The organism is Hymenobacter sp. CRA2 (genome assembly GCF_002007105.1).
Lineage (GTDB): Bacteria > Bacteroidota > Bacteroidia > Cytophagales > Hymenobacteraceae > Solirubrum.
The window spans coordinates 1-56,012 of sequence record NZ_MVBC01000010.1; the positions used below are offsets into that span (position 1 = coordinate 1).

A 56,012-nucleotide genomic window follows, 5' to 3' on the forward strand; every position below is an offset into this window, starting at 1 on the left:
CAGGCCCGTACCCGTGAAGCACTGGAGGCGGCTATCCAAACCGCGGTTGAGTGGATTTCCAGCAAGGATGCCAAAGCCTGGTTCAACCATTGTGGTTATCATGTACATCGTTCATGAATCCGCTATAGCATGAGTTTACAGTTCGGGCCATGCCAACTCTCAACTTCTCCTAAGTAGCTACCACTAATACCCTCTACCTCCTCTAGCAGCCCGAGTCGCCAGATACTTACGTGCCCCGTGGGGGCCCGTACGACGCCCCGCCCCACCCTCATGAAGCGGCCGCTGAAGCTCCTGTCACCCCGCGTCAGGTTCATGTCACGCGCGTTGAACCTCCTGTCACCTCCGCGGAGGTTCATGTCACGTCCAGCGTCCTCTATCCTTTCTCAGGTCGCGCATCAAGCGAGGCAGGGGGCCAGGCGGTGCCTGTTACCCATCCTACCCACTTCACCCCTGCTTACAACTTACCCGCCGGCGCCCGGCTTCCCCAGCGGAAGTCGGGCGCCTTACGTCTCAGCTCGCCCTCCGCCTAGTGTTGGCTGCTCACTCACGCGCCAACGCCGTGCCGCCCAGCGGCCGGGCAGCTTGCGTTTCAAGCCGTTACCCGGCAGCTGGAGTATATTCGCGCAACGCATAATTCCACTCCCTTATATGAAAACACCTGTCCTCGTCGTCACGCTGCTGCTGACCGCCCCGGCCGCCCTGCGGGCCCAATCCGTCGGCATCGGCACCACGGCTCCGGCCAGCTCCGCCATCCTCGACGTATCAGTCCCCAACCCAGCCACCAACCCCAAGGGCTTCCTGCCGCCGCGCCTCACCAAGGTGCAGCGCGAAGCCATTCAGAACCCCGTCGCCGGCCTGCTGGTGTACCAGACCGACAGCCCCAGCGGCTCGGCCGCCGGCCTTTACCTCTACGGCGGCAGCTCCTGGACGCTGCTGCCCGACGCCGGCAGCGGCGACAACCTGGGCAACCACGTGGCCACCCAAAACCTGGTGCTGAACGGTAACCAGCTGGTGGGGGGCACCGCCACCACCCCCGGCACCGTGGGCCTGCGCATTAACCCCGAGGGCTTGGTCCGCATCGGCAGCACCAGCACCGGCGGCCGCCCCGCCGCCGGCTTCCCCTACGGCCTGCGCCTCGACTACGCCGACGCCGGCCTGCTCGCCACCGGCACACTGGGCTACGGCGTCATTCCGACCAGCGGGGCGGGGCTGCGCCTGATGTGGCACCCCTTCAAAGCCGCCTTCCGCGCCGGGGAAGTCAACGGTACCCAGTGGAACGACGCCAACGTCGGCTTCTATTCCTACGCTTTCGGCAACAACGTCACGGCCTCGGCCTTCGCCACCTTTGCCAGCGGCGACGCCTGCACGGCCAGCAACCAGGCCAGCATAGCCATGGGTAGCGGCAACACCGCCAGCGGCACGGCCAGCGTGGCCCTGGGCGCCAGCAGCACCGCCAGCGGCTTTGGCAGCCTGGCCGTGGGCTTCACCTGCCAGGCCGAAGGGCAAAGCTCGGTGGCCATTGGTTACCGCGCCACGGCCGATAACGACTACTCCATATCCCTGGGCCAGCGCGGCAGCAACAACGGCCATACCGGCGTCTTCGTGGCCTCCGACGCCAGCTCCACCAACACCTTCAACAGCACGGCCAACAACCAGTTTTCGGCCCGCTACACCGGCGGCTACCGCCTCATTACCAACTCGGCCATGACTATCGGCGTGCAGGTCGCCGCCGGTGGCAACTCCTGGGTTACTATTTCCGATTCCACCAAAAAAGAGCGGGTAGTCGTGGCCGACGGCAACCAGTTTCTGGAGCGCATCAACCGCCTGCGCCTGGGCTCGTGGAACTACCGCGGGCAGGACCCCGGCACCATGCGCCACTACGGCCCCATGGCCCAGGACTTCTACCACGCCTTCGGCCGCGACGCGGTCGGCCGCATTGGTAACGACACGACCATTAACCAGGCCGACTTCGACGGGGTCAACCTCATTGCCATCCAGGCCCTGTACCGCCAGGTGCTGGAGCTGAAGGCCGAAAACGCCCGGCTCCGCCAGCAAGTGCAACAGGGTCAGACAGCGTCGCAACAGGCGCAACAGGCCGTGTCAGCCACTGCCGCGCTGGAGCAGCGCCTGCGCCGCCTCGAAGCCCAGCTTGCTCCCCAGGCCCAACGCTAAGCATTGAGCCGCTACCGCCTGCGGGCACTGGCCCAAAACGACCTGCGCTTCCCCAGCGGTATGCTGGCTCTACCCGCCTCCCCAGCAGCCCGTCCCTGACCACCACTAGGAACGGATGCCGCTGATACCGTGCGGGCCGCCCCCACCACCAGATACTAACTACTCCCCCTTTCCTTTTCGGAGAGGGGGCCGTGCCCCGTGGGGGTCCCGTGAGGCGCCCAGCCCGTACTATCCGCTTAGCCCCCTATTGCAATTACCCGCCGAGGCCCGGCTCCCCACCCGCGGGAGCCGGGCCTTTTGCTTGCCTAGTCCCCATTTGCGGTACAACCCCAGTAGCCGAAACCACCGGATCGGCCGTAGCTTGCGCCCCCAACGAACCTCTACCACCTATTTGCCCCGATGAATGATCTAGCCCGCCGCCTCGGACTGCTGCTGACCCTTACTCCCTTCACCGCGGCGCTGGCCCAAACGCCCGCCCCCACGGCCGGCGTCGGCATTGGCGTTACCACCCCGCTGAGCCGCCTGCACGTGGCCGAGGGCAGCGTGCTGTTTTCCGCCGCCGGCGACGTCGCGCCCAACGGCAGCAGCGGCCCCACGCCCATCACCGGCACGGGCCGCCGCCTGCTCTGGCACGCCGACAAGGCCGCCTTCCGGGTGGGCTACCTCGGCCAGGGCAACAACTTCAACGGCGCCACTTTCTGGGACGACGCCAACATCGGCGCGTACTCCTTCGCCGCCGGCTTCAACGTGCAGGCCAGCGGCCGCTCGGCCGTGGCCCTGGGCGAAGAAGCCCAGGCCCTCAACGACTACAGCCTGGCCCTGCACGGCTACGCCAGCGGCTTCGGCTCGGTGGTCGTCGGCTACGGCTCGCAGGCCACCCAAGACTTCGCCGTAGCCATCGGTAGCAGCGCCCTCTCCGGCGGCGTCGGCAGTATCAGCATCGGACCCAATAACGCCTACGGCAACTACGCCACGGCCATCGGGCTGCAAAACCGAGCAGGTGCCCAGTTCTCACTCGCCGTGGGCAAAAACGCCCGCGCCGAGCACCAGGGCGCCGCCGTGTTCAGCGACGGCAGCGCCCTATCCACCCTCAACTACGTCATCAGCTCGGCCCCCAACCAGCTGAGCATGCGCTACTCCGGTGGCTACCGCCTCTACAGCACCGCCCGCGCCAACTCCCCGGAGGGCACCCTCACCAGCCCGGTAGCCGGCGTAGAGCTGGCCCCCGGCGCCGGCTCCTGGACCACGCTGAGCGACCGGCGCGCCAAGGAAAACTTCCGCCCCGTCGACGCCGAGCAGGTGCTGCAGAAAGTAGCCGCCCTGCCCGTCACCGAGTGGAACTACAAGTCGCAGCCCGCCACCCAGCGCCACGTCGGCCCCATGGCCCAGGACTTCTACCAGGCCTTCCGCCTCGACGGCCTCGACCGCGACACCACCATCAACACCGGCGACATCGACGGGGTGAACATGGTCGCCATCCAGGCCCTGGCCCAGCGCACCGCCCGCCTGCAGCAGGAAAACGAGCAGCTGCGCGCCCAACTGCGCCAGAAGGACGAGCAGCTGGCTACCCAACTGCAACTGCTAAACCAGCGCCTCGCCGCCCTGGAGCAGCCCACCATGCCGCGCCAGCCCCGGCGCAAATCGAGCAACGTCACCCAGAACGTAGCCACCAACTAAGCCGCGCCTGGAAAGGCGTTTGAGACTCCTTGAACGGATCTGCTGAGCCCCGTCGAACCGAAGGTCGGCGTAGCCAAGCAGGTCCGTTCTATAATTTGCAAACCCAGCCGAAGCCCTGTAGACGGCACACCGGTGCCCCGCCATTCCATGTTTCGGGCTACCCTTCTGCTTAGTTCCATACCGCTGCTGACCCAAACTGTAGCCCCACTCACCGCCCCGGGCTCCTGGCAAAAGCCGTAATTTCGGGCCATGTACACGCTTCACCGCCAGCCGCCGGTTCCCGTACGCCAGTTCAAGCCCGATGCCGCCTCCGGGAGCACCGCCTTCACCCTGGCCCGCGCGCAGGGCGAGCTGGTGTACGAGTCGGATCTGCTGCTGCCGCACCGCATGGGCTACTACCTGCTGGTGTACGTGCAGCACAACCGCGGCCGCCACTGGGTCGACGCCACGCCCTACGAGCGGCAGGACCACGCCGTGTACTTCGCCACGCCGGGCCAAGTCCTGGTCAAAGAGGAACCCACGCCCTTCTGGGGCACCCACCTCACCTTCAGCACCGAGTTGCTGGCCCTGCAACAACACGCCGCCCTGCGCGAGCTGCCGCTGATCCAGAACCCCTACCACGGGCACGAGCTGCGCCTAAGCCCGGCCGATGTGGCCGTGGTGGAGGATGTGCTCGACAAGCTCCAGGCCGAGTACGCCCAACCCGGCCCCTGGCAGCACCGCATGCTCAGCGCCTACCTCACGGTGCTGCTCACCTACCTGAGCCGCCTGTACACCGAGCAGTTTTCCGGCGCCGCGCCCTCCCCCGACAAGCTGCTGCTGAAGGCCTTCCAGGCCAGGATTGAGGAATGCTTTCACGAGCGGCACGAGGTCAGTGCCTACGCCGAGATGCTGCACATTTCGGCCGGGCACCTGAGCGAGGTGGTGAAGGCGCAGAGCGGCAAGCCGGCCATCAAGCACATTCACGAGCGGCTGGTGCTCGAAGCCCGCCGCCTGCTGGTGTACACCCCGCAGCCGCTCAAGGAAATTGCCTTCGACCTCGGCTTTGCCGATGCCTCCTACTTCAACCGCTTCTTCAAGCGCGAAACCGGCAGCACCCCGGCCGAGTACCGCAGCCGCAGCCGCGAAATGTACCAGTAATACCGCGGAATGGGCGCCAGCCGCGCCCGGAGGCCCCGGTAGCTTTGTGCCGTTAATCACTTGATCATGAAGACAGCACTCATCACCGGCGCCAACAAGAGCATTGGCCTGGAAACCGCCCGCCAGCTTCTGCAGCAGGGCTATTACGTGTACCTCGGCAGCCGCGACCTGCAGAAGGGCCAGCAGGCCGCTGAGCAGCTGCAGGCAGAAGGACTGACCGAGGTGGAGCCCCTGCAAATCGACGTAGCCGACCCGGCCTCCATCGCCGCCGCCCGCCAGACGCTGGGCCAGAAAACCGAGGTCTTGGACGTGCTCATCAACAACGCCGGCATCCTGGGCGGCATGGCACAGCCACCCCTCGGCACCGACGTGCGCGTGATTCGGGAAGTGTTCGAAACGAACGTGTTCGGCGTTATCGAGGTGACCCAGGCCTTTATCGACCTGCTGCGTCAGTCCTCCGCGCCGCGCATCGTCAACGTCACCTCCGGACTAGGCTCCCTCACCCTGCACAACGACCCAAGCTGGAAGTACTACCCGGTGAAAGGGGCCGCCTACGCCCCCTCGAAAGCGGCGCTGAATGCCTACACCATCATGCTGGCCTACGAGCTGCGCGACACGCCCTTCAAAGTCAATGCCGTGGACCCCGGCTACACCGCCACCGACTTCAACCACCACAGCGGCCCCGGCTCGGTATCCGATGCCGCTGCCCGCGTCGTCAAAGCCGCCCTGCTCGGCCCCGACGGGCCCACCAGCCAGTTTTTCAGCGACGACAACGCCCCGGAAACCGGCATCAGCCCGTGGTAACCAGGACGCTACGGCCTGGCTGAGGCGCTGCCGGAATGCCCCTGCTTCCCTATCCTTTTCATGTCGCGCATCAAGCGCGGTAGGGGCCAGGGCTGCGGTACCCAGCAGGTGCGCCCAAGGCTCGTCGTATATCCGGCCCTACTCCATGACAACTACCCCGACGCCCGGCTTCCACAGAGTGGAAGCCGGGCGTCGGTGCTTGTGCCCTGCGCCTGGCATGGTCCGCTGCCCACTGTCGCCGGTTTTCGCGCTACTACTTGTCAATCAACTTACATAAGCCAGCGCCTATATTTGACTGCTACCCAACTGCTATGAAAAAAACCTTACTCCTGCTGAGCCTGGCCGTCCCGACCGCGGCCCTGGCCCAAACCTCCACCGGCCCGGTCGGCATCGGCACCACCGCGCCCGACCCGAAGGCCGCCCTCGACATCACGGCCACGGGCAAGGGCCTGCTCATCCCCCGCATGGACTCGGCCGCCCGTACCAGCATCGCGGCCCCGCCCGACGGCCTAATGGTATTCCAGACCAACGGCCGCAAGGGCTTCTGGTATGCCTTCGGTAGCACCTGGTTTTTTATCCCCGACAAGGCCAAAGCCGGCGACAACCTCGGCAGCCACGCCGCTACCCGGGCCATTCAGTTCAGCACCACCAACGCCGACAAGCTCACCTTCACGCCCAACGGCAGCGACGGCCCCAAAATTGCTCTTTCGACGACCAACAACCTGGACTTTTACGCCAGCAGCGTCGCCAGCAGCCTGGGCGCCCACCGCTTCCTGACCTCAGAGAGCGGAACCTGGCTGGAGCGCCTGCGCGTGGACCGCAACGGCCTGCTGGCCGAGGGCGAGGACTTCGTGGGCAGCATTCCCAAGCAAGGCGCGGGGACCCGCCTGATGTGGTACCCGGGCAAAGGGGCCTTCCGTGCCGGCCGCGTCAACGGCTCGCAGTGGAACGACAACAGTGTGGGCCTGTACTCCGTGGCGCTGGGCTACGGTACCACTGCCTCGGGCGACAATACCCTGGCCCTGGGCCCGAACAGCACCGCCCGCCAGGGTTCGGCCGTGGCCATTGGCGAGCGGAACGTTTCCAGCGGCTACTGCTCCTTCGCCCTGGGTTACCACGCCAACACCAACGCCAAGCCCGGCTCCTTTGTCTTCGGCGACTTCAGCACGAGCAATGAAATCCTGGCCAACGTCAACAATGAAGCGACCTTCCGCGTGGCAGGCGGCTTCCGCATCTACACCAACGCCAACCTGCTCAGCGGCGTCACAATTGCGCCCAATGGCTCCTCCTGGGATGTGGTATCCGATTCCACCAAGAAGGAGCGGGTGGTGCTGGCCGATGGCAATGCCTTTCTGGAGCGCATCAACCGGATGCGGCTGGGCTCGTGGAACTACAAGGGTCTGGACCCGGCTACCACGCGCCATTACGGCCCCATGGCCCAGGACTTCTACGCCGCTTTTGGCCACGACGGCGTCGGCACCAGCGGCAACGACACGACCATTAACCAGGCCGACTTCGACGGCGTCAACCTCATTGCCATTCAGGCCTTGTACCGGCAAGTGCTGCAGCTGAAGGCCGAAAACGCCCAGCTGCGCCAAAGCCAGCAGAACGCCGTCAATAGCAGTGCCGACCTGGAGGAGCGCCTGCGTCGCCTCGAAGCCCAGCTTATGCCCCAGGCCCGGCGGTAGCCCCACCCGCTTGTGCCCCAGGCCCGGCGCCCGCCTTCTGCAAGCAGAAGGCGGGCGCTTGGCTTTTCGGCTTAGGCGCCGTCGGCGGCGGTGCGGGCGGCCGAAGTAACCGGCGCCTTATCACGCCCCGTCACCGACAAAATCAGCTGCACGGCTTCGGCGGGCTGGTCCCATTGCGGCAGGTGGCCGCAGCGGTCAAACCAGTACAGCGCGGCATCGGGGAAGGCGGCCGCGGCCCGGGCGGCCTGCCACGGAAAGCACACCCGGTCCTGCCGCCCCCAGCCGATAACCAGCGGCTGGCGGATGCTGCCGCGCGGGGCGCCCTCCTGCTTCTGCCCGTAGGCCAGGTGCCAGAGCAACTCATCGAAGTTGGTGGTGCGGGCGTAGGTGCGCATCTCGTCGAGGGCGGCGTGGGCGGGCACCCGCCACGGGTGCGCGGAGTATTGCCAGAGCAGCAGCGTGCGGCCCACGGCGCTGCCCGTCAGGGCGGGCATGACGGGCTGCAGCCCCCGGATCAGCCGCACCGCGCCGGCCCCGGTGTAGTAGAAGAACGGCTTTTCCCAGCCCGCCCAAAACCCGCCGGGATTGAGGGCGACGGCCGCCCCGAGCACGCCGCGCCGGGCCAGCTCCAGCACCAGCCGTGCCCCCATCGACGAGCCCACGCAGTCGACGCCGACCAGGTCGTGCGCCCGCAGCCACTCCACGAGGGTATCGGCCAAGGTGTAAATGGAGTTTTCGCCCGGCAGCGCGGGCGTCTGCCCGTGCCCGGGCAGGTCGATGGCAATAACCTCGCGGTGGGCGGCCAGATCATCCAGGATGGTTTGCCAGCCGCGCCAGCTGCTGCCGATGCCGTGAATGAGCAGCAGGGGCCGGCCGCTGCCGCGGCGGATGTGGTGAAGTTCCATAGAGCGTTATAGTGCGAAATGAACGGGCCACCCGCCGGGCCCTTCCCGGCGCCGCAGCCTACAGTGGTACGCAGGTACCCGCCTCGTGGTCATGCGCTATGATGTCCGGGCCGGGCAATACCGGCGTCCGCAGCCTCGGTTATGCTTCCCCAAAGCCGGGTGCACGGCTTTGCGTTACTTTGGCCCCTCCACCCCGCCTCCACTCATGAAACGCCTTGTTCTTTGCCTGGCCTTGCTTGGCACGCCCTGGACCTTACACGCGCAAGCCCCGGCCTCGCCCCACGCCAGGCTCGACGAATACTTCCAGACGCTGGCGACCCTTCAGCAGTTCAACGGCAACGTACTGGTGCTTAGCCAGGGGCAGAAGCTGCTGCGCGGCACCTACAACATTCCCGCCCAGAGCGACAGTCTGCGCGTCGGGCCCGGCAGCTGCTTCATCATTGCCTCGGTTTCGAAGCTGTTCATTAAGTACGCCGTGCTGTTGCTGGCCCAGCAGGGCCGGCTCAGCCTGCAGGACCCGGTGAGCCGGTTCATCCCCGATTTCCCTCGCGGCCGCGACATCACCGTGGCCCACCTGCTCGGCCACCAGTCGGGCCTGCCGCGGGAGCTGCAGGGCCGCGAGCAGCTGGAGCAGGTAAGCCTGGCCCGCACCGTCGAATTGGCCAAGCAGGAGCAGCTGCTCTTCGAGCCCGGCACCCGCACGCAGTACTCCAACGTGGGCTTCTTCGTGCTGCACCGCCTCGTGGACCTGGCCAGCCCCAAGGGCTACGCGGCCTTTGTGCAGCACGACATTCTGCGGCCCTTCGGCATGAAGCACACCGGCGAGTACAACGCCGCCCGCCGCATCCCCCGCTTCGCCTACGGCTTCGACACCGACGCCCACCACCGCATCCGCCCCGTCGATGCCATCAACATCAACCGCTTCGAGACCGGCAACTACTACTCCACCCTCGATGACCTGGAGCGCTTCGCCGCCGGGCTGTTCAGCGGCAAAGTTCTGCGCGCCGACGCCGCCCAGCACCTGCTCAACGCCGACGGGGCCGTGATGCAGGCCGGCGGCCGCCCTGGCTACCGCGCTTACTTCTACCTGCACCCGGCCAAGCAGCTGACCTTCCTGCTGGTGAGCAACTACAGCGGCATGCCGGTGGAGAAAGTCATCAAGGACGTGCCCGCCATCGTGGCCGGCGAGCCGTACCAGCTGCCCGTAGCCGTGAACCGCCAGGCCGTAGCCGTGCCCGAGGCCGTGCTCCAGCGCTACACCGGCCGCTTCCAGCTCGAAGCCGACCCGGCCCAGGTGTTCGAGATACGCGTCGAAGCCGGCCAGCTGCTGCTGATCGACAAAGCCGGCGACAAGGCCGTCTTCCACCCCGACAGCGAAACCACCTTCTTCGACGACCCACAGTCGGCCGAGGGCCTGCGCTTCGAGCCGGACCCCGCTACCCACACCTACCGGCTTATCCTGCTCAGCGACGGCCTGACTCTGCCCACCAAACGCCAACTATAGCCGGGCCGCCGACCGGCTGAGTCCAGGGCGCCCTACTGCTCTGTTTGCCCTGTCCGACGCCCGGCTTCCCACTCGCGGAAGCCGGGCGCTCATATTTCTTTCGCCAGCGCAGGCAGCCTAGCAGCCGGGGCTACGGGCAGCCGCGCGAATGGTGGCCCCCAACACCTGGGCGCTGCCCGCCAGCAGGCAGCATTGCGTGGGTTTTCGGCCTTGGAGAAGCGCACCGCCCGCCTGCAGCAGGAAAACGAGCAGCGGCGCCAGAAGGACGAGCAGCTGACTACGCAACTGCAACTGCTGAATCAGCGCTTGGCTGCATTGGAGCAGTTCACCATGCCGCGCCGCAAATCGGGCGGCGCTACCTAAAACGTAGCGACCAACTAAGCACGGCGGCTACTCGATCTGATGACGTCGCCCCTCCGGCGCCTTCTGTTACAGGAGGCGCCGGAGGGGCGACGTTTGCGTTGAAATCAGTGCTAAGCGGCCGAAAGGCAACTTGCTGGTTGGCCCAAACACCGGCGTGGATGCAGTGCACCTGCGACGCCTCACCAGCAAGGCTTAGCGGCGAAGCGCGGCCGCGCCGCTCCTTCACCTTAGCTAGTAGCCTGGCAGGTGCTTAAGCTTGCAGGTGTTTGATAACGGCAATGACGTCTTCGTCGCCCAGCGCGGGCTCGGCCTGCTGGAAGGTTTGGTGCACGGTCTGGGCCAGCGGCGTATTCAATCCTTCGGCCTGGGCCAGGCGCAGGTCTTTGGCCAGTAGCTTCAGGGCAAAGGCGGCTTGGTAGTTGTCGGCCATGATGGCCTCGCCCTTCAGCTTCGAGAAAACGTTGCCCAGGGCGCTGTTGGTCACAATGGTTTGCATATCCTCGGCCCGCAGCCCGTGCTGCCGGGCAAACAGGAACGTCTCGGCCAGGCCCTGCGCATACACGCCGAGCAGGCTGTTGATGGCGAGCTTGGCCCGGTTGCCGTTGCCCGTAGCGCCCAGGTGCAGGGCCAGCTTGCCGAGGTGCCCAAACAGGGGCTGCACTTGCTGAAAAGCGGCTTCGTCGCCGCCAGCCATGATGACCAGCTGGCCCGTTTCGGCCTGCTTCACGCTACCCGAAACGGGAGCGTCGAGGTAGGTGTGGCCGTGCTCCTGGCTCAGGGAGGCCATTTCCTCGCTGATGCCCGGCGACACGGTACTCATGTTGACGAGCAGCTTGCCGCGCGCCGCGGCCGCCAGCAGACCGTCGGGGCCGGCAAACAGCTCGCGGATAGCTTGGTCGTCCGACACCATCAGAAACACCACATCGGCCTGCTGGGCGAGGGCAGCGGGGGAATCCGCCGTGGCGGCGCCGGCCGCACGCAGGGCCTCTTCCTTGTCTTTGCTGCGGTTGTACACCGTCAGCGGGTAGCCGGCCGCCAGCAGTCGGTGCGACATCGGGGTGCCCATATTGCCCAGGCCGATCCAGCCTACTCGGGGTTGTGCGGTCATATGCGAAGAAGAAAGAAGTCGGTGAAGAGTCCGGTATGCTATACAAGCCTGGCCGCAATTGGTTGGGCGCGGCGGTGGCAGCGCGGCGGGCCTGCTACCTTACGGGCATGAAAACCGAGAAGGAAAAGATGCTCAGCGGAGAGCTGTACAATGCCCTCGACCCGCAGCTCACGGCCGAACGCCTGCAAGCCCGCCTGCTGCTGAAGGCGCTCAACGATTCGCCCGAAGACCAGCCGGAGGAGCGCCAGCGCGTGCTGCAGCAGCTGTTGCCTCACGCCGGGCCCAATCTGTGGCTGCAGCCGCCTTTCTACTGCGACTACGGCACCAACATCCACTTGGGCGAGCAGGTATTTTTCAACTTCAACTGCGTGGTGCTCGACGTGGCCCCGGTCAGCATCGGGCACCGCACCCTGCTCGGGCCCAACGTGCAGGTGTACACCGCCACCCATCCGCTCGACCACCAAGTGCGCGCCACCGGCTTGGAGGCCGGCAAGCCCATCGTCATCGGCGACGACGTGTGGATCGGCGGCAGCGTGGTCATCTGCCCGGGCGTGAGCATCGGCAGCCGCAGCGTCATCGGGGCCGGCAGCGTGGTCACCCGCGATATTCCAGCCGATGTATTCGCGGCCGGCAACCCCTGCCGGGTCATCCGTTCCTTGCTCGACGCGGACGCGTAGCGGCGAGGCTACCTGCCCAAACATCGTCGTTCACTGCCCACGCAGGACCGTTGACAGCCTTTGCCCGGCAAGGCTCAGGGGCTGAGGCTAAGTTTGCATCGTCATTCCGCCTCGCTATGAAATACGCTGTACTCCCACTCCTTGCCGGCCTGGCTCTTGGTTCTACCGTGGCCCAGGCCCAGACGCCCGCCGGCTCGGTGGGCATCGGCACCAGCACGCCCAACGCCAAGGCGGCCCTCGACATCAGCGCCTCGGACAAGGGCCTGCTCATCCCGCGCCTGGACTCGGCGCAGCGCACGGGCATCAGCAGCCCACCCGATGGCTTGATGGTGTTTCAGACCGACGGGCGCAAGGGCTTCTGGTACGCCGTCGGCGGCCAGTGGCTCTACATTCCCGACAAAACCAAAGCCGGCGACAACCTCGGCAACCACGTGCTCAGCCAGAACCTGGTGCTCAACGGCCGCCGGCTGGTGGGCGGCACCGCCGCCGCGCCCGGTGCCAGCGGCTTGAGTATCGATGTCAACGGCTTGGTGCGCCTTACGCCCGCCATCCGCCCCGCCGGTAACTACAACAACGGGGCGGGCCTGCATATCTCCGATGCCGATGCCGGCTTCCTGATTCGCACCAGCATCGGGCTGGGCCCGACGGCACCGCCCGTCAGCGGCCAGGGCGACCGGGTGATGTGGTCGTCGTTTTACGCGGCCTTCCGGGCCGGCGGCGTCGACGGCACCCAGTGGGATGATGGCAATCTAGGCTTTTACACGGCCGCCTTCGGCTACAACAATCGCGCGGCGGGCAACTACAGCCTGGCCGGCGGGTACAACAATACCGTTCGGGGTAGCTACTCCATGGGCTTCGGCTCGAACAATTTTGTGGATCAAACCTCTTCGTCTTCCTTCGTGAGCGGCAACCTGTCCCGCGTGAAAGGCAGTTATAGCCTGGCCGTGGGCCTCAATGCCCTGGCGCGCGGCCGAGCCACCGTTGCTTTGGGCGAGCGGTGCACGGCCAATGCCGACTACGCCGTAGCGCTGGGCCGCTACGCCTCGGCAGCGGGCTATTCCGGCACGTTCACCATTGCCGATGCCTCCGTCAACGACTCGCTGCGTGCCACGGCCACCAATCAGTTTTCGGCGCGCTACCGCGGCGGCTACCGCCTCTTCACCAACACGGCCATGACCATCGGCGTGCAAGTCGCCGCCGGCGGCAACGCCTGGACCGTCGTTTCCGACTCCACCAAGAAGGAGCGGGTGGTCGTGGCCGATGGCAACCAGTTTCTGGAGCGCATCGACCGGATGCGGCTGGGCTCGTGGAACTACCGCGGGCAGGACCCCGGCACCATGCGCCACTACGGCCCCATGGCCCAGGACTTCTACCACGCCTTCGGCCGCGACGGCGTCGGCACCAGCGGCAACGACACGACCATCAACCAGGCCGACTTCGACGGGGTCAACCTCATTGCCATCCAGGCCCTGTACCGGCGCCTGCTGGCCCTGGAAGCCGAAAATGCCCAGCTGCGCCGGCAAGTGCAGCGGCCGGCCAGCCCGCCCACCGCCGCGCTGGAGCAGCGGCTGCGCCGCCTAGAAGCCTTGCTCGACGTACAGGCCAGTCGCTGAGCGGCTCTGGTACTGGCGCTGCCCAAAGCCGGCTCTTTCCCGAGCCGGCTTTTTTGTGTCGCGGCCCGATGTATTTTCACCCACATCATCATGTGAATCACCCTGTTCGGCGCTGCCCCTACTTTTGCTTATCCGCCCACCGCTGTTACCGCTGCTATGAAACTGCTGCTCCTGCTGGCCTGCCTGCTGCCCTTGCTGGCCGCGGCCCAGCCCCGCCTCGATTACCAGGTGTACTACGCCCCGCACCTGACCACGGAGGGCTTGCGGGTGCAGCTGAGCGTGCGCACGCCCAAGGCCGAAGACTCCACTTACTTTCACTTCGCCAACGAGGTGTGGGGCGAGCCGGACCTGCTGCGCTGCCTTACGGGCCTGACGGGCGCAGGCCCTGGCTACCGCTTCCGCGTGGTGCCCGACAGCAGCCGCATCGTGGTGTATCACCCGCACGGCCGCGAGGTGCGCTTTTCTTACCGCATCAGGCAGGACGCGGCCGACTACGCCCGCGACCAGTTCAACCGCCCGCGCGTGACGGACGCGTACTTCCACGTGCTGGGCGAGTCGCTGTTTGCGGTGCCCGAGTTCATCACCAAAGCGCCCACCGAGCCCACCCTGACGGCCACCATTCGCTGGGTGGGTTTCCCGGCGGGCTACGTGCTGCACAACACCTTTGCCTCGCAGCCCGCCGGGCAGCAAACCTTCCGCGGCAAGCTCTGGACGCAGTTTTACCGCTCGCTCTACGTGGGCGGCGACTACCGCCTGCAGCGCTTCACCTACCAGAACCGGCCGGTGTACCTGGCCGTGCGCGGGCAGTGGCAGCGCTACGACGAGGCGCAGGTGCTCAGCGCCCTGCAGCGCACCCTTACGGCCCAGCGCGACTTCTGGCACGACGCGGGCCCGGCCAGCTACACCGTGTTTTTGAGCCCCACCGTCACGCTCCGCGACAGCGCCTGGCGCGGGCAGAGCATGCGCGGCGAGAGCCTGTACCAGGGCTTCAAGCTGCAGTCGTCGAACAACCCGTTCAACAACTGGGAGCTGCTGCGCTACATGTTCAACCACGAAATGATGCACGACTGGATTGGCGGGCAGATCCGCGGGGCGCACGAGGAGCTGAACTACTGGTTTACGGAAGGCTTCACCGATTACTACGCCTACAAAAACCGCCTGCGCAGCGGCGACGTGACCCTGGAGCAATGGGTGCGTGACTTCAACGCCGACGTCATCCAGAAGCTCTACGCCAACGCCGAGCGCAACCAGCCCAACTACCTCATCAAGGACAACTTCTGGAAAAGCCGCAGCTTCGAAAAGCTGCCCTACCGCCGCGGGGCCGTGTTTGCCTTCTGGCTCGACAACCAAATCCTGAAACGCTCGAACTACACCCGCTCCCTTGACGACCTGATGCGCGAGCTGCGCCAGGCCTGCCTGCCGCCCGGCCAGCAGTTCACCGACGAGCGGTTTCTGACCCTGGCCAAAACCTACCTGCACGAGGATATCAGCTACCTGTTTCAGAAGCACATCCTCAGCGGCGCCGACCTGCCTTTGGCCAAAGCCGACCTAATCGAAGGCTTCGACGTGGATGCTGCCCAGCCCGTACCCACGCTGAAAATCATTGGCGCCCCGGCCACGCTGCGCGAGCGGTACCTGGGCCTGAAACCGGCGGCCAAGACCGTAGCCCAGCAGTAGCTGCCGCGGCCGCCAAACCCAAGCGGCTTCAATAACAGCCTGTTTTCGCCCGGCGCGCGAGCTAGATGGGCCCGGCCTCCCGCAGCGTTTTGCCTTATTGCTGATTCATTCCACCGCCTGGCACCCAACCAGGCAGAATTTTGCCTCGTTATCCACCACCAGATTCCAAACGAGCCACATGAAAGCCTTCATCCTGACCGAACCCACCGGCCCCGCCGGCCTGCAAGCCACCGAACTGCCTACTCCCACCCTCGCCGCCGGGCAGGTGCTGTTGCGCGTCAAGGCTATCAGCATCAATCCCGTCGACGTGAAAACCACGGAGGGCAAAGCCCTGTACGGCAGCCTCAACGAGCAAAGCCCGCTGATTCCGGGCTGGGACGTGGCCGGCGTCATCGAAGCCGTAGCGCCCGACGTGACCACCTTTCGGCCGGGCGACCAAGCCTTCGGCATGATCAACTTTCCCGGCCACGGTCAAGCCTACGCCGAGCTGGTAGCCGCCCCGGCCGCGCACCTCGTGCGCAAGGCGGCCAACATCAGCTTCGCGGAAGCCGCGGCCGCCACGCTGGCCCCGCTCACGGCCTGGCAGGGCCTAGTGACGCGCGCCCAGGTGCAGGCCGGGCAGCGCGTGCTGGTGCACGCCGCGGCCGGCGGTGTGGGCCACTACGCCGTGCAGCTGGCCAAGCACCTGGGCGCCCACGTCATCGGTACGGCCTCGGGCGGCAAGGTGGACTTTGTGCGCGGGCTCGGCGCCGATGAAGTAATCGACTACCAGCAGCAGCCTTTCGAGCAGGCCATAGCGCCCGTTGACGTGGTGCTCGACACAGTGGCCGGCGACACGCAGCTTCGCTCCCTGAATGTGCTCAAGCCCGGCGGCCAGCTCGTCAGCATCCTGGGCCTCACGCCCGACACGCCCGCCCGCGCCGCCGAACGCAACGTGACGGCCCAGGGCATGCTCGTCAACTCGAATGAGGCCGGCATGCAGCAAGTGGCCGACCTACTGGCCAGCGGCGCGCTTCGCTCCCACGTGTCGCTCACGGTGCCCTTCGCGGAGCTGCCCAAGGCGCTGGAGCAGGTGCAAACCGGCCACACCCAGGGCAAGGTGGTGGTGACGCTGTAGGCCGGCGCCGCAGCCCGCGCGGCAAGCTCGGCATTATCCTTTTGACGCTGCGGCCCGTTGGCTTGGGCAGGGCTGACCGCAGTCGGCAGCCTTGCTCACACCACAACCAAACCCCTCTACTATGGACCAGCCTATTTCGCGCCGCCAGCACGCCATTCCGGAATTTACCATGATTCCATCCATCGCCGCCGCCCCGGCCGCGTTTGGCTTTACCGACGACAAAACCGCGTCGACGTTATGCTACGTGCTCAGCGGCACGGCCCTGCTCTCTTCCCTGTTTACCCGCGCCGAGTGGGGCGCCGTGAAGGTTATCCCCTACAAAGCTCACCTGGCCATTGACGCAGTGAGCGGCCTGACGGCGTTGTCGGCCCCGTGGCTGTTCGGCTTCGCCAAGAACAAGCGCGCCCGCAATGCCTTCCTCATCATGGGCGCCATTGCCGGTATAGTCACGGCCCTGTCGCGCCCGGAGGAAATGCCCGAATACGAGACGGAAGGTTCCGGCGACGAATAAGCGCCTAGTCGTTTCGCCAAACGAAAGAGCCCCGGCTTCACTTACGCTGTGAAGCCGGGGCTCTTTCGTGTGACAGGGCGTATTAGAACGTTATGCGGAGCGTATAGTGGCATCTAGCGGGCGTCGTTGAGCGACAACGTCAGCCGCCCGTCATGTCGAGCGTAGCCGAGGCATCTCGCGTGCTGATGATGGATAGTAACCGCATCGTGCAACGAGAAGAATAGTCCCCGAGCGAGATGTCTCGACAAGCTCGACATGACGGGCTTTTGCAAGTCGGGCAACATCAGCATACGTAGATCAGCTTACGCCTGCCGGTCGCCGCCGGTGAACTGCAGCATCCAGCCGGGGTACTCGGGCGCGAGCTGGCTGACCTCGTCGAGCTGCTGCAGCTCCTCGGGCGAGAACTGCACGTCCACGGCTTTGAGGTTGTCTTCGAGCTGTTCCATCTTGTTGGCGCCGATGATGACGCTGGTTACCACCGGCTGGTGCAGCAGCCAGGCCAGGGCCAGCTGGGCCACCGTGGCGCCCTTGGCTTCGGCCATGGGGCGCAGCCGGTCGATGATGTCGAAGGCGCGGTCCTTGTCGACGGGCGGGAAGTCGAAGCGGCCGCGGCGGCCTTCTTCCTGCTGGTTTTCGCGGGTGTACTTGCCGCTGAGCAGGCCACCGGCCAGGGGGCTCCACACCAGCAGGCCGAGTTTCTGATCCTGCAGCAAGGGCACCAGCTCGCGCTCCAGGTCGCGGCCGGCCACGGTGTAATAAGCCTGCAAGGACTCGAAGCGCGCTTTTTGTTGGTACTGTGAGTAGGCCAGGGCCTTCATCAGCTGCCAAGCCGCCACGTTGCTGGCCCCGATGTAGCGCACCTTGCCGCTGCGCACCAGGTCGTCGAGGGCGCGCAGAGTTTCTTCCAGCGGCGTGAGCGGGTCGTAGCTGTGAATCTGGTAGAGGTCGATGTAATCGGTACCGAGGCGGCGCAGGCTGGCCTCGGCCTGCTGCATGATGTGCTTGCGGGTGAGGCCTACCTCATTGGGGCCCTCGCCCATTTTGCCACGCACTTTGGTGGCCACCACGAGGTCGTCGCGCTGTAGGCCGAGGTTACGGATGGCCTGCCCGGTCATTTCCTCCGACACGCCCTCGGAGTACACGTTGGCCGTATCGAGGAAGTTGATGCCGGCGTCGACGGAGCGCTTCACCAGCGCATCGACGGCGGGCTGATCCAACTCGCCGATGGTTTTGGCCCAGCCGCGGCCACCAAAGGTCATGGTGCCGAGGCACAGCTCGGATACTTTCAGGCCGGTGTTGCCCAGGAGGTGATACTTCATGCGAAAAGGTGAATTGGTTGTAGGGAGTTGAGCTGTTGCGTCGGAACGACGTGCTATCCGCAACCTACCGGCCGCGGAATGGTTGGTGGGCCTTTCCCCTCCGGGGCCATGCTATCTGCTAAGGCCGCGCCGCGCCATCAGCTTTCGGCCCGACAGCGCCTACTGCTTGCGGGCTTTACGCTGCTTGTTCTCGGCTTTGATGCGCGGCTTCACGCCGTCGTCCACGCCCCGGCCAGTGGCTACGGGCTGATACAGGGAGCTAGTAGTAACGGGCGCGGGCGGGGCCGTTTTGATCTGGTAGCGGTGCACGATATTGGCCGAAATCCGGTCCGTCAGGTGCGGCAGAATCTGGTGCGAGAACGAGGCGCCGCGGGCCTTCCAGCCCACCGGCAGCTCCTGCCGCGGCCGCACCGAGGAGCGCACCATAGCGTTAACGACTTTGCTGGGCGGGTCCATGGCGGCCATGCGCGGGGTGCCGCCGCTGTAGTTGGCCGCGTGGCCCCAGAAGGGCGTGTCCACGGCCCAGGGCTCGATGGTCACCACCTTGATGTTCTTGTTGCCTTGCAGGCGCAGCTCGTGGTACAGGGCGCGGTCGAAGTTGCGGATGGCGCCTTTGGTGGCGGCGTATACGGCGTGGTAGGCCAGCGGCACCTTGCTTTCCACCGAGCCCAGGTTTATGAGCGTGCCCTGGCCTTGTTGCCGGAAGATCTTGACGGCCGCGTGACTGCCGTAGATGATGCCCTTGAGGTTGACGTCAACCATGCGGGAATAGTCGGCTATGGGCAGGTCCCAGAACCGCCCGATGCCGCCCACGCCCACGTCGTTGACCCACACGTCGACGCGGCCGAACTGCTTCAGGGCCGCATCGGCCAGGGCCTGCACCTGCTCGGGCTGGCTGATGTCGGTGGTGACGACCAGGGCCTGCCCGCCGCCGGCGCGCACTTTGGCGGCTACTTCCTCCAGCACTTCGGTGCGGCGGGCGGCCAGCACCACGTTGGCTTTCATGGCCCCGAGCTGTTCGGCCATGCCGCGCCCAAAGCCGCTGGAGGCCCCAATGATGACGTAGGTTTTACCCTGTACTTTCTTCTGCACGGCCGCGCCAGGCCGGGACGTGGCGCAGGCGCTCAGCAGCCCGACAAGCAGCAGCAGCGCGCTTAGGTGCTGTAGGGAGCGGCGGTAACGACTAAGAGGATTGGCGGGGACAGCAACAATCGGCGGTGAAGCGACAAGGTGGTTCATGGAAGACAGGTTTGCAGTAAAAGCTCCTGTCCCTACGGCCCGCGCCCAACCGTTGATATAGCCCAGCTTGCTAAAAACGGGCATTTTTGCGGGCCACTACCTTCCCATATGCCGCATTCTGGCGTCCCACTGCTGCCCGGCCGGGCAGCGTTATTTCCTGGCGCGCCGCACCGTTGGGTGGCTTTGCAGGTCGAGGGGCTGAGCAAAGGCCACGCCGCGCAGCACCGCGTCGCTCTGCCGCTGCTGGGCCAGGCGGTTGGCATCGGGCAGGGCCGTTTGCTGGCTGAGTACTTTGCCGCGGCCGTCGAGCACCTGCAGCGTGAGCTGCTGCGCGGTGACAGTGGCCTTGAGCGTGGCGCCCGCGCCTACCGGCAGGCGGGTAGCGGCGAAGGGAAATACATCCATGACCACGTCGGTGGCCACCTCGTGCAGAGTGTAGGTATGGATGCTGGTAGGCCCGGCTTGGTAACGGGCCTGCACCCAGCCACGGCCCACGGCAAAGCGGTAGTCCAGGTCGCGTAGGGCGGCGGGCAGGCGCGGGGCCAGGGTCAGCTGGTGGTTGATGAGGTCGGGCCGGATGCCGAGGAAATGCTGGTACCAGGCGCGCAGCTGTTCGGCATTGGACCAGGCCTGCAGGTAGGTGCCGGTGAGGCGCGGCCACGCCTCGCCGGGGTGCGGGTAGGCATCCATGTTTTCGCTCAGGCCGCCCACCACGCCGCGCGTCAGAGCCTGCCGGTTCATGTTGGCAAATAGCTGCCAGGCCGTTTCCACCTGCCCGGCCTCGATCATGCGCTGCATGGCCATGCCATTGTTCCACAGCCACACGGCGCCGCGGTGGTAGGCGGCATCCTTGTGGTAATACTCGGGCGCGAAGTGGAAGGGGTGAAACTGCGCATCCTGCCGGTTCAGCGAGGCCACGCCCCACGGATATACCAGTTCTTCCCAGCACTTGCGCGTGACCTGCCAGCGAAACGCCGGGTCGTCGACCATATCCAGGGCGTAGAGCTGGTTGGGGCGCAACGTGAAGTCGGCGCGGCCCTGCTTATCGAGGCGGTCGGCGAGATAGGGGTGCCGGGCGTCGCGGTAGTCGCGGGCGAAGTGCTGCTTTACCTGCGCGGCCAGCTGCGCCCACTTGGCCTGGCTGGCCGTGTCGTGCATGTAGGTGGCGAAGTAGGCGCCGGCCCGTAGCTGCTGGTACCACAGCGCCTGAATGTCGTTGGCGCGGGTGCCGCGGGGCGTGAAGGCCACCAGGTGCTGGTCGCGCGCGTCCATCCAGGTTTCGTTGTCTTCGTGCAGCAGGTAGCCCCGCTCGTCGGTCCAGTACTGCAGCGCCCCCTCGATGCTGGCCTGCACGCTGGGGTACAGCTGCCGGATCAGGGCCGTGTCGCCAGTATACTGCACGTAGTCCTGCAGCCCGATGACGAAGCGCGGCGTGCCGTCGGTGGTGTGGTAATCGATGTTGCTCGGGTTGACGATGTTGGGCACCCGGCCGTAGTAGCGCGAACTTTTGTCGCGCTGCTGATACTGCGCAAACGCAAGCAGAATCTTGCGGGCCGTATCGAACTGGCCCGTCACCAGCACGGCACCCGGCAGCGCGATGAACTCGTCGCGGCCCCAGTACTCGTTGAACCACGGCAGCCCGGCGTAGATGCCCTCGCCCTGCTGGCGCGTGACGAGCTGGTCCATGGTGGCGTTGAGCCAGCGCAGGGCCAGCGTCAGGGAGTCGTCGCTGCTGCGCAGGTAGGTGTTGGTGCCCAGGTACTGCGCCATGCGCTGCTGGCGCGCCTGCTTAAGCTTTTCACCGTCGCGCTGGGCTTCCTGAATAAGCGCGTTGACCTCGGCTTCGTCCTTGCCCACGGCGACGTAAAAGCCGTCGGCGGTGGTTTCGGCCCGCTGCTCGCGCACGGCCAGACTCGCACCGGCCTGCTTCGGCGCCACCCCGATCAGGAAGCCGCCCTCCCGCGCCGAGTACAAGGCCACATGCTGCGGCTGGCGCAGGAAGCGCACGTTGTCGCCCTTGAGCCGAATACCGACGGTGCCGGTGGCGCCGCGCAGGCTTACGTCCAGCACGTTGCGCTCATCCAATAGCCACAGCTCCTCCGTCGGGCCAGCGGCGTGCCGGCGCACCAGCTTGTGTGGGTACACCGTGGCCTCGGCCGTGCGGTTATCGAGCAGCTGGCTGCCCGCAAACAGCTCGTAGCCGCCGAACACGCGGTTTTTGGCCACGTTCAGCCCCTCGAACCAGGCCCACTCTGGGTGGTTGGTGTCGTGCGTCTGCGTGAAATAGTACGCCGCGACTTTGTTGGTGAAGGAGGCGGGACGGTTGGCGGCGCGCGGCACGGCTATCCGCATCGTCTCCAGCACGTCGGCATTGGCCTGGCCCAAGTCCAACGCCGCCGATTTCATGAAGCCGATGATGCCCCACTTGGAGGCCGCGTAGCTGCTGCCGTGGCGGAAGCCCTTTTTGCCCTGCCCCGAGGCCGTCAGAATGATGCTGCCTTGCTTGCGCTCCGCCATCATCGGCGCGAAAGCCCGCACGGTGTTGGCCGTGCCGGTCAGGTTCACATCGATGGCGTCGTGCCACTGCGCGTCGGTCATTTCCAGCAGGGGCGCAAAAATCTGGATGCCGGCGTTGGCCACCAGAATATCCACCGGGCCCAGCTCGCGCCCGGCCTGCTCGGCGGCGCGGCGCAGCGCGCTCAGGTCGCGGATGTCGGCCGTGACGGCGATGAAGCGGCCGCCTTCTTCCTCCACCAGCCGCTGGGTTTCGGCCAGGTCGGCGGGCGTGGCGGCCGGGTATTGGGTTTCGTCGCTGGCCGCGGCGGCAATGTCGATGCCCATGACGGCGGCGCCTTCGCGGGCGTAGGCCACGGCAATGGCGCGGCCAATACCGCGGGCGGCGCCGGTTACCACGGCGGTTTTTCCTTGGAGTCGTTGCATAGCTACCGGTGTACGAGGCGCCGCAGCCTTCGGGATGCGCCTTGGCGTCGGGGCATCCTTCATTGCCGGGATTTGCCGGGTGAACTGGCTGACTCTCCGGCCAAACATTGCTTCAACGAAAGCAAAACCAGTAGATTAGCCACTCGGCGGCCTACCACAGTTTATCACCCGTTATTTTCCGTTAGCCCGATATGCCTTCCAAACAACGCGCCTGGTGGCTGCTCGGCTTAGTGGCCGCCTGCCTGCTACTGGCCAATGCGCTGCCCGCCTGGCAAAAGCTCTGGTTTGTGACCGAAACCGGCCGCATTAGCTCCAGCAACACCCTCACCGCCCTGCTGCTGATGGGCTTGTACCTACGCTGGCACCCGGCCCGGGCTCTGCTTATTATCCTGACTGGACTTAGCCTCCTGGTTACCGTTTTTGCCCTGAGCTACCCGCATCCCGGCCACATGCTGGGCTACGCCATCACCGCACCGCTGCACCTGGTGGCCCTGGCCGTTCTGCTATTCTCCACCGACATCAGGCACTACCTGGCCGGCAGGCAGCGCTCGGCTCAGTCTTAGCTTATTTGCCGCGGTCCTTGCCGCAGCTTTCCCGCACAAAGATGCTTGCCCGGGCGCGGTGTGGATTGCGCCCCAAGGTGTACGCTTTGTTTTCCTGCGGTGGCGGTGCACTTGTTCTTCTGGTCGTCGGCAGGATGTTTGCCTTACAACCTATTGCTTATCCTGCTGATCTTTGTTCCGGGCCGCCTGGGCAAGGCCGCTCGTCTTTTCAGGCTATTTCTTATCCATGTTCACTCGTCGCCTCATCTGGCCGCTAGCTCTGCTTAGCCTGTTTTCTACGGCCTGCGCCCGTCAGCAATTCGCGGCGCGCACCGTGCAGGCCGCTCCCCTGACTGCACACCGCAGCGTTGCCATCCTGCCCTTCGACGTAGCGCTGGACCGCCTGCGGCTGCGCGACCTGGGCTACCTGGGCACCGATCCTTCGGCCGAAGCCACCCGGCAGGCGCAGGACCAGTGGACTGCCCAGCACGAAGAGGAGCGCCGCACTACCGCCTACGCGCTGCAAAACCTGCTTCACCAGCAGTTGCTGGCCCAGCAGCCCGCCCGCGGCTATACCGTCGACTTCCTCAGCGCCGATGAAACCAACCGCCGGCTGCGGGCCGCCGGCATCAGCTACGAAAACCTGCTGGACCAGTCCATGCCCGCCCTGCAACAAGCCCTGGGCGTGGATGCCGTTCTGTTTGGCCGCGCCGAGCTGCACCAGCCCCTGCCGAAGGGCGTGGAGCTGGCCACCCGCCTGCTCTTCAACGAGCCGCTGATCAACACGGCAGGCGCCGTGGACGGGGCCACCGCCACCCTGGCCCTGCGCGACGCCCGTAGCGGCGAGCTGGCCTGGAGCTTCAGCTACGAGCGAGGCGGTACCAATGCCCTGCAACCAGCGCGGCTTACCCGGCACTTGGTAAAGGCCGCGGCCCCGGCTCTACCCTACCGTCGTCCGTAAGCACCCTGCTAATGCCCAAGGCCCGGGCGCGGCTGCTGAATCAGCAGTTGCGCCCGGGCCTTTCAGCTGCCGGAAATCAAGCAGGTGCTACTTCTGCAGCTCCAGCACCACGGCGGTTTTGGCCGGCAGCTGCAGGGTATTCAGGTCGGCCAGGGTTTCGCCGGTCAGCACGTTGCGCGCCTTGGTGAAGCTGCTCATGCGCTCCGCGAAGCGGGCCGTGGGCAGCGCGGCGGCCTTATCGGTGGCGTTGGTGGCCACCATCACCGTGCCCGCGTTGTCGTAGCGGAAGTACACGTAGAGGCCGTTTTCGGGCAGGTACTGCATCAGCTTGCCGGCGTGTAGCGTGGGGTGCGTGCGGCGGTACTGAGCCAGGGTGCGCACGAAGTTGAAGGCGTCGTTTTCGGGGGCGGTGCGGCCGGCGGCGCTGAACTTGTTGTCCTTGTCGCCGGGGAAGCCGCCGGGAAAGTCGCGGCGCACCTCCGCGTCGGAGGGGTCCTTGAAGTTCTTCATCAGAATCTCCGTGCCGTAGTACATCGACGGAATGCCGCGGGTGGTGAGCAACCAGGTCAGGCCTATCCGGTAGCGCCCCATATCCTCCCCGATTTCGGAGAGGAAGCGGTTGTGGTCGTGGTTGTCGAGGAAGGTGACGAGCTTCGTCGGGTCCTCATACAGGGCATCCTGCGCCAGCGCCTGGTACGGGCGCTGCACGCTGCCGTCCCAGCCGGTGGCGCCGGCCGTGCCCACTTCCTTCAGGCCCGCTATCATAGCGCCTTCCAGCACGAAATCCAGCCCGCCGGGCTGGTTGGACCTGAAGGGGAAGTTGACCTTGTTGCGCACGAAGTACGCCTGCTCGATGGCGTTGCTGACCGCCGATTCGCCGAAGATGTGAATCTTGGGGTACTCGGTCAGCAGCGCGGCGTTGCAGCGGTTCATGAAGGGCAGGTCGTTGTACATGTAGGTGTCGATGCGCCAGGCATCCACCCCGAACATTTCCACCGTCCACAGCGCGTGCTGAATCAGGAAGTTGGCCACGTAGGGGTTCTGCTGGTTCAAATCGGGCAGGAAGGGCACGAACCAGCCGTCCTGGGTTACCCGGCGGTCAATCTGCGCCGCGTGCGGGTCGATGATGGGCTGCTGCCGGTAAGAGGTATTGGTGTAGCTGGGCCACTGGTGCAGCCAGCTTTTCATCGGCAGGTCCTTCACCGTCCAGTGGTTGATGCCCACGTGGTTGTACACCGCATCCTGCACCACTTTCAGCCCCTGCGCGTGGGCCTTTTCCACGAAGGCCTTGTAGGCCGCGTTGCCGCCCAGGCGTCGGTCCACGTTGTAGTGGTCGGTAAAGCCGTAGCCGTGGTAGGCCGAGCGCATGTTGCCGCCTTCGTTGGTGAGCGGCTGGTCGTTTTCGATGACGGGCGTAAACCAGACGGCCGTCACGCCCAGGTCCTTCAGGTAATCGAGGTGCTGGGCCGCGCCCTGCAGGTCGCCCCCGTGCCGGTAGAAGGGGTTGGCGCGGTCGGCGTTGGGGTCGGCCATGTCAGCGAACTTGTCGTTCGTCGGGTCGCCGTTGACGAACCGGTCGGGCATGGCCAGGTAGATAAAGTCGGCCTGCGTGACGCCCTGGCCTTTCGGAGCGTTGTCGCGGGCTTTTAGCTCCCACGTGCGCGTCACGGTCTGAGCGCCTTTCTTGCCCACCAGCTGCACCTTGCCGGGCTTGGCCGTGGGCGCAATGCCCAGGTCGAGAAAGGCGTAGTTGGCATTTTCGACGGTGTGCGCCTTTACCAGCTTCACGCCGGGGTAGTTGACGGAGTACGTCAGGGTGCCGGCCTGCGGGCCGTACACCAGCAGCTGCACGTCGTGGTACTTCATGCCCACCCACCAGTTGGTGGGGTTCACCCGCTGAATGGCAGGTGCTTGGGCCGCTGCTAGCACGGGCAGCAATAGCCACACGAGCAAAGCCGTGCAGCCGCGGAATCGAGTCAGAAACGCGTGGGACATGAGAATGGGGCTGGGGAATGCAGGAACCTCAACGGGAGTACGGGCAAGTTAGAACGATTCCGGAGGAATAAGTTGCGCGGTTTCTTTACCGTGGCGCATACGTGGTTGCGTGCGTTCGACTTGAGCCTGATTTGAATGACGCCAGTGCTTACCTTGTTCCCATCATCCGTGTTTACCTTACCCTCCTGCCGATGCGCCCTGCCTTATTCTTCGTTGGCTGGCTGAGCCTGCTGCTAACCGGCTCGTCGGTATGGGCCCAGCCGGCCGCCGACACCGCCACCACGGCGCACCAGCGGGGCTTTATTGCCGCGGCCCGCGCCGCGGGGTTCTCCTCCATGCCCCGCATCAACTTCTTCTACGAGTACCGCGCCGACATTACCCAGGTGGAGCAGCTGCGCCGCGCTGGCCTCGACTTGCGTGCCATGGAAAAGACCCTCCAGATTGACGGCCCCGAGCCCTACCAAGCCGGCGTGCTTTACACCGACGCCGTGGTGCTCGGCACCGTCGTCAGCGCGCAGCCCGACGCGCGGCGCGAGGTGTGTTACCATTCCGGCTTTCGGGTGCGGGTGGAAGAAACCTGGCAGGGCCCGCCGCGTCCGGCTGATACCATCATGGTACGCCAGGCGTCGGGGCCGATGGGCGAGAGCCGCGTTATCGTCGGGCAAGAGGAGCTGCTGCAAGTGGGCCAGCGCGTGATTCTGTACCTGCACCTCATCGACGGCCCGGCTCTGCGCCGTGCCCAAGCAGCGGGAATGTGGCCCTATACCACCAACTTCGCTCCCGACGACTACCGGGTGCTGAGCGCCTACCCCGTGGCCGACGGCTACGCCCGGATGCACTACGACAGCCCCCTGCCCTACCACGAAGCACGCCGCCAGATCCAGCGCCTGATTGCCATCCTCGACAAGGACCATTTCTATCAAAAGGACTTTGGCGCCGCGGCCCGTCGTCGGTAAGCTGGTCAATGGCTGGCTCTGAGTGGCACCGGATGCCCGAAAGCTCAGCCGAACTTTCGTTCTTTGGCCCGCAGCCCTTTGCCTGCCTTCCAGCCATGACCAACCGCAGAAAGTTTCTCCAATCGTCGGCCGCCGGGCTGGCCGCGCTGGCGGCCGGCCACGTAGGCGCCGTGGCCGCCACTCTTCCAGCTGCGGCGCCCGCCGCCAAGCCCCTGGTCATTTCTACCTGGGACGCCGGCTTGGCCGCCAACCTCGGCGCCTGGAAACTCCTAAGTCAGGGCGGCCGCGCCCTCGACGCGGTGGAGGCCGGTGTGATGGTAACCGAAGCCTCGCAGAACTGCTGCGTGGGCCTGGGCGGCAACCCCGACCGCGACGGCATCGTCACGCTCGACGCCTGCATCATGGACCACCAGTTCAACTGCGGCGCCGTGGCCGCGCTGGAACGCGTCAAGCACCCCATCCAGGTGGCGCGCCGCGTGATGGAGCGCACCCCGCACGTAATGCTGGTGGGCGAAGGCGCCCAGCAGTTTGCCGTGGCGCAGGGCTTTGCGCTGGAGCCCCAGCGCCTCAGCGCCGACGCCACCAAGGCTTATCGGGAATGGCTCAAAACCAGCCAGTACAAGCCCGTGGTCAACATCGAAAACAGCGGCAACCGGAAAGTAGGCCCGGTGGGCGGCCCGAACAACCACGACACCATTGCCATGCTGGCCCAGGACGCGCAGGGCAACCTCAGCGGCAGCTGCACCACCAGCGGCATGGGCTTCAAGATGCGCGGCCGCGTGGGCGACTCCCCCATCATCGGCTCGGGCCTGTACGTGGATAACGAGGTGGGCGCGGCCGCGGCCACCGGGCAGGGCGAAGACGTGGTGCGCATGGCCGGGGCCCACACCGTGGTGGAGCTGATGCGCCAGGGCCTGACGCCCACGGCCGCCTGCCGCGCCGCCGTGGAGCGCATTGCCCGAATCAAAGGCGACAAGGCCCGCGACATTCAGGTGTGCTTCATTGCGGTGAACCGCCAGGGCCAGCACGGAGCTTTTGCTCTGCAGAAAGGCTTTAGCTACGCCGTCTGCAACGCCGAAACCCAACAGCTGCTGCTGCCCAGCGACTACCTGCTGCGGTGAGCCCGACGCTGGAAATCTGCGCCAACTCGCTGGCCTCGGCCTGCGCGGCACAGGCCGGTGGGGCGCACCGCATCGAGCTGTGCCAGAACCTGGAGCAGGGCGGCATCACGCCGTCCTACGGGCTGATCCGGCAGGTGCTGCGCGAGGTGTCGCTGCCCGTCTTCGTGCTCATCCGGCCCCGGCCCGGCGACTTTGTGTACAGCCCCGCCGAGCTGGCCATCATGCAGGCCGACATCGAGCTGTGCCGTGAGCTGGGCTGCGCCGGGGTGGTGCTGGGCGTGCTCGACGACGCCGGCCAGGTACATGAAGCCGCCTGCCGCGCCCTTATCACCGCGGCCCGGCCCCTGCAAGTCACGTTTCACCGCGCCTTCGACGACTGCCCCAACCCGACGCGGGCTCTGGAAGCCGTCATCGATCTGGGCTGCGAGCGGGTGCTGACCTCGGGCGGGGCCGCTACGGCCGAGGAGGGCCAGGCGCGGCTGGCGGCCCTGGTGCGGCTGGCCGCCGGGCGCATCAGCGTGATGCCCGGCGCGGGTATCTCGGCGGCCAACGCGGCGGCCCTTGCCGCGCATACCGGCGCCACCGAGCTGCACGCCAGCGCCAAGCGTCCCGTAGCGGCGCCGCGCCCGGTCAGCGCGTTTCAGGTCGGGCAACTGGAAACCGACGCGGCGTTGGTGGCGTCGATAGTGCAGCAGCTGACCCGGCTGCGGCATCAGTAGCGCTGCGCATTGCCTCCCAAAATACAGCGCCGCCGTACGGTGCCCAGCAGGTTCGCTCCCGAAACTGTGGGCGCCGAACGGCGGCGCTGGTGTCTGGCAGGAGGAATGGCTAGTACTTCCCTACCGTGCTGGCTACTTTGTTGTAGAGCACTACCAGATTGGCAATGGAGCCGCCCGTGCCCGAGGAAAGCTGGTTTAGCTCGGTCTGAATATCGCACAGGGTAGAGCCCAGCAGGTCATAGCGCGGCGTGCTGGAGTTCACCGTAACCACCGTCGGGCTCAGGCTCAGCGTGCTGCCCAGGTTGGTGGTATTGGTGTAAGGATACACCATCAGCTGCAGCGAGGAGCAGCTCCACGAGAGGGTGCTCACGCTGTACGTGAAGGTGCTGCCCTCCAGCTGGTCGCCGATGGCTTTGCTGACGCCCTTGACCTTTTCCAGGTAAGCCACCCCGAAGATCTGCCCGCCTGAGGTGAAGAATTCCTCGATGCGCAGGGTGGCCGTGAAGGTCTGGCCGCTTACGGTGCCCGACACCGTTGTTTGGATGCCCCTGATCAAATTCGGATTCCCCGCCTCCTGGGTCATCGTAGCCGAAAGCTGGGGCGTTGGATCGGCTTTGTCGCAGCTGCTGATGGCTAATAGGCCGCTGCCTATTAAGGCAAGTAAGGAGATGTTTTTCATGACGTTAAGTGGTTATGAGGTTGTTGCTATCTAGAATTTCCAACTAATTCTTGGCGTAACAATAAAAAATCAACTATCTAATTATCAGGTTATTGCACTTTTGATAAAAAACCGACTCAAGTCCAATCAAAATCGAATTTTCCCTGCCTCATGTTCCGTGCCCTCACCTCCGACTTCATCACCCTGCACCTCATCAACGAAGACAACCTGCCGGAAATCTTTACCTTATTTCAGGGCTTCCCTGACTCGGCACCCATGCTGAAAGAACTAATGCGCAATTACTTACCGCGCTACGAGCGAGGCCAACGCACCAACTTCGGCTTCTATTCCCTGCTCGATGGGCAGCTGGCCGGCATGACGCTGCTCTCCGTTGACAGCTGGGAGGAGCGCAGCGGCTCCACCGGCGCCGACGTATTCGAGCACATGCGCGGCCGCGGCGTGACGCCGCGCAGCAAGCCGCACCTGTTTTACCTGGCCTTCGAGCTGCTGGGGCTGAACCGGGTGGCGACGGGCTGCCGGGTGTCGAACCTTGCGTCCAAACGCTCCATCGAGAAAACGCGCGGCTTTCAGTTTGAGGGCGTGATGCGCGAATCAGGCCTCAATGACCAAGGCGAGTTTGAGGACGAATTGCTTTACGCCATCCTGCGCCGCGATTGGGAGCAGCTCTATAGTCCGGCAGCGGTGACGGTGGTGCCCTAGGCTTTAGCGCTTGGCTAAGGACCGGTACCGCGACAACGGCCCGCCCGGCTTGTTGGCGGCCAGGTGTTCTTCCACTTGCTTGATGCTCATGCGGCCCAGGGCAAACTGCGCCAGCAGGCTCCGCTCCAGAGCCGAGGGCGGGTAGCCGCTGCTCGTCATAAACCGCACGGCTCCGATAACGAGCCGGCGCCGCCGGGCAGGAGAAAGGGCAAGTTCATTCATGCCCCCAAAGAAAGAACGGGGTGATGGGTATAACAACCGGATAAATAGCGAATTAAGCCGGTAGCACTACTGATTTTGCACGCCGTACCTCACCCTTCGCTTTCCCATTAGCAGTTACGAAGCCAGCACCCGCTCGCGGCCGTATCTGGCGCGGTACTCCTTGGGCGAAAGGCCGGTGAGCCGCTTAAAGGTGGTACGAAATGCTTTCGGATCGGTGTAGCCCACGCGGTACATCACCTCGTTCACGTTTTCGCGCGAGGCTTCGAGGCCGTTTTTGGCCGCCTCGATTTTTACCCGCTGGATGTACTCGGCCACCGAGTTGGCGGTGGCTTTCTTGAAGCGCCGCTCCAGGTTGCGCCGGCTCAGGGCCAGCATGTCGGCCAGCTGATCCACCGTCAGCCGCTCCTGGTAGTTGTCTTCGATGTAGCTCTGGGCCCGGCGAATGGGCTCGTCGCCGTGGTCTTTCTGCCCGCTGAAGATGGCAAAGGCCGACTGGCTCACGCGCTCGATGTCAATCTGAAACACCTTGGCGCAGGTCACAGCTATTTCGCGGCTGGCGTACTTCTCGATGAGGTAGAGCACCAGGTTCAGGTACGAAAACGCCCCGCCGCTGGAGTAGATGCCGTGCTCGTCGGTAATGAGTTTGTCCTCCACCAGCTGCACCTCCGGAAACATGGCCCGGAACGCCGGCGCCGCCGCCCAGTGCGTGGTGCACTGCCGCCCCGTAATGAGCCCGGTAGCCGCTAGCATAAAAGCGCCCAGGCACAGGCTGGCCACCTCGGCCCCGCGTTGGTACTGGCCCACTATCCACGGCAGAAAGTCGCGGTTGGCTTCCAGGGCCTGCCGCGGGTCCCCGTCGACGGCCGGAATGACGACCAGGTCGGTTTCGGCCACGTTCTGAATGAGCAGTTCAGTGTGCACCTGGTACAGACCGCCGCACACGGGCGTATCGGGCACGAGGCCCACCAGCTGCACCCGAAATAGCGGCGCCCGGCCCATGCGCTGCAGCAGGGCATTCACCTCGCTGAATACCAGCCGGGGCCCTTCGATGCTGCCCAGCACGGCCCCACGCGGCACTAGTATGGAGATGCTTTTCATAGCTGTAATCTACCGTTCTGAGCTGGCGCAATCAACCCTAAGATGGTCGCATTTGCCCCTCATCAGCGGCCAATTTTGCTAATATTTTTGGAATGTCATTCAAACACGTTCAACTCTTTAGCCTTTTTCCGCCATGAGCCCGAAAACCGCCGCCGTCCTGTACTGGAGCCTCACCTTGCCATTTGCCGCCTTCATGCTCTTCGGCGGCATTTCCGAAGTCATTCATCACCCCTCTGGCCTGGCCATTATGGAGCACCTGGGCTATCCGCCGCACGTGCTAACGGTATTGGGCATCGGCAAGCTGCTGGGTGCCGCGGCGCTGTTGCAGCCGTGGTTTCGCGGGATAAAGGAATGGGCCTACGCCGGCTTCACCTTCAACCTGCTCGGGGCCTTTGCGGCCCGTTACGCCGCCCACGACGGCTTTTGGCTGGTGGCCTCGCCGTGGCTGTTCCTGGCGTTTATGGCCGCTACCTACCTCCTGTGGCACCGCCTGCTGCGCCAGCGGGCCTTGGCGCGGCCGGCCTTGAACGCCTCCGTGACCGGGCCGCTGATGCCCGCGTTGGGGTAAGCTGGGGAGTTAGGGGTGAAGCGCCAGAAACTCCCGCAGAGCCTTCTTAAACTGCTCCACTTCCCCGGCCGTATTGTACGGCGCCAACCCGATGCGCACCCAGCCCCCGGTGGCGGCCATACCGAGCTTATCGGCCAGCGTAGTGGCGTAGAAGTGGCCGTCGGCGATGCACATGCGGTGGTGCTCGGCAAACCACGCCGCCACCTCCCGGGAGTGGTGCTCCTCGATGATAAACGCCAACGTGGGCGTTTTGCGGGTGCCAGCCGGAGCCCGGTACAGGCGAACCTGCGGCAGGCTGCGCAGAAAGTCTTCCAGGTCCTCGGCCAGTGCCTGTTCGTAGGCATCGATGGCCTCGATGCCGGTGCGCAGCTGCTCGGCGCGGGTGCTGCCGTGGCCTAGCCCCTGAATGAAGGCCAGCGCTCCTAGTAGCCCGGCCAGCCCTTCGTGGTTTTGGGTACCCGTTTCCAGCTTGTGCGGCATGTCGGCGGGGGCCGGATCGAGCTTGTACACGGCCAACTGTTCGAAGCGCGCCGTGGCCACTACCGCCACGCCCACGTGGGGCCCGAAAAACTTGTAGGCCGAGCACAGCAGCACGTCGCAGCCCAGGGCGCGAAAATCCAGCGGCAGGTGCGGGGCGGCGTGCACGGCATCGAGCACGGTGAGGGCACCCACGGCCCGGGCACGGCGGATAATGGCCTCCACCGGCGTTACCGTACCCGTCACGTTCGACGACAGCCCCACCGCCACCAAGCGGGTACGCGGGGTAATGAGCTGCTCGAGCTGCGTCAGGTCCAGCGTGTACGTGGCCGTGTCGATGGGGATAAAGCGGACGGTGGCGCCCCGGTCGCGCGCCAGCGTCAGCCAGGGGTCCACGTTGGCGCGGTGGTCCAGCTCGGTCACCAGCACTTCGTCGCCGGGCTGCAGGGCGGCGGCCAGGCTGCGCGCAATGGCAAAGGCCAGCGTGGTCATGTTGGCCCCGAAAGCCACTTCCTGCGGCTGGCAGCCGAGCCAGTCGGCCACGGCCTGCCGGGCTTCGTCGAGCAGCGCGTCGGTGGCCACACTGCTGGGGAAGGTGCCGTGCAGGTTGGCCATACCGCCACGGATGTAGTCCACCATGGCATCGAGGGCCGATTGCGCCATCTGCGTGCCGCCGGGGCCGTCGAAGTAAATCAGCGGGGCCTGGCCGTTGCGGGGTTGCAGGGCGGGAAATTGGGCACGAAGCTGCTCGGGAGTGATGGGAAGCATAGAAATAAGGCGGAAAAAGCGCCGGACGACGAAAGCCTGGCGGCACCGCGGCCAATAGTAGCAAACAGGCGGGTAAGGGCTGCGCGGCGGCAACGTTTCGGGCCGCTCGCGGCTGCATTTCTTACCGCCCAAACGCACCGACGCCGCCCCGAAAGGTTCAGGGCGGCGTCGGTTTGAGCAGGGTTGGCGGGGCGGGCTAGCAGTCGGCCCCGTCCACGCCGCAGGCCGGGCCGTCGGCGCCGGAAATTACCGTGGGTACGGGCTGAGGGTTAAACTCGTCCCACACCTTTTCCAGCACTTCTTGAAACAGCTCGGCCGGCTGTGCGCCCGATACGGCGTACTTGTCGTTGAACACGAAGTAAGGCACGCCGCGCACCCCGATCTGGCGGGCGTGGTACTCATCCACGCGCACTTCCTGGGCGTATTGGTCGGAGGCCAGCATAGTGCGCACCGCGTCGGCGTCGAGGCCGATGTCGGTGCCGAGCCGGGTTAGCGTGTCGGCGTCGTCGATGTTGAGGCCTTCGGTGAAGTAGGCGGCAAACAGGCGCTCCTCGGCCGCGTCCTGCCGGCCTTGGGCGGCGGCCAGGTGCGCGAAGCGGTGGGCGTTGAAGGTGTTCACCGGCTGCACTTTATCGAAGTCGTAGTGCAGGCCTACTTCCTGCGCCACGCCGGCCATGTGGTCGTTCATGCGCTTGGCCTCGGCCACCGATACGCCCTTGCGCTCAGCCAGCAGCTCGTGGATGCTCTGGCCGGGGCGGGTTTCCATGTTGGGGTCCAGCTCGAAGCTGTGCCAGGTTACTTCCACTTGCTGGTGGTGCGCAAACTGCTGCAGCGCCGCCTCAAAACGCCGCTTGCCGATGTAGCAGAACGGGCACATGATATCGGACCAGATTTCAACTTTCATGCGGGTGCAGTCTCAGGGATTGGCAGCTATAAGCCGGGAAGGGGCCGAAAGGTTTCCGCCGCGGGCTTGGGCCTCGCCGAGCCCTTTATCAGCGTGGCGGGGCTGACGGCGGATGCTTTTCCGCGCCGGCCGGGGCCAACGTGCCCCAATAATGCTTAATCTTACCAAGCCAAAACCACCGTTGGCCCTTTCTCTCTCCTGCCTGATGAAACGCTACGCTCTGCCCGTATTTGCCGCCGCCCTGCTGCTGGCCGGCTGCAACCAGAATTCTTCGTCCACCGCCGAGCAGTCGGCGCCGGCCGGCGAAGTAAAAGCGCCCGCCGCCGGTGCCGCCGATGCCAGCGAAGCCGCGCCCGGCGTATCGGGCTCCACCAACGACGAAGCCCCCGTGACGGCTGCAGCCCCGGCCAAGCCAGTGGAGCTGTCGTTTCGTTTCAAACCCGTGAAGGACTCCGAAAGCGGCCCGCGTAGCACGGCCTACCTGGTGATGAGCGGCGGCGAAACGCGCGAAATCGACCTGGGCCCCTTCGCCGGCAAGCCCGACGTGGTGGACGCCACCGAAGCCAAGCGCGCCAACTTCCCCGGCAGCATGCTCCTGGGCTTCCGCAGCTACGACCCCAACTCCGGCACCAGCAACGACCTGGCCGTGATGCAGAGCGAAGGCAGCCGCCTGCGCATCGTGCAGCGCCGCCTGGAGGAAGGCGTCGACAAGGCCCCCGAATTCCAGACCGCCCGCGAAATTCCGCTGCCCGCTGGCGCCGAGGTGCGCGCAGCCCCCGCCCCGAAAAAGTAAGCCCTATGGCCGCCGAGCCCTCCACGTTTCGGGCCGCCCTGACGCCGACCGGGTCGGGGTTTATGCCCATGGTCATGCTCATCGTGCCCGAAGACGTGGTGGAAGCCCTCGGCGGCAAAGCCGTGAAGCGGGTGGTCGGTACGCTCAACGGCCACCCCATCCGGCGCGGGCTGCAATACCTGCGCACCGGTGAGCGGTTCCTGCTCATCAGCAAGGCCCTGCGCAAGCAGCTGCGGCTCGACCTGAGCACGGAAGTACTGGTCACCTTGGCGCCCGACCCCAACCCGGACGCCGTGGATATGCCGGAGGAATTGGAGGAAGGCCTCGCGGAATGGCCCGAAGCCGCCGCGGCCTTTCACCGCCTCACGCCCGGCCGGCAGCGCAACCTGGTGCACTACATCGAGCAGGCCAAGCGCGCCGAAACCCGCGCCCAGCGCGTGGTGAATCTGCTGCACCAGCTGGCCACGGGCGGCAATCCGTTTCGGCCGCCGGGCCGCGAGTAACGTTGGATATAAAGTGCCAGCCGGCCTATCCCAGGCCCTGCCGCAGCCAGCGCTTGGCGTCGTCGAGTGAGGCAAAGGCCATGGGCTCCAAGACGTAGTGTGACTGCGCCACGGTATTGGCGATGTACACCTGCGTGGCAATGCGCCCGAAGATGTTTTCGGCCGTCACGATGCTGATGTGCCGGATGCCGGCCGCGTAGGCCCGCGCGTTCCAGTCGGTTTCCAGCCAGATCTGGTCGGCCGGTACGATGGCACTCATCTGCCGCGCGTCCATCAGCCAGCCCAGCGGCCAGGTGCGCTGCGCCTCGGCATCGAAGCGCTGCAGGCTTTGGTCCATCAGCGCGCGAAACTGCTGGCTGTTGGCAAAGCCGTGCCACTGCACGATGAGGCACGGCACTTCCGCCGCCAGGAGCAGCGAACCGTAGGATTCAGCGTGTAGGGCAACGTCGGACATAGCAGCACAGAACTAGCAGAAAGGCAAAGCTAAACGAGCTACGCGAATTCTTTGGTTCCGAGCCCACGAACGGCGTAGGTCCGTTGCGGGTTGCGCCGCCCGTAGGCAAGCCGGTCAGGGCCTGAGCAGCGCCTGCGGGCTAACAAGCCCAACCGTTGGCCGTTAGCGCCACCGCCCGCCGCTTCATTTTTAAGGCTCCGGCCCGAAGCTCGGCCATAACGGCGGGCCGATGCCACTCGTTAAGAAAGGTTCTGTACGATCTTTTTTACCGACCACACAACCATGGCATCTACTTCCAATTACGCCCTGATTACGGGCGCTACCAGCGGCATCGGCCTGGAGCTGGCCAAGCTCTTCGCCAAAGACCATTACAACCTCGTCATCGTGGCCCGCGACCAGCAGGAGCTGGAGCGCACGGCCGGCGAACTGCGCCAGCAGTACGGCGTGGAGGTGGTGCCCCTGGCCAAGGACCTGTTCAAGCGCGAGGCCCCGTTTGAGGTGTACGAAGCAGTGAAGGCGCAGGGCTTGCAGGTGGAGGCGCTGGTCAACGACGCCGGCCAGGGCCAGTACGGCGAGTTCATCGAAACCGACATCAACCGCGAGCTGGACATCATTCAGCTCAACATCGGCGCCTACGTGGTGCTGACGAAGAAATTTCTGCAAGACATGGTAGCCCGCGGCTCGGGCAAGATCCTGCAGGTGTCGTCCATTGGGGGCGAGCTGCCGGGCCCGCTGCAGTCGGTGTACCATGGCACCAAGGCTTTCGTGACTTCGTTCACCGAAGCCATCCGCGAGGAAACCAAGGACAAGGGCGTTACCATTACGGCCCTGCTGCCCGGCGTGACGGATACCGACTTCTTCCGCAAAGCCGACATGGAACGCTCCAAGCTGGTGGCCGAAGGCAGCAAAGCCGACCCGGCCGACGTGGCCAAGGACGGTTACGAGGCCCTGCTGGCCGGCAAAGACAAAGTCGTGTCGGGCTTCATGAACAAAGTACAGGTGGCCGTGAGCAACGTCATTCCCGACAACCTCGTGGCCGCCAACCTGCACCAACAGGGCAAGCCCGTAGACGAAGACAAATAGAGGCACCGACCTCCGCTGAACCAGCCCCGGTCCGACGCGCGTCGGGCCGGGGCTTTTGGTTTCCGCCGCCCGCAGCGGCGGCTACCGGCCGGCCCTTCTTCCCAGCGTATCACAACTATATATTTATAATGCAAAATACTTAATAGTTTTAACCCCACTTGCCAGCGCGGTTTGCCGCGCTGTATCCGCCCACTCCACCCTATTGCACATGCTTACACCTCTACGCTTTACCGCCCTGCAGCCCCACGCCTGGCTGCGCACGGCGGCTCGTTTGGCATTCCGCCAAAGCGCCCGTTCCGCCTTGGTCATCGGCGGGTTGCTCCTTAGCCAGCGCGCCGCGGCGCAATGCAGCGTGATGTCCACCGACGGCTATACCGTCAACATCAGCGTGGAGCCGGTGAGCGTGGTGCCCAGCACGACCTCGTGCACCTCGGGCTACAACTTTGACCTGACCCTGAACTACCGGGTGACGTTTTCGGGCACCAACATCCCGGGCAGCCTGTGGAACCTGCAAGCGCGCGTCACCTGCTCGGCCGGCGGCACCGTGGGCACGGCCCTGCCCACTAACGGCGGCACCGGCACCATTACCACCGTCTACAACCAGTACCGCAACGCCAACGACTGCAGCACGGCCACCGTGGCGTCGCTGGGTTGCAATACCATTGCCATCGACATCAGCGGGCCAGGCATTGCCAACCAAACCATCAGCTGCCCCTACACCAGCGCGGCGGCTGCGCAACCGCTGCCCGTGACGCTCGTCCGCTTTGGGGCTAGCGCCCAAGCCAGCGGCGTGCTGCTGACGTGGACTACCGCCACCGAGCTCAACAACGACTACTTCACCGTTGAGCGCAGCGCGGATGCCACTACCTGGCAGAGTGTGGCGCAGGTGCACGGCGCCGGCAATGCCACGCGGCAGCGCAGCTATACCCACCTCGACCCGGCCCCCGCCGGCCGGGCCTACTACCGCCTGAAGCAGACGGATTTCGACGGTACGGCCACGTACTCGGCCGTGCAGAGCGTGCTGTCGACCACGACGCTGCCCCGCGTCAGCGTGGCTCCCAATCCGAGCCACGGGCGCGCCGTGCAGTTCAACGGTCTGGATGAGGCCGCTGCCTGGACGCTGCGGGTGCGCAGCGCGGCCGGGCAGGTGCTGGGCCAGGCGGCCGTACGCTCGGCGCAGGCCGAGCTGCCCGTGCTGCCCGCCGGCGTGTATTTTCTGGAGTTGCACAACCCGGCCACTGGCCAGAAAGCCGTGGTGAAGTACTGCCAGTACTAGCTGCGCTTAGCGTAATAAAACCGCCGGCCCCGGCCTACCCGTTGTGCGGGCGGGCCGGGGCCGGCGGTTTTTGGTTGGGCAGGCTCAGGGCCTGCTTCAGGGCTTTAGCTCGATGGACACCACCTTGCCGGGGCCATCCACGGTGAACTTGCAGTCCTCGAACACCGGCGGGGCGAGGCGCGGGCGCACGTTGTTGGAAAAGGCGAAGGGCTCCGTCGGGATGCCGACGAAGTTTTTGTCCAGCTTGTCGTTGTTGTTCGTGTCCTGGGTAATGGCCACGGCCCACTCGCCGTTGGTCAGTTCCACGGGCAGCGTGATGCGGCTCTGGCCTCCCGGGCGCACCACCTTATAAAAGGCGTACTGCTTGGGCTTCAAAAAGCCGTCGGGGGCGTTGTAGAAGTACAGCTTCACGGCTGATTGCGTCGAAGCCAGCTTGGACACCACCACCGTCACCGACGAAGCAGTGACCGGATTGCCGCCGTGCCCGGCAGGCGTGAGGGCGGGGCTACCAACGATAGAAGCGGCTAAAAAGAGCTGAGCAAGTGTCATCGGCGTAAGGCAAGGGTTAGGCAAGTACCAATCTAGCAACAAATTACCAAATGCCCAAGACGTACGGCGGCTCACAGGCGGCTGCAACAGTGGGCGCGGTCTAACTTGTTCGCAGAAAGGCCGCCAGGGGTTGCGCTTCAGCGCCGATTATGCGGCGGCCCGACGGCAGCAATCGGTCAAAACCAGCGGCAAACGAGTGTTTGGTAGGTTCGATTGGCAACGTTCCCGATAACGTTTGCGCAAAAAATCAGCCGTCAAGGCAGTGACTTTCAGAAGAATTAACCCAACATTCAACTCACTGAATCGCCCCTCCCCCCGTTCCCACCCACTTTTTCCAGCCATGCAACGCCGCACCTTTCTGCAGCATTCTGGTACGGTAGCCGCCGGCACGCTGCTGGCGCCCGACCTGCTGGCCAGTGGCCTGAGCGCCGCGAAAAAAACGCGGGTGGCCATGGTGGGCACCGGCCACCGGGGCCTGGGCATGTGGGGCGTGGACGTGCTGAAGGAGCACGGCAACCGCGTGGAATTCGTGGGCCTGTGCGACAGCAACCCCGGCCGCGTGCAAACCGGCAAGCAAATGCTGGGCGTGAGCTGCCCCACCTTCACCAACTTCGACGAGATGATGAAGAAGGTGAAGCCGGACGTGCTCATCGTCACCACCGTCGACGCCACCCACGACCAGTTCATCATCAAGGGGATGGAGTACGGGGCCGACATCGTGACGGAAAAGCCCATGACCACCGACGAGCGGAAGGCCCAGGCCATCCTCGACGCGGAACGGCGCACGGGCAAGAAGGTGAAAGTGACCTTCAACTACCGCTACTCCCCGCACCGCCAGAAGATGTACGAGCTGCTGCGGGCGGGCGCTATCGGCACCGTCACCTCGGCCGATTTTCACTGGTACCTCGACGTGCACCACGGCGCCGACTACTTCCGCCGCTGGCACCGCCGCCGGGAGTTCAGCGGCTCGCTGCTCGTGCACAAAGCCACCCACCACTTCGATTTGCTGAACTGGTGGCTGGAATCGGACCCCGAGGAAGTGTTTGCCTTCGGGCAGCTGAACTTCTACGGCAAGAACAATTCCTTCCGCCATACCCACTGCCGGCCCTGCCCTCACAAGGACAAGTGCGCTTTCTACTGGGATATGACCAAGGACGAGCGGCTGATGAAAATCTACGCCGCCAACGAGCAGCACGACGGCTACCACCGCGACGGCTGCGTGTGGCGCGAGGACATCGACATCTTCGACAAGATGGCCGTGCAGATTAAGTACGCCAACCAGGTGCAGGTGAGCTACTCGCTCACCACCTACTCGCCCTACGAGGGCTACCGCATTGCCTTCAACGGCACGAAAGGCCGCCTGGAAGCCTGGATCAAGGAAAAGCAGACCTGGGACGAGGAGCCCTTTGACGAAATTCAGCTGACCACGAACTTCGGCAAGCGCGAAATTATCCGCATGCCGAACAACGAGCCCGGCCACGGCGGTGGCGACGTACGGCTGCGCAAACAAATCTTTAACCCCGACGGGCAGGACCCTTACCGTCAGGCCGCCGGCGTGCGCGACGGCGCCATGTCCATCCTGGTGGGCGTGGCCGCCCGCCAGAGCATCGACACGGGCAAGCCGGTCCGCATCGGGGATTTAACTACACTGAAGCCGCAAGTCAACCGGACGTAGCCAGGGGTTGGGAGAATGCACCAAAACTACCCGGTTGGCAAGGGCATTGGGGAATGGACCCGACGCGAGCTTCAGAAGGGGCGTGAGCAAGCAGCTCGCGCCCCCTTTTTTTGTGGGTACTTCAGCGGTATACAGTAACAGGACCGGGTTACGCGAACGGAACGTGCGCGCTACAGCACGCCACGCACGAACTCCGTAGTTAGGCGCAGCGTCGCTTCGGTTGCTTCCTTGTGCGGGGTGTGCGCCGCGCCGGGCAGCAGCACGGCCTGCGCGGGGCCAGCTACCTGCCTGGCAATGGCTTCTACCTGCGCCGTAGTGCCGTACTCGTCGTTTTCGCCCTGCAATACCAGCACCGGGCACTGAATCCGCGGCAGGTAGCTTTCGATGTTCCACGAGCGGAACTCCGGCGCCAGCCAGGTTTCGGTCCAGGCGCGGAATACGGCATCGGTCTTCGCGCCGTGGTAGCGGGTCAGCTTTTCGGGCAGATTAGTCGTGCGGTAGTGCTGCTCGGCGGCGCGGATGCCGGCCAACGTAAGGTCTTCCACGAATACGTGCGCGCCTTCGGTGATGACCGCCGCTACGTGCGCCGGGTAGAGGGCGGCGGCCAGCAGGGCAATGGTACCGCCGTCAGAGTGCCCGAACAAGATGGCCTGACCGATACCGCAGCGCTCCAGCACCTGCCGGAGCACGGGCGCTTCGGCTTCGAGGTAGCCGGGGGTGCGCGCCTCGTCGCTGAACGCGGCAGACTGCCCGTAGCCGCGCCGGTCGTAGATGAGGGCGTGGCAGCCGGTGGCCGCGGCCAGGCGGGCGGGGAAGTCGCGCCAGAGGCTGATGCAGCCGAGCGAATCGTGCAGAAACACCAGCCAGGGACGCTGAGCAGCTTCGGCGGCGGGCACCTTGATGGTACGCACCTGCAGCGCGTAGCCGCCGAGGTCGAGGCTAAACTCCTGCTGGGTGAGGTGGTCGAAGGAATCGGGCATGCAGTCCTCTTGCGCTAGTCGACGCTGCGCAACCACGCTTTGGCCTCTTCGACGTCGCTGAACATTTTTAGCTCGAACACGCCTTCGATGCGCTGGTGCAGATCCTGAATGGACATCTGCCCGAAGATGCCGGGCGAAAGCACTTGGGCGAAGTAGCGCAGGCCGGCCTGCAGGATCTGCGGCGTCCAGACCTGGGCAATCCAATCGTTAGCATCGGTGAAGCGGCCCACCAGCTCGCTGTGGTCGTTGAGCAGCTTGGAGCAGGGCTCTTCGCGCAGCATCTGCACGTAGGCCAGGCCGCCCTGCCTGACGGTATCAAGTGTTTGCACGCCCGACCAGCGCGCGTGAATCCAGCCTTCGGTGCGGTTGCGCTCGGCGGTGAGAAACACGTGGCCATCGGGCCGGCGGAAGGTGGTAACGGTGGAAATCAGGGTCATAGCTCAGGTGGAAACAGCACGGAACGGGGCCACAAAAGTAGCGCGGCGGGCCTAATAGGCAGCTCGGGTATAACCTTCTGCCCCCGGCGCGGGTTAACCCAACCGCTGCTTTTCGCAGCTTCTTCGTTTTACCTGACTTCTGTACAATGGAATATCAAGAACTGGGCGAGTCCGGCCTGACGGTCTCGCGCATTGCCTTCGGCAGCTGGGCCGCGGGCGGCTGGATGTGGGGCGGCACCGAGCAGAACGACGCCGTGGGCGCCATCCGCGCGGCGTATGACCTGGGCGTGACGAGCATCGACACGGCCCCGATCTACGGGCAGGGCCTGAGCGAGGAAATCGTGGGCGAAGCCATCAAGGGCCTGCCGCGCGACAAGGTGCAGATCCTGACCAAATTCGGCATGCGCTGGGATTTGGCCGAGCCCAAGGGCGACTTCGGCTTCAAGACCAAGGACAACGACGGCCGCGACCTGGATGTGTACAAATACGCCGCCCGCGAGAGCATCATCAAGGAGTGCGAGGACTCGCTGCGCCGCCTCGGCACCGACTACATCGACCTCTACCAGATTCACTGGCCCGACGTGACCACGCCCATTCACGAAACGATGGAGGCCGTGCAGCGCCTCATCGAGCAGGGCAAGGTGCGGGCCGCGGGCGTGAGCAACTACTCGGCTGCGCAGATGGAGGAAGCCGAGCAAACCCTCAAGCTGGCCTCGAACCAGGTGCCCTACAGCATGGTGCGCCGCGACATCGAGCAGGACGTGGTACCGTACTGCCTGCAGCACCACAAGGCCATTTTGGCCTACAGCCCGCTGCAGCTGGGCCTGCTAACGGGCAAGATCAAGCCCGGCCAGGACTTCGGCGAAGGCGACCTGCGCACCACGCACCGCCTGTTTACGCCCGACAACGTGACGCGCGTCAACGCTTTCCTCGACAAGCTGCGGCCGCTGGCGGAGGAAAAAAACGCCAGCCTGGGCCAGCTGGTCATCCGCTGGACGCTGGCGCAGCCGGGCATTACGGTGGCGCTGGTGGGGGCCCGCAACGCCCAGCAGGCCGAGCAAAACGCCCGCGCCATCGAGGTGCAGCTTTCCACCGACGACGTGAACTTCATCGGCCGGGAGCTGGCGGCGCTGCAGCTGAGCTAGATGCGTGTGCACGGCTAACTGGTTCTTACCCGTCGGTGCGGCCGAAGTAACTCGCGCGCTTCGGCTGCGCCGACGCCAGCGGCACGACGCCCAAGGCCTTTTAGCCGCAACTAAAACATTTATAGCAGGATGCAGATATAAGCCGGATGTGAGGGGTTAAGCTACGGTTAACTTTTGCCCGACCCCAACCATTCGTGTTCTTCTGCGTAAGTTGGGCTCCTGACTCTTTTCTACAACCCCAACACCCGGCGCCCGGCCGCCCTGCCTTTCTGCAGGGTAGCCGGGCGCTGTGTTGAGCCCGAACTTCCTTTCGTAGACTTGCGCGGTGCTTAGCCGCTCTGCCTATGCCGTCCGCCGATTCGCCCTATCTCCCGCTCACCGTCGTGGCCGTGCGCCCCGAAACGGCCGATACCCGAACGCTGATACTTGCGCCGGCCGACGGCAGCACCCTGCAGTACCGCGCCGGACAATACCTCACGCTGGTGCAGCACGAGCACGGCCGCGAGATACGCCGCTCTTACTCGCTCAGCTCGGCTCCGGCTCTGGGCGAGGCGCCGGCCATTACGGTCAAGCGCATTGCCAACGGGCTGTTTTCGCGGCGGCTGGTGGATGACGCCCAGCCCGGCGACGTGCTGCTGACCAGCGGTGCGGCGGGCCTCTTCAGCCTGCCCGACGATGCAGCCGACGCCCGCCAGGTATGGTTCTTGGCCGCCGGCAGCGGCATCACGCCGGTTTTTGCGCTGCTCAAGACCCTGCTGGCTACCATGCCCACGCTGAGCGCGGTGCTGGTGTACTCCAATCACTCGCCGGCCAGCACCATTTTCCGCGCCGAGCTGGAGCAGCTGGCGGCCCGCTACCCCGAGCGGCTGCACATCGAGTGGCTGTTCAGCAACGCGCCCAGCCTGGTGCGCGCCCACCTGCACAAGGAGCTGCTGAAGGCCCTGGTGCGGCAGCACGCCACGGCCCCGCCCGCGCAGCTACTGGCCTACGTGTGCGGCCCGCTGAACTACATGCGCATGTGTACCTACGCCCTGCGCGAGCTGCAGGTACCCACCGATAACATCCGCCGCGAAAACTTCGTGACCGAGCCGGCCTACGTGCCCCCACTGCTCCCGCCCGACGTGGCCCCGCGACGCGTGACGGTAGGCTGGGCCGGCCGCCACTACGCCTTCGACGCGGAGTACCCGGACACGCTGCTGCAGGCCGCGCGCCGGCAGGGCCTGCGCCTGCCCTACAGCTGCGAGGCCGGCCGCTGCGGCAATTGCGTGGCCCGCTGCACCGAGGGCCGGGTGTGGATGAGCTACAACGAAGTGCTGACCGAGCGCGACCTGGCCCGCGGCCTGATTCTCACGTGCACCGGCTACCCCGTGGGCGGGCCGGTGCGCCTGGAAGTCGAGGGCTGAGGCTTAGGCCTGCGTATCGCTTTCTGCGTCGTCCCAATCGTCGAGGTCTTCCAGCGCCGAGGCATGGTGAATCTCATCGAGGAGGCGCTCCACGTGGTAGAGGTCGGTGTTGGGGTCGGTGGCCCAAGTACAAAGGGCATTGCAGTACACCTTCAGCATTTGCTCGCGGCCGGTGTGCTTGACGACGTGGCGGTGAAACTCCTTGAGCCGGTTGGTCAGCTCGGTGCGGGCGTTGGGGGTGTTGCGAATAGGTGCGGAGGCGGGAGTAGCAGGCATTGCGCTAGGGCTATAGTTGAGCGTAGCAAATGGTACGCGGGTGCGCTGCATGCCGATTAAATCATAGCCTCTTGGTTTTCAGCAGCATTTTTTACCTCCGTTTGCCTGCTGATTTTGCCCTACTTCGCCGGCGTTGTCAGGCAGCCCGCGCTATGTATGCGCCGCGAAGCCCACACATGAACGTAGGCCCTGCTCCCGGCATGCGCACCGCTATTACGCCGAGTTTTGCGTAGCATCGGGCAAAATCCCGTCTTCTCGCAGCCCCGCCCGGCCCTATGCCTCCCGCTTCCCCCTCCGCGCCGCCTTCCACCGCCGCCCGCATTCGTTCCATCGTTAGCGGCTCCATCGGCAACCTGGTGGAGTGGTACGACTGGTACGTATACTCGGCCTTTTCCCTGTACTTCGCGCCGGAGTTTTTTCCGGCCGCCAGCCTCACGGCGCAGCTGCTCAGCTCGGCGGCCATCTTCGCGGTGGGCTTTCTGATGCGCCCGCTCGGCGGCTGGCTGCTGGGTGCCTACGCCGACCGCCACGGCCGCAAAGCCGCCCTGCTGCTCTCGGTGCTGATGATGTGCGGCGGCTCTTTGCTCATTGCCCTCACGCCGGGCTACGCCCGCATCGGGGTGGCGGCACCGGTGCTGCTGGTGCTGGCGCGGCTGCTGCAGGGCCTGAGCGTGGGGGGCGAGTACGGCACCTCGGCCACTTACCTGAGCGAAATGGCCGACGCCAAGCACCGCGGTTTCTACTCCAGCTTTCAGTACGTGACGCTGCTGGCCGGGCAGCTGCTGGCGCTGCTGGTGCAGCTGGGCCTGCAGCAAGTCCTCTCGCCCCAGGAGCTGCAGCAGTGGGGCTGGCGCGTGCCCTTCGCCATAGGAGCAGCGGCGGCGCTGGTGGCGCTGTACCTGCGGCGCAGCATGGCCGAAACCGCCGAGTTCGAGGCGCAGAGCGGCCCGAAGCAGGAGTCAGCTGCTCAGGAAAGCAAGCTGCGGGTGCTGCTACGGCATCCGCGCGAGGTGCTGACGGTGGTGGGCCTCACGCTCGGCGGCACTATCGTGTTCTACACCTTCACCACGTACGCGCAGAAGTTTCTGGTCAATACGGCGGGCTTCAGCAAGGAACAGGCCGCGCAGGTTTCGTTCTGGACGCTGGCCGTGGCCCTGGTGCTGCAGCCACTCATGGGCGCGCTATCCGACCGCGTGGGGCGACGGCCCGTGCTGCTGTTCTTCGGCGTGGGCGCCACGCTGTGCACCGTGCCGCTGCTGACGCTGCTGGGCCGCGCCAGCAGCCCGGGAATGGCGTTTGGCCTGCTGGTGGTAGCCATCGTCATCATGAGCGGCTACACCTCCATCAATGCCGTGGTGAAGGCCGAGCTGTTTCCCACGCACATCCGGGCGCTGGGCGTGGGCCTGCCTTATGCGCTTACCGTGGCCATTTTTGGCGGTTCGGCTGAATACGGGGCACTGTGGGCTAAAAGTCAGGGCCTGGAGCCCGCCTACTACTGGTACGTGACGCTGTGCGCCGCCGTGTCGCTGGTGGTGTACTGGCGCATGGCCGACACGAGATACGCCTCGCGGATTGAGGGATAAAAGGATTAAAGTTGAGTGGTTAGGCAGCTGGGCGCGCGGCCCGGTTCAGGTTGAACGGGTTGCGGTACGACGTGTTTCCTTCGCCCTTAATCCCTAATCCCCTCATCCCCCTACATCTGCCGCAGCCAGGCGCTGGCCGTGTTGATGTCGTCGAAGGCCAGCACCAGCGGGCGGATGGTGTGGCTCATCATCAGATCGGTGCTGAGGCGGCTGTAAATATTGGGCGAGTACACCCAGGCGAAGTACTCCAGCCCGGCCTCGGCCATGAGCGGAAACCACACCTTGCCGCCCCACTCCGACGCGTCCGACCACATGCTGGTCACCCGGCGGTTGTCGTTGAGCACTTTGTGGCAGCGTTCCTGCTTCAGGATTTCCAGCATCTGCAGGCAGCCGTCGTGCACCGAATCAAAGTTCTGCTCGCCGTTCCAGTCCGCGTAGAGCCACTCGTTGGCGTAATCGTAGGCAATGGTCAGGTACTGATTTTCGAAGAGCGTATTCAGGGCCATGGCGGCAGCTAGGGAAGGGGAAACAGAAAGGCGGGCAGGCAAACCACAAAAATAGCGCGGCCGTGATTCCGCCTATTACGGAATCACGGCCGCGCTGTTGAGCTTCAGGTCATAAAAGGCAGCTTAAGGCTTATTTCCGCTCTTTCACCGGGAATTTATCCAGGATGTCGCGGGCTGACTCGGCAAACCGCTCACCGGCCCGGGCGGGGTTGTTGATGGCATCGGACACGGAGCCGCGCCAGATCATGTTGTTGCTTTTGGCATCGATGAAGTCGAGCACCAGCATGCCTTCCTGGTAGTTTTCGGTGCGGTAGCCGCTCGGGGCCTGGTACCAGTAGGTGTAGTTGACGGGGATGAGGGCGCCGCGGTAGCGTACCAGGTAGGGGTAGCTTACGGGCACGGCGGGGTTGGGCGGGTTGGCCACGGTGCGCTCGGCCTGCTCCAGGTACAGGTGGTAGGTCAGGTAGAGGTCGGGGCGGCCCGAGGTGGCCGGGGTGATGCCGCGCTTGGCCAGTTCGGACTCGATAGCGGGGCGCAGCACGCCGTCCTGCAGCTGGCTGCGCAGGGCCGGGCCCTGGGTGTTGTCGGTCTTGACCTCGGTATCGGCCCAGGCGAAGGTGCGGTACTGGCTGTAATCCACGTTGGCTTTTTCCGTCACGTTGACCGACGAGCAAGCGCTCAGCCAGCCCAGCAACAGCAGCAACGCGCTGATCATTCTTAATTTCATGGCAATGGGTGGTTGGTGATGAAAGGGCCTAGTTGCACCTTTCCTACCCTTCTTGCAGCCAATTGGTTGTATTGCCCAGCTTGCTTATGCAGCCCGGTTTCGGGCACATCCGAATCAATTAGCCGCCTCGTATGTTGGGCTTATGACGATGAAAGGAATGAAACAACTTGTTGTACTGCTGCTGGCCGCGCTCGGCGCCGTCAGCTGCGAAGCCCGCTCCGGCAACGGTGCCCCGGCCGCTGCCCCGGTAGCTCCTGCCCCGCCCCAGGACGACCGGCGCTTTGCCGAGCTGCCTAAGCTGCAGCCCGGCGAGGCCGTTGCAACCTTTGCCAGCGGCTGCTACTGGTGCTCCGAGCACATTTTCGAAAGCCTGAAGGGCGTGCGCGCCGTGGTGTCGGGCTACTCGGGCGGCACCGTGGCCAACCCCACCTACGAGCAGGTAAGCCACGGCAATACCGGCCACGCCGAAGCGGTGCAGATCTACTACAACCCCAAGGTTATCAGCTACGCCACCCTGGTGAAGGTGTTCTTCTTTCAGCACGACCCCACGACCCTGAACCGCCAGGGCCCCGATGTGGGCGAGTCGTACCGCTCGGTGGTGTTCTACCGCACGCCGCAGGAAAAAGCGGCCATCGATGCCGAGCTGCAACGCATCAGGGCGGCTCAAGTGTTTGCCAGCCCCGTGGTGACGCAGGTGGTGGCTTTCAAGGCCTTTTACCCGGCCGAGCGCTACCACCAAGACTACTACCAGAACAACCAGGACAACCCCTACATCCAGAACGTATCGACGCCGCGCTACCAGCGCTTCGCCAAGCAGTTTCCGGAGCTGCTCAAGAAGCCCGGCGCTTAGGCGTAGCATCCAGACTGGGCAAGCAAACGGCCCCGTCAGCAGCTGCTGACGGGGCCGTTTGCTTGCGGCGCAGAACAATTATTTGTCGCGTTGCACCAGCAGGGTGGCGTTGCCGAGGCCCGGCTGGCCGTTATGCCCCAGCCCTTCGGCGTTGATGCGAAATTCATCTGCCTGGTCGGCGGTGTAGAAGGTAACCTGGGCCCGGCCGGTGGCATCGGTCTGCACTTGCGGCGTCCAGTAGAGCGTGGTGGTGCGGTAATCGGGAGCGGCCTTAAGCGCCGCCGCGTCGTAGCGCGGGGCATAGAATTCGCGGGCCTGGTAATAGGCCGGCACGCGCGCCGTCACCACGTTGGCGTACACGGGTGCCAGTGTACTACCCGAGCTGCCCGTCTTGCTGAAGATAGAAACCACGCCTCCTCTGCGGGCCATGCCGTACACGGGCACCGTGCCGCTGGTGGTAATGTCCATGGACTCGACGTTGACTGCCTGAACCCCGTCTACTACCTTCACGTCAACCGGAATACCGTCCAGCATAAAGTAGGGGGAAAGCCCCCGCGTGTTGACGACCCAGACCTCGCCCCGCTCGCGGTGCACCGTCCAGCCAGGCATTCGGTTTTGGATCAGATCCAGAATGGAACCGTAAGCGCCTACTCCATCCATGTGCTGCACGTCATATTTGCGCAGCAGGCCGGGGCTGTAGGGCAAGTCGCGGCGGAAGGGGTTCGTCTCCTTCGGCTGCTCGCGTTTGCCCTTGATGGTCACGTTGTTCAACAGGATGCGCCGGGTAGAATCCGGATTGACTTGCCTCTCGACTACCTGCTCTCGCTGGCTGCGCTGCACATAACTGGCTACTGGCGGCGCCCACAGCGGCGGCACCAGCCCGGCCGGCAGCGGTGCCCACCGCTCGTCCAGTCTGATATCCACGGCTTTGCTACCGTCGGCCGCCCGTGCCTGCACGGCTACGCGGGTGGTATCGGCAGAGGCCTCCACGCCGAACGCAAACCGGCCGAGGGCATCGGCATTCAGTACGGCCACATCACGTGAGGAGCCGGCTTTTATCAAGGTCAGCACGGCCTCCGAGGCGGGCTTCTTGTTGGTGCGCGACACGCGGCCGCTCACCTGTGGGTTGACCTCCGGCGCGTAGGTAGCGGCGGGCAGCTGGCCGGCCAGCAGGGGTTTCCACACGAAACGCCGCCAGCCTTGCGTCAGCAGCAGCTCATCCAGTGCCTGCACCGTCTGGGGGCGGTTGTCGCGAAAATAGTACGCCGGATCTTCGATGGTACCAGCCAGATCCGCCGCCAGCAGCAACTGCGCTTGGATGGTATTGCGGGCCTGCGCCTGCACGGCAGCGCTTACCACTGCTACCGACAGCTGAGCCGGCACCGGCTGCCCGGCGGCATTGCGCGTCTCGATGTTCAGATTTACCTGGCTACGCGGTCCATAAGCCGACTTGTCGGGCTTGACGTGCACCTGCAACCCGTCCTGCCGGTTGACGAAAGCCAGCCGCTCGCACAAGGCCGTACCGGCTCCATCAAACAGCGTGACGTGCACTATCCCCGAGGGAAATTTCGTCTTGGGAATGCGCGTGAGAAAGTCGTTGGTGCCGTTGCCCACCGTGGTCTGCCCCACGTACGCCACTTCGCCGCGCACGTGCGCCACCAGCAGTACGCTCTCGGGGGCTTCCGTGGTACCCTGCCGGCTCACGCCGACGACGACCTGATCCGGAGTTTGGGTCACCATCATGCCGTAACCAGTGGGCTGCACCGCGGGCAGCGGGTAAGTAGCCGCTACCCCCGCTGGCGTTTGCAGCCGGGCCACGTACTGCACGCCGCTTTCGGGGCGCAAACGCAGCACGCCCATACCCGCGTGGCCGCTCTTGAACCGGGCTACCACGCGGCCCTGCTGATCCTCCACGGTGCCTTCCACATCCATGCCGCGCCCGTCCGGGCCGACCGCTTTAAAGGCCACCACCCCCGGCAACTGGGCAACGAGGTTGCCGCCCTCGGGGAAAAACTGCAGATCGGGCCGGGCGCCGCGGGTGGGCGCCGCCGGGGCCGGGCGACTCTTGGTTTTGCCCTGAGCCGGCTGGCCAGCAGCCGTCGGCACCTGATGTTGCCACACCGGCAAGTGCTGCACGAAGAAGTAGTCGGGGCCGGCATTGCGCATCCAGTTGGTATACGCCCGCACGGTGTACGTGCCCTCCGCAGCGGCATCGGGCAGCGCCAGGTCCCCGGCGGCAGTGCCCTGATTCAAGCGCAGCGTCCGGCGGCTGAGCACCTGCTTATCGGGCCCGAGCAGATCCACATACAACACCCTGCTCAAGGAATCGGGCCGGTGCGTGGCAGCGTCCACCACATACGCCTTGAACCAGATGGTCTCGCCGCCTACATATACCGGCTTGTCGAAGTGCAGATACGCTTTTTCGGGGGTAGCAGTGGCGTAGAAGCGGCTCACGGCATTCACGACGCGCTGGGGCAGGTCGGCATCGGCGCTGCGGAAAGCCACCGCGCTGGTCACGACCAGTGCTGCCAGCCCGAGTGCTCTACGGGAAGAAAGTAAAGATTCTGACATGGAATAAGGAGTCGGTAAGCGCCCGTCAAGCAGCAAATAAAAGGCCAAAGCCTCTGGGATTGATGCTACGGGTAGCTTCATAGCCCGTTCACAGCGTAAGAGGGAGATTTACGGCCTGCTGCCGTTTTCCGCACCTGGGCGGTTGTGTCGTCGTACGGGAATACTCCTGCCGCACCAACGCATACCGTCACGGGGCCATCTTATTTTTCTTCCTGCCCATGCCGGTTTCTGTTATTCCCGTCGCCCCTTCTCTCCAGCCCACCCTCGCCGAAGCCGACATGGGCGCCCCGCCTACTCCCAACCGGGCGCGGCTGGTGCGCATATCCGCCTTGGCCGTGGCCATCGGCGTGGTGGTAACGGGCCTGGCCAAGGTGCTGGTCTGGCTAATTCACTTCTTCACCAACGTGGCCTTTTACGGGGAGGCTTCCGGCCTTTACCGCAGCCCCGCCGACGCCGTACCGCACCTCGGCGCCTGGGTTATCATCATTCCCGTCATCGGCGGGCTGATCATCGGGCTGATGGCCCTGTACGGCTCGCCGGGCGTGCGCGGGCACGGCATTCCGGAGGCCATCGAGCAGATTCTGACCAACCAGAGCCGCATCCGGCCGGTGCTTACGCTGCTCAAGCCGCTGTCCGCGGCCATTTCGGTGGGCACGGGCGGGCCGTTCGGGGCCGAAGGGCCGATTATTGCCACCGGCGGGGCCTTCGGCTCCACGGTGGGGCAGCTGCTGCACATCACCCACCACGAGCGGAAAGTGCTGCTGGCCGCCGGTGCCACGGCGGGGATGACGGCGGTATTTGGCACGCCCGTGGCGGCCGTGTTTCTGGCCGTCGAGCTGCTGCTCTACGAGTTTTCGCCCCGCTCCCTGGTGCCCGTTACGCTGGCCTGCATCACCGGCGCGGCGGGCCACCACCTGCTTTTCGAGCAGCAACCGGTATTTGCCCTTCTACAGGCCAATGCTCCCGGCAACCTCGCGCTGGCCACCTACAGTGCCATGGGCCTGGTAATGGGCCTGCTGGCGGTGCTCATCACCCATGCCGTGGGCGCCGTGGAGCATGCCTTCGAGCGGCTGCCCATCCATTGGGCGTGGTGGCCGGCGCTGGGCGGCTTGGCCGTGGGCGTGGTGGGCTACTTCGCTCCCCGCACCCTGGGCGTGGGTTACGAAAACATCACCGACATCCTGGCCGGGCGGCTAGTGTGGCAGGCCGTGCTGGTGCTGGGCGTGCTGAAGTTCACATCCTGGGTGATTTCGCTGGGCAGCGGCACCTCGGGCGGTACGCTGGCGCCGCTGTTCACCATCGGCACGGCCGCGGGCGCCCTGCTCGGCACGTTCATTCTGCGCGTGTTTCCGGCTTCGGATATCAACCTGACCATGGCCGCCCTGGTAGGCATGGCGGCCCTGTTTGCCGGTGCCTCGCGGGCCCTGCTCACTTCCATCGTCTTCGCCGTGGAGGCCACCGGGCAGCCTACCGCGCTGCTGCCGCTGCTGGGCGCGTGCACGGCCTCTTACGTGGTGTCGTTCTTTTTGCTGCAACACACGCTGATGACTGAGAAAGTAGGCAAACGCGGTGTGCGCCTGCCCGAAGCCTACGAGCCCGACGTGCTGGAACGCGTAACGGTGGGCCAGGTACTACAGCCCGATGCCCTCACCGTAGCGGCCAGCAACACCCTGCTGGAAATGCGCCAGTGGCTGCAGCAGGAGCCGGAGCAGCGCGCCGGGCACTTTGTGCTCGTCAGCGAAGCGGGCGAGTACGAGGGTGTGCTCAGCACCGTCGAAATATTCCGCTCGGCCCTACCGCCCGACACGCCCCTGCGCACCCTGAGCCGGCGTGTGGGGGCCGCCATAGCCACTACCGCGTCCTTGCGCACCGCCGTGGAACTGATGAGCCGCCGGCAGGCCGAGGTACTGCCCGTGGTAGCGCCCGACAGCCGCAGCGAGGTGGTGGGCGTGCTCACTTACCAGGACATCATCGGCGCCTACCGCCTGCGCCTCGCCGATTACGATACCCCGCAGGCCAGCATTTCGCTCAAGCGCCGCACCATCGAAATTCTGCTGCGCGGGCAGCGCATCGTGCGTCAGGTAAAGGCTCGTTCATGAGCCGGCAGGGGCCCGACACCAAAGTAGATAAATACAATTTATACCAAGCACCAAACCCCGCCGTTCAGCTCATGAACGGCGGGGTTTGGCGCTTCTTAAGGCTGAGCTTATTTCGGCAGCAGCACTTTGTCGATGACGTGGATGACGCCGTTGCTCTGCAGCACGTCGTAGGTCGATACGCTGGCTACGTTGCCGCTGTCATCGACGAGCACCACGTTGTGCGGACCGTTCATTATGGCCGTCAGCGTGCCGCCGCTTACGGTCTTGAGCGTAGCCTTGCCTTTGCCCGCCTTGATGGCCGACATCAGCTTGTCGGCGGTCATGTTACCGGCTACCACGTGGTAGGTCAGCACCTTGGTCAGCGTGGCCTTGTTTTCGGGCTTCAGCAGCGTTTCTACGGTGCCAGCGGGCAGATTTTCGAAGGCATCATTCACCGGCGCGAATACCGTGAAGGGGCCTTTGCCTTGCAGCGTCTCCACCAGACCGGCGGCTTTTACGGCGGCTACCAGCGTGGTATGGTCTTTCGAGTTGACGGCGTTTTCGACGATGTTCTTGCTCGGCAGCATAGCCATGCCGCCCACCATCACGCTGTTGGGCGAAAGCTGCGCCGACTGCGCCGATACCGACTGTGCTACACCGCCCAGCAGGGCTACCAGGGCCAACGAAAGCAAGTTCTTTTTCATGGGAGAGGTTAGAGAGAATGAATGTGCTGCGACTTACGGCGCACCTCAACAACCCGGATTTACCCACCCCAAAAAATTTATATTACGCTTCTACAAATCACCTCTTTTTCAGCGCGCTTAGATTCCAATATCCAGCACCAGCGGCTCCACTATCCAGGCGCGGGTCTGGGTGTTGTACACCGCCCGCAGCCCCGTTTCGATGGGCGTGCGCAGGCGCAGCACGTTGAACACCACCGAGCCGCTGACGCCCACGTTGCGGTAGTTGCGCGCGGCCCCGCCCACGTTGTAGCCGCGGGCCACGTCGGCGAAGGCCGTGCCCTTCAGGCGCTGCACGTACAGCCAGCGGCCCAGCGCCCAGTGCGTATCGGCCACGGGCAGGCGGTACTCGGCGCTGCCCACGGCCAGTCGCTCGAAGCTCACGTAGCCCGAGCCGCGCGGAAAAAACACCGCCGGGCTAAAGGAATACCGCCCGCTCTGCCACTGGTAGCCGCCGCGCAGCCGCCAGGAGTGGTGCTTGCCCACGCCAGGCAGGTATACGCTGCCCAGCGCGCCGTACTGCGTACCGTTCAGCACGCCGCCGAAGGGCGTGGTACGCCACGTGAGCAGCAACGACTCGCCCCAGCGCGGCCCCACGTCGCGGGTGCTCTGCTTAAGCTGCCGGGCGTAGCTGAGGGTGGTCTGGATGGCGTTGAGCGGCTGATTGGCGCCCACGTCGTAGCGGCTGAGGCGGCCGGGCAGCTCATAGCCGTTCACCTGCTCGTGCAGGTAGTAGGCCCCCAGCGTCAACGACTGCAGGTACTTCGAGCGGGTGAGCGTGAGCGGCAGCCGCAGGCCCGTGGTCAGGCGGGTATAGGTCCACCGGTCGCGCACCAGCGAATCGAGCGGCGAGCGGCGGTCGACGTAAGCGGCCACGTTGCGCCCGCCGTGCTCGATGTCGAGGTCGAAGACGGGGTAGCGGCCCTGGTAGCTCAGCCCGCCAAACAAGGCCGCGGTGCGCTCGGCCTGATCGAAGGTGACGCCGGCCACGGCCTGGGTGGTATTGAGGTAGTCCTGCGAGCGGATGCCCAGGCTCAGGCTGTTGCCGGCCGGGCTCTGGATGACGCCGTAGCTGAACACGTTGAAGGCGTGGGCCAACGGCGAGTAACGGCGTACCAAAAGTGCCACGGCCGAATCAGGAGCCGAGAGCTGCGGGCGCAGCCGCGGCGCGCCGGAGTCGGTGGCGCTGAGCTGCCGGGAGTACAGACGTTCGGGGTCGGCGGCGGGCGGCGCTACGGGCTGCCACTGCGCCGGATCGAGCAGCATTTCCACCACCCGGCTGCCCTGGGCGCGGGCGTCGTGAAAGGCCAGGTGCCGGCCATCGGGAGCCACGGCGGCGTGGTAGGCGCCGAGCGGACGGCTGGTCACCTGGTAGGTGTGCCCCGAACGGGTATCGACGGCAAACACGTTGTCGATGCCGGCCTGCGGGGAATTATACAGCACGTAGTCGCCCCAGGGCTGCGGGTTGCTCAGGTTCACGTTGGCCGCGGGCAACAGGACGCGGCGCGTACCGGCGACGGGCTCAATTACCTCCAGGGTTTTGCCGGCGGAGCTGAGCACCACCGCCACCACGTGCTGGCCATCGGCCATAAAGCGCGGCTGCAGGAACAGGTCGTTCTGCGGGTTGGGCACGCGCTGCAACACGGCGCCGGTGCGGGCATCGAGCACCACCAGCGCGTGCCGGTACTCGGGAGTGGTTTCGGTAGCCACCACGCGCGTGCCGTCGGGCGAAAGGGCGGCAGCGGTGTAGCGGCTGCGCCGGGTCAGGTGCGTGAGCCGGCCGGTGGCCAGGTCCAGCACGCGCAGCTCAGAATACATGCGCTGGCCCCAGCGCGGGTCCTGGCGGTACTCGGGCCACACGGCCTTGCCGCCCCCTACCGATAGGCCTTCGGGCAAGTGAATCAGGCCGGGCACGAACACTTTTTCCTCCCGGCCGTGGCGCGCGAGCCGCACCCACTGGGCAATGTCGCCGAGGCCGCTTTTCAGGGCCAGCACGGTGCTATCGGTGAGGTACTGCGGGTACTCGTAATTGGTGTAAATCTTCGTACCGGCCTGCCCGCTGAAGTCGCGGGCGGCGGTCAGACGCAGGCCGCGCTGCTGGGCCTGCCACACCGAATCGGCCTCGTGCATGGCGCGGACGTAGAGCTGCTCCACCCGCAGGCCGGTGGTGCGCCGAATGCCGTTCGAAAACGAAAAGGGGTAAAACGGGAAGGCGTAATA

50 protein-coding genes (1 of these 50 running past the window's edge) are annotated in these 56,012 nt (G+C 65.1%); 29 read left to right on the forward strand and 21 right to left on the reverse strand.

Annotation, left to right across the window (positions count from 1 at the left end):
* Positions 1-648: 648 nt before the first annotated feature.
* The 5 genes from B0919_RS15855 to B0919_RS15875 all read left to right on the forward strand — a co-directional run bounded on the left by B0919_RS15855 (position 649) and on the right by B0919_RS15875 (position 7,481).
* Complete coding sequence (locus B0919_RS15855) at positions 649-2,172, forward strand: tail fiber domain-containing protein (protein WP_078013262.1); 1,524 nt, start codon at positions 649-651, stop codon at positions 2,170-2,172.
* A 399-nt stretch (positions 2,173-2,571) separates the two neighbouring features.
* Positions 2,572-3,849, forward strand: a complete 1,278-nt coding sequence (locus tag B0919_RS15860) for a tail fiber domain-containing protein (protein WP_078013263.1) — start codon at positions 2,572-2,574, stop codon at positions 3,847-3,849.
* Positions 3,850-4,098: 249 nt separating this feature from the next.
* Entirely contained in the window at positions 4,099-4,989 is an 891-nt protein-coding gene (locus B0919_RS15865; RefSeq protein ID WP_078013264.1) for an AraC family transcriptional regulator, read from the forward strand.
* A gap of 66 nt (positions 4,990-5,055) precedes the next feature.
* Positions 5,056-5,793: an SDR family oxidoreductase gene (locus tag B0919_RS15870; RefSeq protein ID WP_078013448.1), complete on the forward strand. Its 738-nt coding sequence runs from the start codon at positions 5,056-5,058 to the stop codon at positions 5,791-5,793.
* Positions 5,794-6,104: 311 nt separating this feature from the next.
* Complete coding sequence (locus tag B0919_RS15875) at positions 6,105-7,481, forward strand: tail fiber domain-containing protein (protein ID WP_078013265.1); 1,377 nt, start codon at positions 6,105-6,107, stop codon at positions 7,479-7,481.
* Between the two features lie 71 nt (positions 7,482-7,552).
* Here B0919_RS15875 and B0919_RS15880 read toward each other — a convergent pair whose 3' ends face one another.
* Complete coding sequence (locus B0919_RS15880) at positions 7,553-8,386, reverse strand: alpha/beta fold hydrolase (RefSeq protein WP_078013266.1); 834 nt, start codon at positions 8,384-8,386, stop codon at positions 7,553-7,555.
* A 205-nt stretch (positions 8,387-8,591) separates the two neighbouring features.
* Here B0919_RS15880 and B0919_RS15885 point away from each other — a divergent pair, with 205 nt between their 5' ends.
* Together B0919_RS15885 and B0919_RS25335 are read left to right on the forward strand one after the other, a co-directional pair.
* Positions 8,592-9,890, forward strand: a complete 1,299-nt coding sequence (locus B0919_RS15885) for a serine hydrolase domain-containing protein (RefSeq protein WP_176133079.1) — start codon at positions 8,592-8,594, stop codon at positions 9,888-9,890.
* A gap of 210 nt (positions 9,891-10,100) precedes the next feature.
* Positions 10,101-10,253, forward strand: a complete 153-nt coding sequence (locus B0919_RS25335; RefSeq protein ID WP_176133080.1) for a hypothetical protein — start codon at positions 10,101-10,103, stop codon at positions 10,251-10,253.
* Between the two features lie 250 nt (positions 10,254-10,503).
* On the opposite strand, the gene B0919_RS15890 is transcribed toward B0919_RS25335, so the two are convergent.
* Positions 10,504-11,361 (reverse strand): NAD(P)-dependent oxidoreductase, encoded by an 858-nt coding sequence (locus tag B0919_RS15890; protein ID WP_078013268.1) that lies wholly within the window; start codon positions 11,359-11,361, stop codon positions 10,504-10,506.
* 107 nt (positions 11,362-11,468) lie between these two features.
* Between B0919_RS15890 and B0919_RS15895 the strand changes: the two genes are divergently transcribed.
* The 5 genes from B0919_RS15895 (at position 11,469) to B0919_RS15915 (ending at position 16,956) form a co-directional block, all read left to right on the forward strand.
* Complete coding sequence (locus B0919_RS15895; RefSeq protein WP_078013269.1) at positions 11,469-12,038, forward strand: sugar O-acetyltransferase; 570 nt, start codon at positions 11,469-11,471, stop codon at positions 12,036-12,038.
* A gap of 116 nt (positions 12,039-12,154) precedes the next feature.
* A complete protein-coding gene (locus B0919_RS15900) occupies positions 12,155-13,651 on the forward strand; it encodes a tail fiber domain-containing protein (protein WP_139362175.1) in 1,497 nt (498 codons plus the stop codon).
* Positions 13,652-13,807: 156 nt separating this feature from the next.
* A complete protein-coding gene (locus tag B0919_RS15905) occupies positions 13,808-15,328 on the forward strand; it encodes a peptidase (RefSeq protein WP_139362176.1) in 1,521 nt (506 codons plus the stop codon).
* A 178-nt stretch (positions 15,329-15,506) separates the two neighbouring features.
* Positions 15,507-16,445 carry an NADP-dependent oxidoreductase gene (locus B0919_RS15910; protein ID WP_078013271.1) on the forward strand — a complete coding sequence of 313 codons (939 nt, stop codon included), beginning with the start codon at positions 15,507-15,509 and terminating at the stop codon, positions 16,443-16,445.
* A 121-nt stretch (positions 16,446-16,566) separates the two neighbouring features.
* Positions 16,567-16,956, forward strand: coding sequence for a hypothetical protein (locus tag B0919_RS15915; protein WP_078013272.1), 390 nt, complete (start codon positions 16,567-16,569; stop codon positions 16,954-16,956).
* A gap of 302 nt (positions 16,957-17,258) precedes the next feature.
* Here B0919_RS15915 and B0919_RS15920 read toward each other — a convergent pair whose 3' ends face one another.
* The 3 genes from B0919_RS15920 to B0919_RS15930 form a co-directional block, all read right to left on the reverse strand.
* On the reverse strand, positions 17,259-18,275 hold the full coding sequence (locus B0919_RS15920) for an aldo/keto reductase (protein ID WP_078013273.1): 1,017 nt from the start codon (positions 18,273-18,275) through the stop codon (positions 17,259-17,261).
* Between the two features lie 159 nt (positions 18,276-18,434).
* Entirely contained in the window at positions 18,435-19,514 is a 1,080-nt protein-coding gene (locus tag B0919_RS15925) for an SDR family NAD(P)-dependent oxidoreductase (protein ID WP_078013274.1), read from the reverse strand.
* Between the two features lie 150 nt (positions 19,515-19,664).
* The gene (locus B0919_RS15930) at positions 19,665-22,454 is read right to left on the reverse strand and encodes an SDR family NAD(P)-dependent oxidoreductase (protein WP_078013275.1); all 2,790 of its coding nucleotides are present in this window, start codon (positions 22,452-22,454) and stop codon (positions 19,665-19,667) included.
* 191 nt (positions 22,455-22,645) lie between these two features.
* Between B0919_RS15930 and B0919_RS15935 the strand changes: the two genes are divergently transcribed.
* The gene (locus B0919_RS15935; RefSeq protein ID WP_078013276.1) at positions 22,646-23,017 is read left to right on the forward strand and encodes a hypothetical protein; all 372 of its coding nucleotides are present in this window, start codon (positions 22,646-22,648) and stop codon (positions 23,015-23,017) included.
* A gap of 226 nt (positions 23,018-23,243) precedes the next feature.
* Positions 23,244-23,957 (forward strand): hypothetical protein, encoded by a 714-nt coding sequence (locus tag B0919_RS15940; RefSeq protein WP_078013277.1) that lies wholly within the window; start codon positions 23,244-23,246, stop codon positions 23,955-23,957.
* A gap of 87 nt (positions 23,958-24,044) precedes the next feature.
* On the opposite strand, the gene B0919_RS15945 is transcribed toward B0919_RS15940, so the two are convergent.
* Entirely contained in the window at positions 24,045-25,952 is a 1,908-nt protein-coding gene (locus tag B0919_RS15945) for an alpha-amylase family glycosyl hydrolase (RefSeq protein ID WP_078013278.1), read from the reverse strand.
* Positions 25,953-26,143: 191 nt separating this feature from the next.
* Between B0919_RS15945 and B0919_RS15950 the strand changes: the two genes are divergently transcribed.
* The 3 genes from B0919_RS15950 to B0919_RS15960 all read left to right on the forward strand — a co-directional run bounded on the left by B0919_RS15950 (position 26,144) and on the right by B0919_RS15960 (position 28,748).
* Positions 26,144-26,908: a hypothetical protein gene (locus tag B0919_RS15950; protein WP_078013279.1), complete on the forward strand. Its 765-nt coding sequence runs from the start codon at positions 26,144-26,146 to the stop codon at positions 26,906-26,908.
* Between the two features lie 95 nt (positions 26,909-27,003).
* Positions 27,004-28,029, forward strand: coding sequence for a N(4)-(beta-N-acetylglucosaminyl)-L-asparaginase (locus tag B0919_RS15955; RefSeq protein ID WP_078013280.1), 1,026 nt, complete (start codon positions 27,004-27,006; stop codon positions 28,027-28,029).
* Positions 28,026-28,748 carry a copper homeostasis protein CutC gene (locus B0919_RS15960; RefSeq protein ID WP_078013281.1) on the forward strand — a complete coding sequence of 241 codons (723 nt, stop codon included), beginning with the start codon at positions 28,026-28,028 and terminating at the stop codon, positions 28,746-28,748. Before B0919_RS15955 ends, B0919_RS15960 begins: the two co-directional genes overlap by 4 nt.
* A 109-nt stretch (positions 28,749-28,857) precedes the next feature.
* Here B0919_RS15960 and B0919_RS15965 read toward each other — a convergent pair whose 3' ends face one another.
* Positions 28,858-29,427, reverse strand: coding sequence for a hypothetical protein (locus B0919_RS15965; RefSeq protein ID WP_139362177.1), 570 nt, complete (start codon positions 29,425-29,427; stop codon positions 28,858-28,860).
* A 150-nt stretch (positions 29,428-29,577) separates the two neighbouring features.
* On the opposite strand from B0919_RS15965, the gene B0919_RS15970 reads away from it, so the two are divergent.
* On the forward strand, positions 29,578-30,126 hold the full coding sequence (locus B0919_RS15970; protein ID WP_078013283.1) for a GNAT family N-acetyltransferase: 549 nt from the start codon (positions 29,578-29,580) through the stop codon (positions 30,124-30,126).
* 3 nt (positions 30,127-30,129) lie between these two features.
* Here the strand turns inward: B0919_RS15970 and B0919_RS24825 are convergent, their stop codons facing one another.
* Together B0919_RS24825 and B0919_RS15975 are read right to left on the reverse strand one after the other, a co-directional pair.
* On the reverse strand, positions 30,130-30,348 hold the full coding sequence (locus tag B0919_RS24825) for a hypothetical protein (protein ID WP_139362178.1): 219 nt from the start codon (positions 30,346-30,348) through the stop codon (positions 30,130-30,132).
* Between the two features lie 114 nt (positions 30,349-30,462).
* Complete coding sequence (locus tag B0919_RS15975; RefSeq protein ID WP_078013284.1) at positions 30,463-31,446, reverse strand: GlxA family transcriptional regulator; 984 nt, start codon at positions 31,444-31,446, stop codon at positions 30,463-30,465.
* A 133-nt stretch (positions 31,447-31,579) separates the two neighbouring features.
* Between B0919_RS15975 and B0919_RS15980 the strand changes: the two genes are divergently transcribed.
* On the forward strand, positions 31,580-32,014 hold the full coding sequence (locus tag B0919_RS15980) for a DoxX family protein (RefSeq protein WP_078013285.1): 435 nt from the start codon (positions 31,580-31,582) through the stop codon (positions 32,012-32,014).
* Positions 32,015-32,023: 9 nt separating this feature from the next.
* On the opposite strand, the gene B0919_RS15985 is transcribed toward B0919_RS15980, so the two are convergent.
* Entirely contained in the window at positions 32,024-33,259 is a 1,236-nt protein-coding gene (locus B0919_RS15985) for a cysteine desulfurase-like protein (RefSeq protein ID WP_078013286.1), read from the reverse strand.
* Between the two features lie 196 nt (positions 33,260-33,455).
* Positions 33,456-34,163 carry a DsbA family protein gene (locus B0919_RS15990; RefSeq protein WP_078013287.1) on the reverse strand — a complete coding sequence of 236 codons (708 nt, stop codon included), beginning with the start codon at positions 34,161-34,163 and terminating at the stop codon, positions 33,456-33,458.
* A 205-nt stretch (positions 34,164-34,368) separates the two neighbouring features.
* On the opposite strand from B0919_RS15990, the gene B0919_RS15995 reads away from it, so the two are divergent.
* Positions 34,369-34,956 (forward strand): hypothetical protein, encoded by a 588-nt coding sequence (locus B0919_RS15995; protein ID WP_078013288.1) that lies wholly within the window; start codon positions 34,369-34,371, stop codon positions 34,954-34,956.
* A 5-nt stretch (positions 34,957-34,961) separates the two neighbouring features.
* Positions 34,962-35,459 carry a YdeI/OmpD-associated family protein gene (locus B0919_RS16000; protein ID WP_078013289.1) on the forward strand — a complete coding sequence of 166 codons (498 nt, stop codon included), beginning with the start codon at positions 34,962-34,964 and terminating at the stop codon, positions 35,457-35,459.
* 25 nt (positions 35,460-35,484) lie between these two features.
* On the opposite strand, the gene B0919_RS16005 is transcribed toward B0919_RS16000, so the two are convergent.
* Positions 35,485-35,913: a hypothetical protein gene (locus B0919_RS16005; protein ID WP_078013290.1), complete on the reverse strand. Its 429-nt coding sequence runs from the start codon at positions 35,911-35,913 to the stop codon at positions 35,485-35,487.
* Between the two features lie 282 nt (positions 35,914-36,195).
* Here B0919_RS16005 and B0919_RS16010 point away from each other — a divergent pair, with 282 nt between their 5' ends.
* On the forward strand, positions 36,196-36,996 hold the full coding sequence (locus B0919_RS16010; protein WP_078013291.1) for an SDR family NAD(P)-dependent oxidoreductase: 801 nt from the start codon (positions 36,196-36,198) through the stop codon (positions 36,994-36,996).
* A gap of 208 nt (positions 36,997-37,204) precedes the next feature.
* Complete coding sequence (locus B0919_RS16015) at positions 37,205-38,272, forward strand: T9SS type A sorting domain-containing protein (protein ID WP_139362179.1); 1,068 nt, start codon at positions 37,205-37,207, stop codon at positions 38,270-38,272.
* Between the two features lie 96 nt (positions 38,273-38,368).
* On the opposite strand, the gene B0919_RS16020 is transcribed toward B0919_RS16015, so the two are convergent.
* Positions 38,369-38,821, reverse strand: coding sequence for a DUF2141 domain-containing protein (locus B0919_RS16020; protein ID WP_078013293.1), 453 nt, complete (start codon positions 38,819-38,821; stop codon positions 38,369-38,371).
* 340 nt (positions 38,822-39,161) lie between these two features.
* Here B0919_RS16020 and B0919_RS16025 point away from each other — a divergent pair, with 340 nt between their 5' ends.
* On the forward strand, positions 39,162-40,496 hold the full coding sequence (locus B0919_RS16025; protein WP_078013294.1) for a Gfo/Idh/MocA family protein: 1,335 nt from the start codon (positions 39,162-39,164) through the stop codon (positions 40,494-40,496).
* A gap of 170 nt (positions 40,497-40,666) precedes the next feature.
* Here B0919_RS16025 and B0919_RS16030 read toward each other — a convergent pair whose 3' ends face one another.
* Together B0919_RS16030 and B0919_RS16035 are read right to left on the reverse strand one after the other, a co-directional pair.
* Positions 40,667-41,476 carry an alpha/beta fold hydrolase gene (locus B0919_RS16030; protein WP_078013295.1) on the reverse strand — a complete coding sequence of 270 codons (810 nt, stop codon included), beginning with the start codon at positions 41,474-41,476 and terminating at the stop codon, positions 40,667-40,669.
* Between the two features lie 14 nt (positions 41,477-41,490).
* Positions 41,491-41,913 (reverse strand): hypothetical protein, encoded by a 423-nt coding sequence (locus B0919_RS16035; RefSeq protein WP_078013296.1) that lies wholly within the window; start codon positions 41,911-41,913, stop codon positions 41,491-41,493.
* A gap of 146 nt (positions 41,914-42,059) precedes the next feature.
* On the opposite strand from B0919_RS16035, the gene B0919_RS16040 reads away from it, so the two are divergent.
* On the forward strand, positions 42,060-43,058 hold the full coding sequence (locus B0919_RS16040) for an aldo/keto reductase (RefSeq protein ID WP_078013297.1): 999 nt from the start codon (positions 42,060-42,062) through the stop codon (positions 43,056-43,058).
* 344 nt (positions 43,059-43,402) lie between these two features.
* On the forward strand, positions 43,403-44,461 hold the full coding sequence (locus B0919_RS16045; RefSeq protein ID WP_078013298.1) for a ferredoxin--NADP reductase: 1,059 nt from the start codon (positions 43,403-43,405) through the stop codon (positions 44,459-44,461).
* 3 nt (positions 44,462-44,464) lie between these two features.
* Here B0919_RS16045 and B0919_RS16050 read toward each other — a convergent pair whose 3' ends face one another.
* Entirely contained in the window at positions 44,465-44,737 is a 273-nt protein-coding gene (locus tag B0919_RS16050) for a hypothetical protein (RefSeq protein WP_078013299.1), read from the reverse strand.
* Positions 44,738-45,012: 275 nt separating this feature from the next.
* Here B0919_RS16050 and B0919_RS16055 point away from each other — a divergent pair, with 275 nt between their 5' ends.
* Positions 45,013-46,320, forward strand: coding sequence for an MFS transporter (locus B0919_RS16055; RefSeq protein ID WP_078013300.1), 1,308 nt, complete (start codon positions 45,013-45,015; stop codon positions 46,318-46,320).
* Positions 46,321-46,430: 110 nt separating this feature from the next.
* Here the strand turns inward: B0919_RS16055 and B0919_RS16060 are convergent, their stop codons facing one another.
* Together B0919_RS16060 and B0919_RS16065 are read right to left on the reverse strand one after the other, a co-directional pair.
* The gene (locus tag B0919_RS16060; RefSeq protein WP_078013301.1) at positions 46,431-46,826 is read right to left on the reverse strand and encodes a hypothetical protein; all 396 of its coding nucleotides are present in this window, start codon (positions 46,824-46,826) and stop codon (positions 46,431-46,433) included.
* A gap of 130 nt (positions 46,827-46,956) precedes the next feature.
* Positions 46,957-47,553, reverse strand: a complete 597-nt coding sequence (locus B0919_RS16065; protein WP_078013302.1) for a DUF4136 domain-containing protein — start codon at positions 47,551-47,553, stop codon at positions 46,957-46,959.
* Between the two features lie 157 nt (positions 47,554-47,710).
* On the opposite strand from B0919_RS16065, the gene msrA reads away from it, so the two are divergent.
* Positions 47,711-48,403: a peptide-methionine (S)-S-oxide reductase MsrA gene (msrA, locus tag B0919_RS16070; RefSeq protein WP_254846596.1), complete on the forward strand. Its 693-nt coding sequence runs from the start codon at positions 47,711-47,713 to the stop codon at positions 48,401-48,403.
* Positions 48,404-48,481: 78 nt separating this feature from the next.
* Here the strand turns inward: msrA and B0919_RS16075 are convergent, their stop codons facing one another.
* Positions 48,482-50,974: an MG2 domain-containing protein gene (locus tag B0919_RS16075; protein WP_176133081.1), complete on the reverse strand. Its 2,493-nt coding sequence runs from the start codon at positions 50,972-50,974 to the stop codon at positions 48,482-48,484.
* Between the two features lie 218 nt (positions 50,975-51,192).
* Between B0919_RS16075 and B0919_RS16080 the strand changes: the two genes are divergently transcribed.
* The gene (locus tag B0919_RS16080) at positions 51,193-53,073 is read left to right on the forward strand and encodes a chloride channel protein (protein WP_078013305.1); all 1,881 of its coding nucleotides are present in this window, start codon (positions 51,193-51,195) and stop codon (positions 53,071-53,073) included.
* Positions 53,074-53,180: 107 nt separating this feature from the next.
* Here the strand turns inward: B0919_RS16080 and B0919_RS16085 are convergent, their stop codons facing one another.
* Both B0919_RS16085 and B0919_RS16090 read right to left on the reverse strand, forming a co-directional pair.
* Positions 53,181-53,756: a fasciclin domain-containing protein gene (locus tag B0919_RS16085; protein ID WP_078013306.1), complete on the reverse strand. Its 576-nt coding sequence runs from the start codon at positions 53,754-53,756 to the stop codon at positions 53,181-53,183.
* Between the two features lie 117 nt (positions 53,757-53,873).
* Positions 53,874-56,012, reverse strand: the 3' portion of a protein-coding gene (locus B0919_RS16090) for a hypothetical protein (RefSeq protein WP_078013307.1). It continues 741 nt past the right edge of the window; 2,139 of the gene's 2,880 nt are visible here — the last part of the coding sequence; its start codon lies off the right edge, out of view; the stop codon is at positions 53,874-53,876.

Coding starts and splice junctions, on each gene's coding strand:
- B0919_RS15855 (WP_078013262.1), top strand. CDS start 649: ATGAAAACACCTGTCCTCGTCGTCACGCTGCTGCTGACCGCCCCGGCC.
- B0919_RS15860 (WP_078013263.1), top strand. CDS start 2,572: ATGAATGATCTAGCCCGCCGCCTCGGACTGCTGCTGACCCTTACTCCC.
- B0919_RS15865 (WP_078013264.1), top strand. CDS start 4,099: ATGTACACGCTTCACCGCCAGCCGCCGGTTCCCGTACGCCAGTTCAAG.
- B0919_RS15870 (WP_078013448.1), top strand. CDS start 5,056: ATGAAGACAGCACTCATCACCGGCGCCAACAAGAGCATTGGCCTGGAA.
- B0919_RS15875 (WP_078013265.1), top strand. CDS start 6,105: ATGAAAAAAACCTTACTCCTGCTGAGCCTGGCCGTCCCGACCGCGGCC.
- B0919_RS15880 (WP_078013266.1), bottom strand. CDS start 8,386: ATGGAACTTCACCACATCCGCCGCGGCAGCGGCCGGCCCCTGCTGCTC.
- B0919_RS15885 (WP_176133079.1), top strand. CDS start 8,592: ATGAAACGCCTTGTTCTTTGCCTGGCCTTGCTTGGCACGCCCTGGACC.
- B0919_RS15890 (WP_078013268.1), bottom strand. CDS start 11,361: ATGACCGCACAACCCCGAGTAGGCTGGATCGGCCTGGGCAATATGGGC.
- B0919_RS15895 (WP_078013269.1), top strand. CDS start 11,469: ATGAAAACCGAGAAGGAAAAGATGCTCAGCGGAGAGCTGTACAATGCC.
- B0919_RS15900 (WP_139362175.1), top strand. CDS start 12,155: ATGAAATACGCTGTACTCCCACTCCTTGCCGGCCTGGCTCTTGGTTCT.
- B0919_RS15905 (WP_139362176.1), top strand. CDS start 13,808: ATGAAACTGCTGCTCCTGCTGGCCTGCCTGCTGCCCTTGCTGGCCGCG.
- B0919_RS15910 (WP_078013271.1), top strand. CDS start 15,507: ATGAAAGCCTTCATCCTGACCGAACCCACCGGCCCCGCCGGCCTGCAA.
- B0919_RS15915 (WP_078013272.1), top strand. CDS start 16,567: ATGGACCAGCCTATTTCGCGCCGCCAGCACGCCATTCCGGAATTTACC.
- B0919_RS15920 (WP_078013273.1), bottom strand. CDS start 18,275: ATGAAGTATCACCTCCTGGGCAACACCGGCCTGAAAGTATCCGAGCTG.
- B0919_RS15925 (WP_078013274.1), bottom strand. CDS start 19,514: ATGAACCACCTTGTCGCTTCACCGCCGATTGTTGCTGTCCCCGCCAAT.
- B0919_RS15930 (WP_078013275.1), bottom strand. CDS start 22,454: ATGCAACGACTCCAAGGAAAAACCGCCGTGGTAACCGGCGCCGCCCGC.
- B0919_RS15935 (WP_078013276.1), top strand. CDS start 22,646: ATGCCTTCCAAACAACGCGCCTGGTGGCTGCTCGGCTTAGTGGCCGCC.
- B0919_RS15940 (WP_078013277.1), top strand. CDS start 23,244: ATGTTCACTCGTCGCCTCATCTGGCCGCTAGCTCTGCTTAGCCTGTTT.
- B0919_RS15945 (WP_078013278.1), bottom strand. CDS start 25,952: ATGTCCCACGCGTTTCTGACTCGATTCCGCGGCTGCACGGCTTTGCTC.
- B0919_RS15950 (WP_078013279.1), top strand. CDS start 26,144: ATGCGCCCTGCCTTATTCTTCGTTGGCTGGCTGAGCCTGCTGCTAACC.
- B0919_RS15955 (WP_078013280.1), top strand. CDS start 27,004: ATGACCAACCGCAGAAAGTTTCTCCAATCGTCGGCCGCCGGGCTGGCC.
- B0919_RS15965 (WP_139362177.1), bottom strand. CDS start 29,427: ATGAAAAACATCTCCTTACTTGCCTTAATAGGCAGCGGCCTATTAGCC.
- B0919_RS15970 (WP_078013283.1), top strand. CDS start 29,578: ATGTTCCGTGCCCTCACCTCCGACTTCATCACCCTGCACCTCATCAAC.
- B0919_RS24825 (WP_139362178.1), bottom strand. CDS start 30,348: ATGAATGAACTTGCCCTTTCTCCTGCCCGGCGGCGCCGGCTCGTTATC.
- B0919_RS15975 (WP_078013284.1), bottom strand. CDS start 31,446: ATGAAAAGCATCTCCATACTAGTGCCGCGTGGGGCCGTGCTGGGCAGC.
- B0919_RS15980 (WP_078013285.1), top strand. CDS start 31,580: ATGAGCCCGAAAACCGCCGCCGTCCTGTACTGGAGCCTCACCTTGCCA.
- B0919_RS15985 (WP_078013286.1), bottom strand. CDS start 33,259: ATGCTTCCCATCACTCCCGAGCAGCTTCGTGCCCAATTTCCCGCCCTG.
- B0919_RS15990 (WP_078013287.1), bottom strand. CDS start 34,163: ATGAAAGTTGAAATCTGGTCCGATATCATGTGCCCGTTCTGCTACATC.
- B0919_RS15995 (WP_078013288.1), top strand. CDS start 34,369: ATGAAACGCTACGCTCTGCCCGTATTTGCCGCCGCCCTGCTGCTGGCC.
- B0919_RS16000 (WP_078013289.1), top strand. CDS start 34,962: ATGGCCGCCGAGCCCTCCACGTTTCGGGCCGCCCTGACGCCGACCGGG.
- B0919_RS16005 (WP_078013290.1), bottom strand. CDS start 35,913: ATGTCCGACGTTGCCCTACACGCTGAATCCTACGGTTCGCTGCTCCTG.
- B0919_RS16010 (WP_078013291.1), top strand. CDS start 36,196: ATGGCATCTACTTCCAATTACGCCCTGATTACGGGCGCTACCAGCGGC.
- B0919_RS16015 (WP_139362179.1), top strand. CDS start 37,205: ATGCTTACACCTCTACGCTTTACCGCCCTGCAGCCCCACGCCTGGCTG.
- B0919_RS16020 (WP_078013293.1), bottom strand. CDS start 38,821: ATGACACTTGCTCAGCTCTTTTTAGCCGCTTCTATCGTTGGTAGCCCC.
- B0919_RS16025 (WP_078013294.1), top strand. CDS start 39,162: ATGCAACGCCGCACCTTTCTGCAGCATTCTGGTACGGTAGCCGCCGGC.
- B0919_RS16030 (WP_078013295.1), bottom strand. CDS start 41,476: ATGCCCGATTCCTTCGACCACCTCACCCAGCAGGAGTTTAGCCTCGAC.
- B0919_RS16035 (WP_078013296.1), bottom strand. CDS start 41,913: ATGACCCTGATTTCCACCGTTACCACCTTCCGCCGGCCCGATGGCCAC.
- B0919_RS16040 (WP_078013297.1), top strand. CDS start 42,060: ATGGAATATCAAGAACTGGGCGAGTCCGGCCTGACGGTCTCGCGCATT.
- B0919_RS16045 (WP_078013298.1), top strand. CDS start 43,403: ATGCCGTCCGCCGATTCGCCCTATCTCCCGCTCACCGTCGTGGCCGTG.
- B0919_RS16050 (WP_078013299.1), bottom strand. CDS start 44,737: ATGCCTGCTACTCCCGCCTCCGCACCTATTCGCAACACCCCCAACGCC.
- B0919_RS16055 (WP_078013300.1), top strand. CDS start 45,013: ATGCCTCCCGCTTCCCCCTCCGCGCCGCCTTCCACCGCCGCCCGCATT.
- B0919_RS16060 (WP_078013301.1), bottom strand. CDS start 46,826: ATGGCCCTGAATACGCTCTTCGAAAATCAGTACCTGACCATTGCCTAC.
- B0919_RS16065 (WP_078013302.1), bottom strand. CDS start 47,553: ATGAAATTAAGAATGATCAGCGCGTTGCTGCTGTTGCTGGGCTGGCTG.
- msrA (WP_254846596.1), top strand. CDS start 47,711: ATGAAACAACTTGTTGTACTGCTGCTGGCCGCGCTCGGCGCCGTCAGC.
- B0919_RS16075 (WP_176133081.1), bottom strand. CDS start 50,974: ATGTCAGAATCTTTACTTTCTTCCCGTAGAGCACTCGGGCTGGCAGCA.
- B0919_RS16080 (WP_078013305.1), top strand. CDS start 51,193: ATGCCGGTTTCTGTTATTCCCGTCGCCCCTTCTCTCCAGCCCACCCTC.
- B0919_RS16085 (WP_078013306.1), bottom strand. CDS start 53,756: ATGAAAAAGAACTTGCTTTCGTTGGCCCTGGTAGCCCTGCTGGGCGGT.